Origin of the sequence: Nocardia miyunensis NBRC 108239 (assembly GCF_001613065.1) — a bacterium.
GTDB lineage: Bacteria > Actinomycetota > Actinomycetes > Mycobacteriales > Mycobacteriaceae > Nocardia > Nocardia miyunensis.
Genome location: NZ_BDBQ01000046.1, coordinates 1 through 55,649 on the forward strand (window position 1 = coordinate 1; position 55,649 = coordinate 55,649).

At 67.5% G+C, this 55,649-nt stretch carries 62 protein-coding genes (1 of these 62 running past the window's edge); 22 read left to right on the plus strand and 40 right to left on the minus strand.

Going from position 1 to position 55,649, the window contains the following annotated elements:
- Positions 1-268 precede the first annotated feature (268 nt).
- The 3 genes from NM2_RS19605 to NM2_RS19615 are packed head-to-tail and all read right to left on the minus strand — an operon-like array spanning position 269 to position 2,258.
- Positions 269-547, minus strand: a complete 279-nt coding sequence (locus tag NM2_RS19605) for a hypothetical protein (RefSeq protein WP_157121182.1) — start codon at positions 545-547, stop codon at positions 269-271.
- Positions 548-552: 5 nt separating this feature from the next.
- On the minus strand, positions 553-2,064 hold the full coding sequence (locus NM2_RS19610; protein ID WP_067670671.1) for a hypothetical protein: 1,512 nt from the start codon (positions 2,062-2,064) through the stop codon (positions 553-555).
- Complete coding sequence (locus tag NM2_RS19615) at positions 2,055-2,258, minus strand: hypothetical protein (protein WP_157121183.1); 204 nt, start codon at positions 2,256-2,258, stop codon at positions 2,055-2,057. Before NM2_RS19615 ends, NM2_RS19610 begins: the two co-directional genes overlap by 10 nt.
- 169 nt (positions 2,259-2,427) lie before the next feature.
- Between NM2_RS19615 and NM2_RS19620 the strand changes: the two genes are divergently transcribed.
- On the plus strand, positions 2,428-3,171 hold the full coding sequence (locus NM2_RS19620; protein WP_067670674.1) for an SDR family oxidoreductase: 744 nt from the start codon (positions 2,428-2,430) through the stop codon (positions 3,169-3,171).
- Positions 3,172-3,215: 44 nt separating this feature from the next.
- On the opposite strand, the gene fadD32 is transcribed toward NM2_RS19620, so the two are convergent.
- The gene (gene fadD32, locus NM2_RS19625) at positions 3,216-5,093 is read right to left on the minus strand and encodes a long-chain-fatty-acid--AMP ligase FadD32 (RefSeq protein ID WP_067670676.1); all 1,878 of its coding nucleotides are present in this window, start codon (positions 5,091-5,093) and stop codon (positions 3,216-3,218) included.
- 103 nt (positions 5,094-5,196) lie between these two features.
- Positions 5,197-6,441 carry a KasA/KasB family beta-ketoacyl-ACP synthase gene (locus NM2_RS19630; protein ID WP_067670679.1) on the minus strand — a complete coding sequence of 415 codons (1,245 nt, stop codon included), beginning with the start codon at positions 6,439-6,441 and terminating at the stop codon, positions 5,197-5,199.
- Positions 6,442-6,664: 223 nt separating this feature from the next.
- Here NM2_RS19630 and NM2_RS19635 point away from each other — a divergent pair, with 223 nt between their 5' ends.
- Positions 6,665-7,660, plus strand: a complete 996-nt coding sequence (locus tag NM2_RS19635; RefSeq protein WP_067670681.1) for an acyl-ACP desaturase — start codon at positions 6,665-6,667, stop codon at positions 7,658-7,660.
- Positions 7,661-7,676: 16 nt separating this feature from the next.
- Here the strand turns inward: NM2_RS19635 and NM2_RS19640 are convergent, their stop codons facing one another.
- Complete coding sequence (locus NM2_RS19640) at positions 7,677-8,420, minus strand: VIT1/CCC1 transporter family protein (protein ID WP_067670683.1); 744 nt, start codon at positions 8,418-8,420, stop codon at positions 7,677-7,679.
- Between the two features lie 282 nt (positions 8,421-8,702).
- On the opposite strand from NM2_RS19640, the gene NM2_RS19645 reads away from it, so the two are divergent.
- Both NM2_RS19645 and NM2_RS53005 read left to right on the plus strand, forming a co-directional pair.
- Positions 8,703-9,113 (plus strand): VOC family protein, encoded by a 411-nt coding sequence (locus NM2_RS19645; RefSeq protein ID WP_067670685.1) that lies wholly within the window; start codon positions 8,703-8,705, stop codon positions 9,111-9,113.
- 151 nt (positions 9,114-9,264) lie between these two features.
- Positions 9,265-9,639 carry a Uma2 family endonuclease gene (locus tag NM2_RS53005; RefSeq protein WP_369690323.1) on the plus strand — a complete coding sequence of 125 codons (375 nt, stop codon included), beginning with the start codon at positions 9,265-9,267 and terminating at the stop codon, positions 9,637-9,639.
- Here NM2_RS53005 and NM2_RS19655 read toward each other — a convergent pair.
- The gene (locus tag NM2_RS19655; protein WP_067670687.1) at positions 9,626-10,381 is read right to left on the minus strand and encodes a class I SAM-dependent methyltransferase; all 756 of its coding nucleotides are present in this window, start codon (positions 10,379-10,381) and stop codon (positions 9,626-9,628) included. The two genes, NM2_RS53005 and NM2_RS19655, sit on opposite strands and share 14 nt — an antisense overlap.
- Before the next feature lie 296 nt (positions 10,382-10,677).
- Complete coding sequence (locus NM2_RS19660; protein WP_067670801.1) at positions 10,678-11,277, minus strand: TetR family transcriptional regulator; 600 nt, start codon at positions 11,275-11,277, stop codon at positions 10,678-10,680.
- A gap of 104 nt (positions 11,278-11,381) precedes the next feature.
- Here NM2_RS19660 and NM2_RS19665 point away from each other — a divergent pair, with 104 nt between their 5' ends.
- Positions 11,382-12,110 (plus strand): SDR family oxidoreductase, encoded by a 729-nt coding sequence (locus NM2_RS19665; protein ID WP_067670689.1) that lies wholly within the window; start codon positions 11,382-11,384, stop codon positions 12,108-12,110.
- A 44-nt stretch (positions 12,111-12,154) separates the two neighbouring features.
- On the opposite strand, the gene NM2_RS19670 is transcribed toward NM2_RS19665, so the two are convergent.
- Positions 12,155-13,615 (minus strand): flavin-containing monooxygenase, encoded by a 1,461-nt coding sequence (locus NM2_RS19670; protein ID WP_067670691.1) that lies wholly within the window; start codon positions 13,613-13,615, stop codon positions 12,155-12,157.
- On the opposite strand from NM2_RS19670, the gene NM2_RS19675 reads away from it, so the two are divergent.
- A complete protein-coding gene (locus NM2_RS19675) occupies positions 13,607-14,701 on the plus strand; it encodes an AraC family transcriptional regulator (RefSeq protein WP_245718122.1) in 1,095 nt (364 codons plus the stop codon). The genes NM2_RS19670 and NM2_RS19675 overlap by 9 nt on opposite strands.
- Before the next feature lie 255 nt (positions 14,702-14,956).
- Here the strand turns inward: NM2_RS19675 and NM2_RS19680 are convergent, their stop codons facing one another.
- Both NM2_RS19680 and NM2_RS19685 read right to left on the minus strand, forming a co-directional pair.
- Positions 14,957-15,442 carry a nuclear transport factor 2 family protein gene (locus NM2_RS19680; protein WP_067670693.1) on the minus strand — a complete coding sequence of 162 codons (486 nt, stop codon included), beginning with the start codon at positions 15,440-15,442 and terminating at the stop codon, positions 14,957-14,959.
- An 89-nt stretch (positions 15,443-15,531) separates the two neighbouring features.
- Complete coding sequence (locus NM2_RS19685) at positions 15,532-16,302, minus strand: SDR family NAD(P)-dependent oxidoreductase (protein WP_067670695.1); 771 nt, start codon at positions 16,300-16,302, stop codon at positions 15,532-15,534.
- A gap of 112 nt (positions 16,303-16,414) precedes the next feature.
- Between NM2_RS19685 and NM2_RS19690 the strand changes: the two genes are divergently transcribed.
- Positions 16,415-17,041, plus strand: coding sequence for a TetR/AcrR family transcriptional regulator (locus tag NM2_RS19690; RefSeq protein ID WP_067670697.1), 627 nt, complete (start codon positions 16,415-16,417; stop codon positions 17,039-17,041).
- Between the two features lie 203 nt (positions 17,042-17,244).
- Here the strand turns inward: NM2_RS19690 and NM2_RS19695 are convergent, their stop codons facing one another.
- Genes NM2_RS19695 through NM2_RS19705 form a run of 3 tightly spaced genes read right to left on the minus strand, consistent with a single transcriptional unit; the run spans position 17,245 to position 21,048 of the window.
- Positions 17,245-18,045 carry a crotonase/enoyl-CoA hydratase family protein gene (locus NM2_RS19695; protein WP_067670699.1) on the minus strand — a complete coding sequence of 267 codons (801 nt, stop codon included), beginning with the start codon at positions 18,043-18,045 and terminating at the stop codon, positions 17,245-17,247.
- Positions 18,038-20,272 (minus strand): acetate--CoA ligase family protein, encoded by a 2,235-nt coding sequence (locus NM2_RS19700; RefSeq protein ID WP_084531285.1) that lies wholly within the window; start codon positions 20,270-20,272, stop codon positions 18,038-18,040. The genes NM2_RS19695 and NM2_RS19700 overlap by 8 nt, the downstream gene beginning before the upstream one ends.
- Before the next feature lie 2 nt (positions 20,273-20,274).
- Positions 20,275-21,048 carry an enoyl-CoA hydratase/isomerase family protein gene (locus NM2_RS19705; RefSeq protein ID WP_067670701.1) on the minus strand — a complete coding sequence of 258 codons (774 nt, stop codon included), beginning with the start codon at positions 21,046-21,048 and terminating at the stop codon, positions 20,275-20,277.
- A gap of 197 nt (positions 21,049-21,245) precedes the next feature.
- Here NM2_RS19705 and NM2_RS19710 point away from each other — a divergent pair, with 197 nt between their 5' ends.
- On the plus strand, positions 21,246-22,637 hold the full coding sequence (locus NM2_RS19710; protein WP_245718123.1) for an amino acid permease: 1,392 nt from the start codon (positions 21,246-21,248) through the stop codon (positions 22,635-22,637).
- 21 nt (positions 22,638-22,658) lie between these two features.
- Here the strand turns inward: NM2_RS19710 and NM2_RS19715 are convergent, their stop codons facing one another.
- The 3 genes from NM2_RS19715 to NM2_RS19725 form a co-directional block, all read right to left on the minus strand.
- Complete coding sequence (locus NM2_RS19715) at positions 22,659-23,579, minus strand: MurR/RpiR family transcriptional regulator (RefSeq protein ID WP_067670703.1); 921 nt, start codon at positions 23,577-23,579, stop codon at positions 22,659-22,661.
- A 191-nt stretch (positions 23,580-23,770) separates the two neighbouring features.
- On the minus strand, positions 23,771-24,850 hold the full coding sequence (locus tag NM2_RS19720) for an NAD(P)H-dependent amine dehydrogenase family protein (RefSeq protein ID WP_067670705.1): 1,080 nt from the start codon (positions 24,848-24,850) through the stop codon (positions 23,771-23,773).
- A gap of 13 nt (positions 24,851-24,863) precedes the next feature.
- Positions 24,864-25,691 (minus strand): SDR family oxidoreductase, encoded by an 828-nt coding sequence (locus tag NM2_RS19725; RefSeq protein WP_245718124.1) that lies wholly within the window; start codon positions 25,689-25,691, stop codon positions 24,864-24,866.
- Between the two features lie 92 nt (positions 25,692-25,783).
- Here NM2_RS19725 and NM2_RS19730 point away from each other — a divergent pair, with 92 nt between their 5' ends.
- Together NM2_RS19730 and NM2_RS19735 are read left to right on the plus strand one after the other, a co-directional pair.
- Positions 25,784-26,395: a TetR/AcrR family transcriptional regulator gene (locus tag NM2_RS19730; RefSeq protein ID WP_245718125.1), complete on the plus strand. Its 612-nt coding sequence runs from the start codon at positions 25,784-25,786 to the stop codon at positions 26,393-26,395.
- 237 nt (positions 26,396-26,632) lie between these two features.
- Entirely contained in the window at positions 26,633-27,163 is a 531-nt protein-coding gene (locus NM2_RS19735; RefSeq protein WP_067670708.1) for a hypothetical protein, read from the plus strand.
- 26 nt (positions 27,164-27,189) lie between these two features.
- Here NM2_RS19735 and yidC read toward each other — a convergent pair whose 3' ends face one another.
- Both yidC and NM2_RS19745 read right to left on the minus strand, forming a co-directional pair.
- A complete protein-coding gene (gene yidC, locus NM2_RS19740) occupies positions 27,190-28,038 on the minus strand; it encodes a membrane protein insertase YidC (RefSeq protein ID WP_067670710.1) in 849 nt (282 codons plus the stop codon).
- Positions 28,039-28,122: 84 nt separating this feature from the next.
- A complete protein-coding gene (locus NM2_RS19745) occupies positions 28,123-28,413 on the minus strand; it encodes a DUF6412 domain-containing protein (RefSeq protein WP_157121184.1) in 291 nt (96 codons plus the stop codon).
- A 319-nt stretch (positions 28,414-28,732) separates the two neighbouring features.
- On the opposite strand from NM2_RS19745, the gene NM2_RS19750 reads away from it, so the two are divergent.
- Positions 28,733-29,617: a CE1 family esterase gene (locus tag NM2_RS19750; RefSeq protein ID WP_067670714.1), complete on the plus strand. Its 885-nt coding sequence runs from the start codon at positions 28,733-28,735 to the stop codon at positions 29,615-29,617.
- 149 nt (positions 29,618-29,766) lie between these two features.
- Here the strand turns inward: NM2_RS19750 and NM2_RS19755 are convergent, their stop codons facing one another.
- From NM2_RS19755 to NM2_RS19765, 3 genes are read right to left on the minus strand one after another with little or no spacing between them, the layout of a single operon-like run.
- Positions 29,767-30,405 (minus strand): class I SAM-dependent methyltransferase, encoded by a 639-nt coding sequence (locus NM2_RS19755; protein WP_245718126.1) that lies wholly within the window; start codon positions 30,403-30,405, stop codon positions 29,767-29,769.
- Entirely contained in the window at positions 30,402-31,175 is a 774-nt protein-coding gene (locus NM2_RS19760; RefSeq protein WP_067670716.1) for a DUF4184 family protein, read from the minus strand. The genes NM2_RS19755 and NM2_RS19760 overlap by 4 nt, the downstream gene beginning before the upstream one ends.
- 17 nt (positions 31,176-31,192) lie before the next feature.
- Positions 31,193-31,702, minus strand: coding sequence for a DinB family protein (locus tag NM2_RS19765; protein WP_067670718.1), 510 nt, complete (start codon positions 31,700-31,702; stop codon positions 31,193-31,195).
- Between the two features lie 61 nt (positions 31,703-31,763).
- Here NM2_RS19765 and NM2_RS19770 point away from each other — a divergent pair, with 61 nt between their 5' ends.
- Positions 31,764-32,498 (plus strand): VIT1/CCC1 transporter family protein, encoded by a 735-nt coding sequence (locus tag NM2_RS19770; protein ID WP_067670720.1) that lies wholly within the window; start codon positions 31,764-31,766, stop codon positions 32,496-32,498.
- A 10-nt stretch (positions 32,499-32,508) separates the two neighbouring features.
- Here NM2_RS19770 and NM2_RS19775 read toward each other — a convergent pair whose 3' ends face one another.
- Positions 32,509-33,537 (minus strand): saccharopine dehydrogenase family protein, encoded by a 1,029-nt coding sequence (locus NM2_RS19775; RefSeq protein WP_067670813.1) that lies wholly within the window; start codon positions 33,535-33,537, stop codon positions 32,509-32,511.
- A 144-nt stretch (positions 33,538-33,681) separates the two neighbouring features.
- Between NM2_RS19775 and NM2_RS19780 the strand changes: the two genes are divergently transcribed.
- Positions 33,682-34,572, plus strand: coding sequence for an AraC family transcriptional regulator (locus NM2_RS19780; RefSeq protein ID WP_067670722.1), 891 nt, complete (start codon positions 33,682-33,684; stop codon positions 34,570-34,572).
- Positions 34,573-34,670: 98 nt separating this feature from the next.
- On the opposite strand, the gene trpS is transcribed toward NM2_RS19780, so the two are convergent.
- Positions 34,671-35,648 (minus strand): tryptophan--tRNA ligase, encoded by a 978-nt coding sequence (gene trpS, locus NM2_RS19785; RefSeq protein ID WP_067670724.1) that lies wholly within the window; start codon positions 35,646-35,648, stop codon positions 34,671-34,673.
- Between the two features lie 289 nt (positions 35,649-35,937).
- On the opposite strand from trpS, the gene yczE reads away from it, so the two are divergent.
- The gene (gene yczE / locus NM2_RS19790) at positions 35,938-36,555 is read left to right on the plus strand and encodes a membrane protein YczE (protein WP_067670726.1); all 618 of its coding nucleotides are present in this window, start codon (positions 35,938-35,940) and stop codon (positions 36,553-36,555) included.
- A gap of 195 nt (positions 36,556-36,750) precedes the next feature.
- Here the strand turns inward: yczE and NM2_RS19795 are convergent, their stop codons facing one another.
- From NM2_RS19795 to NM2_RS19820, 5 genes are all read right to left on the minus strand, one after another.
- Positions 36,751-37,398, minus strand: a complete 648-nt coding sequence (locus NM2_RS19795) for a pentapeptide repeat-containing protein (RefSeq protein ID WP_067670728.1) — start codon at positions 37,396-37,398, stop codon at positions 36,751-36,753.
- 103 nt (positions 37,399-37,501) lie between these two features.
- Entirely contained in the window at positions 37,502-38,326 is an 825-nt protein-coding gene (locus NM2_RS50790; RefSeq protein ID WP_176586721.1) for a hypothetical protein, read from the minus strand.
- A 128-nt stretch (positions 38,327-38,454) separates the two neighbouring features.
- Positions 38,455-38,844 (minus strand): nitroreductase/quinone reductase family protein, encoded by a 390-nt coding sequence (locus NM2_RS19810; RefSeq protein ID WP_067670734.1) that lies wholly within the window; start codon positions 38,842-38,844, stop codon positions 38,455-38,457.
- Positions 38,845-38,936: 92 nt separating this feature from the next.
- Positions 38,937-39,551, minus strand: coding sequence for an NAD-dependent epimerase/dehydratase family protein (locus NM2_RS19815; RefSeq protein WP_067670736.1), 615 nt, complete (start codon positions 39,549-39,551; stop codon positions 38,937-38,939).
- Positions 39,552-39,593: 42 nt separating this feature from the next.
- Positions 39,594-40,031: a hypothetical protein gene (locus NM2_RS19820; protein ID WP_067670738.1), complete on the minus strand. Its 438-nt coding sequence runs from the start codon at positions 40,029-40,031 to the stop codon at positions 39,594-39,596.
- Between the two features lie 152 nt (positions 40,032-40,183).
- On the opposite strand from NM2_RS19820, the gene NM2_RS19825 reads away from it, so the two are divergent.
- The 3 genes from NM2_RS19825 (at position 40,184) to NM2_RS19835 (ending at position 43,353) form a co-directional block, all read left to right on the plus strand.
- Positions 40,184-40,972 carry a helix-turn-helix domain-containing protein gene (locus NM2_RS19825; RefSeq protein WP_067670740.1) on the plus strand — a complete coding sequence of 263 codons (789 nt, stop codon included), beginning with the start codon at positions 40,184-40,186 and terminating at the stop codon, positions 40,970-40,972.
- 333 nt (positions 40,973-41,305) lie between these two features.
- On the plus strand, positions 41,306-41,971 hold the full coding sequence (locus NM2_RS19830; protein WP_067670742.1) for a PadR family transcriptional regulator: 666 nt from the start codon (positions 41,306-41,308) through the stop codon (positions 41,969-41,971).
- Positions 41,972-42,144: 173 nt separating this feature from the next.
- Positions 42,145-43,353: an FAD-dependent monooxygenase gene (locus NM2_RS19835; RefSeq protein ID WP_067670744.1), complete on the plus strand. Its 1,209-nt coding sequence runs from the start codon at positions 42,145-42,147 to the stop codon at positions 43,351-43,353.
- A 57-nt stretch (positions 43,354-43,410) separates the two neighbouring features.
- Here the strand turns inward: NM2_RS19835 and NM2_RS19840 are convergent, their stop codons facing one another.
- Positions 43,411-45,450: an MDR family MFS transporter gene (locus tag NM2_RS19840; protein WP_067670747.1), complete on the minus strand. Its 2,040-nt coding sequence runs from the start codon at positions 45,448-45,450 to the stop codon at positions 43,411-43,413.
- A 197-nt stretch (positions 45,451-45,647) separates the two neighbouring features.
- Between NM2_RS19840 and NM2_RS19845 the strand changes: the two genes are divergently transcribed.
- The 3 genes from NM2_RS19845 (at position 45,648) to NM2_RS19855 (ending at position 47,400) form a co-directional block, all read left to right on the plus strand.
- Entirely contained in the window at positions 45,648-46,523 is an 876-nt protein-coding gene (locus NM2_RS19845) for an oxidoreductase (protein WP_067670749.1), read from the plus strand.
- Positions 46,524-46,588: 65 nt separating this feature from the next.
- Positions 46,589-47,014 (plus strand): transcriptional regulator, encoded by a 426-nt coding sequence (locus NM2_RS19850; RefSeq protein WP_067670751.1) that lies wholly within the window; start codon positions 46,589-46,591, stop codon positions 47,012-47,014.
- On the plus strand, positions 47,011-47,400 hold the full coding sequence (locus tag NM2_RS19855) for a DUF3817 domain-containing protein (protein WP_174575653.1): 390 nt from the start codon (positions 47,011-47,013) through the stop codon (positions 47,398-47,400). The genes NM2_RS19850 and NM2_RS19855 overlap by 4 nt, the downstream gene beginning before the upstream one ends.
- Before the next feature lie 153 nt (positions 47,401-47,553).
- Here the strand turns inward: NM2_RS19855 and NM2_RS49140 are convergent, their stop codons facing one another.
- The 10 genes from NM2_RS49140 to clpS all read right to left on the minus strand — a co-directional run bounded on the left by NM2_RS49140 (position 47,554) and on the right by clpS (position 53,743).
- Positions 47,554-47,706 carry a type II toxin-antitoxin system Phd/YefM family antitoxin gene (locus tag NM2_RS49140; protein WP_157121185.1) on the minus strand — a complete coding sequence of 51 codons (153 nt, stop codon included), beginning with the start codon at positions 47,704-47,706 and terminating at the stop codon, positions 47,554-47,556.
- 88 nt (positions 47,707-47,794) lie between these two features.
- Positions 47,795-48,400: a non-canonical purine NTP pyrophosphatase gene (locus NM2_RS19860; RefSeq protein ID WP_067670753.1), complete on the minus strand. Its 606-nt coding sequence runs from the start codon at positions 48,398-48,400 to the stop codon at positions 47,795-47,797.
- On the minus strand, positions 48,400-49,164 hold the full coding sequence (gene rph, locus NM2_RS19865; protein WP_067670755.1) for a ribonuclease PH: 765 nt from the start codon (positions 49,162-49,164) through the stop codon (positions 48,400-48,402). Before rph ends, NM2_RS19860 begins: the two co-directional genes overlap by 1 nt.
- Positions 49,165-49,256: 92 nt before the next feature.
- Positions 49,257-50,021 (minus strand): cyclic nucleotide-degrading phosphodiesterase, encoded by a 765-nt coding sequence (locus NM2_RS19870; RefSeq protein WP_067670757.1) that lies wholly within the window; start codon positions 50,019-50,021, stop codon positions 49,257-49,259.
- 72 nt (positions 50,022-50,093) lie between these two features.
- Positions 50,094-50,786, minus strand: a complete 693-nt coding sequence (locus NM2_RS19875; RefSeq protein ID WP_084531289.1) for a rhomboid family intramembrane serine protease — start codon at positions 50,784-50,786, stop codon at positions 50,094-50,096.
- Between the two features lie 171 nt (positions 50,787-50,957).
- Positions 50,958-51,920, minus strand: coding sequence for a PLP-dependent cysteine synthase family protein (locus NM2_RS19880; protein ID WP_067670759.1), 963 nt, complete (start codon positions 51,918-51,920; stop codon positions 50,958-50,960).
- Between the two features lie 6 nt (positions 51,921-51,926).
- Positions 51,927-52,205, minus strand: coding sequence for a MoaD/ThiS family protein (locus NM2_RS19885; RefSeq protein ID WP_067670761.1), 279 nt, complete (start codon positions 52,203-52,205; stop codon positions 51,927-51,929).
- 34 nt (positions 52,206-52,239) lie between these two features.
- Positions 52,240-52,662 (minus strand): M67 family metallopeptidase, encoded by a 423-nt coding sequence (locus NM2_RS19890; protein WP_067670763.1) that lies wholly within the window; start codon positions 52,660-52,662, stop codon positions 52,240-52,242.
- A 195-nt stretch (positions 52,663-52,857) separates the two neighbouring features.
- Positions 52,858-53,427: an oxidative stress transcriptional regulator AosR gene (aosR, locus tag NM2_RS19895; protein ID WP_067670765.1), complete on the minus strand. Its 570-nt coding sequence runs from the start codon at positions 53,425-53,427 to the stop codon at positions 52,858-52,860.
- Positions 53,428-53,449: 22 nt separating this feature from the next.
- The gene (gene clpS / locus NM2_RS19900) at positions 53,450-53,743 is read right to left on the minus strand and encodes an ATP-dependent Clp protease adapter ClpS (protein ID WP_067670819.1); all 294 of its coding nucleotides are present in this window, start codon (positions 53,741-53,743) and stop codon (positions 53,450-53,452) included.
- 198 nt (positions 53,744-53,941) lie between these two features.
- Here clpS and NM2_RS19905 point away from each other — a divergent pair, with 198 nt between their 5' ends.
- Together NM2_RS19905 and NM2_RS19910 are read left to right on the plus strand one after the other, a co-directional pair.
- Entirely contained in the window at positions 53,942-55,255 is a 1,314-nt protein-coding gene (locus NM2_RS19905; protein ID WP_067670767.1) for a nicotinate phosphoribosyltransferase, read from the plus strand.
- Between the two features lie 166 nt (positions 55,256-55,421).
- Positions 55,422-55,649: the 5' end (the start) of a nicotinamidase gene (locus tag NM2_RS19910; protein ID WP_067670769.1), read on the plus strand. The gene runs 339 nt beyond the window's last position; 228 of the gene's 567 nt are visible here — the first part of the coding sequence; its start codon is at positions 55,422-55,424; the stop codon falls past the right edge of the window.

Here is a 55,649-nt window from a genome sequence, read left to right on the forward strand (position 1 = left end):
TCAGTCCAGAATCGACCCGGGCCGCGGCCATGAGCTGGCGTTCTCCGGGGTCGGCGGAACTGGGCGACCCGGGGTTGACGCTTCGTCAGCGCTCTGATGCCGGTTCGGTCGATCTGCAATTTATGTTGTTTCCCACTTCGCCGCTCCGAGATCAGCCACGGCACAACCTACTGGCAGAGGTCATTCGTCACCGACCGGCAAAAGGATGGACATTTGTCCAACACCGCGGCGCCGCGATTTCATCCCGTCCACGCCGGGGCGTAGCCCGCTAGCGCGACGGGATCTCCCGGGCCGCCTCGACGACGAACCGGTGGACCAGGGCGAACGGCAACGGCCGGTCGGTGAACGCGGTGAACGCGAACTCTCCGGAGGCGTCCTGCTCGAACGCCTCGAGTACGATACCGCGCCCCGGCGAGGGCCCGACGTCCTCGAGTTCCCAGCCCAGGGCGTCCTGTTCACCGCCGCCGGTGACCCGCCACACCACGTAGTAACGCCCGCCGTATTCCCATCGCGGCGAAATCGCTTGTGATAAAGCGGGATCCGACATCAGGCTCAGTCCGATCCGGCGGCGCGCAGGAACAGCACCTGGTCGCCGTAGTCGGCCAGCGCATGCGCCTGTCCGGCCTGCCGGATGCCGCTGGTCGGCAGATTGGTGAGCTTGGAGAACATCGCGGTGTTGCCGAACGCCGCGCGCACCTGGGTCTCCGAGGCGTAGTCCGCGCCGTAGTCGGCAAGGACCCCGAAGTTCAAGGGGGCCAAGGGTTTATCCAGTGCGGGCTGTCCGGCGGGGCGGCCCAGGGCGGCGTACTGGGTCGCGACACCGTCCGCGTACCAGCACAATTCGTAGGACATGCGCTCGGTGGTGTTCACCGTGATCACCGGCCAACGTTGCGAAAGTCGCAGGGCCAGTGGGTTTCTGCCGCTCGGAGTGAGCTCCCAGTACAGGCTGGCCACCGAGATCCAGCTGCCGCCGCAACGTTGCACCAGCACCACGTCGTCACCCAGGCGCTCGGTGAGATTCATCTCGGGATCGGGTATGTGCCAATGGGTTTCGTGCACACCCTGGAATGAGGTACTGGTGCTGGGCTGCACGCCGTCGGCCGCGTAGGCGGCGAGGACGGCCGCGCGGACCTGCGCCACCGCATCGGGACTCGTGCAGCGCACCGCGATCGCGCCGAAGGAGGTGGCGATCTCCACCGGTTTGGACGGCAGATCCGGAAGTGCCCCGGCCGCAAGGGGTTTGAGCCCGACCAGGCCGAGCTTCCAGTTGATCTCCTCGATCGTCGACAGATCGCCGGAGGTCTGGTACAGGATCTGCTGCTGGGTCAGATAGCCCGCGCGCTCGAGCGTCTGGCACTCCAGCTTCCCCAGTGCGGCAACGGTTTTGCCGGTGAAGTCGAGTTCGGCGATGGGCGTCGCGCGCAACCGGCTCGTCATCGGCTGGGTGGTCCAGGCCGAATACCGTTCGCGATACATCGCCAGCGCCTGCTTGCGCGACCGGCCGATCATCAGCGTCCGCAGCAACATGTTCAGGCTGGCCAGATAGTAGCGGCCCGACTGGTCGGGATCGGCCGCGAACAGGCCCGCGCGAATGCGCACCGCCTCGGCACTGGCGTCCACGGCCGCGGACGGATCCAACCGGCACAGCCACACACCGCATTTGGACAGCCCGTCGGCGCAGACCGCCGCCGCGGCCGGGTAGTTCTTCGCCACCTGGTGATACGCGTCGCACGCCTGCCGGATGGTCGAGGTGGCGAGTTCGCGATGGCCGATGGTGCGCGCGGCCTCCTCGAACAGCCGCAGCGCCTCCTGCACCTGCCCGGCGAATTGGGCGGTGACCTGTCCCCGGATCAGCCAGCGCAGCCGGATCAGCACCGCTTCCTGCGCCGGTTCCAGCGCGGCCGGGGAATGATCCCGGTCCGAACCGTCCTGCTTGGTCGCGATCAGGGCGCGGGCGAATTCACACAGCGAGGCGGCCAAGCGCAGATCGGCCTCGGTCGAACGCTCCTGGGTGGCGGCACGCCTGTCCAGCGCCACCTGGCGCTCGATGGTGCTCAGCTCCATCGCAATCCCAACTCCCGCATACCCTTCCACGCACGGTCGTCGAGCGGCCGCATCGTGCGGTGCCGAGTCTGCCACAGATCGCCGCGCGGCATGGACCGGACGGGGGCCGCGACCTGCCTACGGCGGGACAGCGGCCGCCGCAGTTCACCGCGATCCACCCCCGGCACTCGCTCCTGCCCCGCCCCGAGGGTCAACTGCCCCACCTCACCGATCGACCGCCTTTCTCGCAGGATCTACTGCCTCGCGCTCGATGATCGACTGTCCCCCGCCCGGCGATCTAATGCCCGGCCGTCCGAGGCTCCGCGAATCCGTGTTAACTTACACGCCGGGATCATCGTTCCGCATCATCGAAGAGGCTGGGTCATGGCGGTTGTTCGCAGTGCACTGGTAACCGGCGGCTCACGTGGCATCGGCGCGGAGGTCGCCCGCCGCCTGGCCGGGGAGGGATACGCGGTGACCATCGCCGCGCGCACCGCCGAGACCCTCGAGCGGACCGCGCAGGAGATCCACGAGGAGACCGGCGCACAGATCCATCCCTTCGCCGCGAACATGGCCGACGAGGCACGGATCACCGACCTGATCGACGCGCACGCCGAGCGGTTCGGCGGCCTGGATCTGCTGGTGCTCAACGCGGGTACCGGCAGCGTGGGAGCGGTCGCGGAGCTGTCCGCCAAGGCCCGCGACCGGATGCTGGAGGTCAACTTCCGCGCCCCGCTCACGCTGATCCAGGCGGCACTGCCGCTGCTGCGCTCGAGCGCGCGGGCCGATCCGCGGCGCGGGGCCAAGATCGTCGCGCTGGCCTCGATCACCGGCGTCGCCGGGGAGGCCGGCCTTGCCCTCTACGGCGCCACCAAGGCCGCGCTGATCTCGCTGTGCGAGACGGTCTCCCTGGAGGAATCCGCGCGCGGTGTCAGCGCGACCGCGATCTCCCCCGGCTACGTCGACACCGATATGACCGCGTGGAAGCACGGTGAACTAGAGCCCTCGGCGATGCTCCCCACCGCCGACATCGCGGAGATGGTGCTGGCGGTCTCCCGGCTGTCCGCCCGGGCGGTAGTGCCCAATATCGTCATCTCCCGCTCGGGCGATCAGCTCTGGCGCGCCTGAGACTGCGGCGTACCAGGGACACAGCAGCGCATGCGAGGCGGGCGCTACTCCGATTCGGCGTCGTCCGGGAACGCCTGCTGCCGACGCCCGCCGCGCAGCGTCCCCTCGAGGTAGGCCGCCTTGCACGCCCGCCGCGCGATCTTCCCGCTGGACGTGCGTGAAATCGACCCCGCCGGGACCAGCAGCAGATCCCACACCGCCACACCGTGTCTGGCCGCGATCGCCGCCCGGACCGCCTCGGCGATCGGTTCGGGCGCCAATTTCGCTGCGCCCGTGGCACGTTCGGCGACGACGACCAGATGTTCCGAACCCGCGGACACCCCGCCCTCGCGCATCGCGGCGGGCAACTCGTCCGCCCGCACCGAGAACGCCGCCACGAAACCGGGGCGCAGCGCGCTCGAGGCCTCCTGCGCGGTCTGCTCGAGATCCTGCGGATAGTGGTTGCGCCCGTCCACGATCACCAGATCCTTGACCCGGCCGATGATGTACAGCTCACCGCCGTAGTACGCGCCGAAATCGCCGGTGCGCATCCAATCCGCTTCCGGCGCAGTGCCTTCCGCGTGACTGTCCGCCTGACGCGCGCTGAGCCGGTTGCGGAAGGTCGCCTCGCTCTCCTGCTCTCGACCCCAGTAGCCGATGCCCATGTTGTCCCCGTGCAGCCAGATCTCGCCGACCTCGCCGTCGGGCCGCTCGGCCCCGGTCTCGGGGTCCACGATCGCCGCCCACTGAGACAGCGCCACATAGCCGCACGACACCTGTGCCACCGCGTTGTCCGAGGTGGGATCCACCTCGACCATGCGCCCGGCGTTGAGTTCGGCCCGGTCGACGTAGACCACCATGGCCTCGTCCTCGCGCTTGGTCGCCGAGACGAACAGCGTCGCCTCCGCCATGCCGTAGCACGGCTTCATCGCGGTCTTGGACAGCCCGTACGGGGTGAACGCGTCGTTGAACTTCGTCATCGAGGTCACCGACACCGGCTCACTGCCGTTGATCAGGCCGATCACATTGGACAGATCCAGATCCTCGCCCGGTTTGGGCAGTCCGCGCACGGCCGCGTGCTCGTACGCGAAATTCGGTGCGGCGGCATAGGTCGACGCGCCGTCCGAGACCGCGGCCAGTTCCTTGATCCACCGGTACGGGCGGCGCACGAAGGCACTCGGCGACATGATGGTGATGAATCCGCCGCCGATCACCGGCAGGATCACGCACAGCAACCCCATGTCGTGGAACATCGGCAGCCAGGTGACACCGCGCGCGGTCTCGTCGATGCCGAGAGCGTCGACCATCTGCAGCAGATTGGTGCCCACCGCGCGATGCGTGATCTCGACACCGGTCGGCACGCGCGTGGAGCCCGAGGTGTACTGCAGATAGGCCACGTCATCGATCTTGATGTCCGGGCGGACCCAGTTCTCGCCGACGCTGTCCGGAATCGCGTCGACCGCGATGATGCGGGGGCGTTGCGCGGCGGGGAGTTCGCGGAAGATCTCGCGCACCCGCGCCGCGGCCGAACTCGCGGTCAGGATCGCCGAGGGACGGCAGTCGCTCAGCACCGTATGCACGCGGTCGGTATGTCCCAATTCTTCCGGGTCGAACAATGGCACACCGATATTGCCCGCGTAGACCGCCGCGAACATGGCCACCACGTAGTCCAGCCCCTGGGGCGCGAGGATCGCGACTCGATCGCCAGGTCTGGTCACCTGTTGCAGCCGCGACGCCACCGCGCGCAGCCGCGAGCCGAACTGGCCCCAGCTCAGCTCCTGATACTCGCCGTCGCGCTCACGCGAATAGTCGATGTAGCGGTAGGCCAGTTCGCCGGCTCTTGCCGCACTGTGCTTGTCGACGAAATCGATCAGCGTCGCATTGCTGCGGATCGAGATATTGCCCCGCTCATCGAGATAGTCATCAAAGGTCTCGCCGATCATTCCCTATCCTTTTTCACGCACGCCCAGCGGACGTGCGATGACAATCGAACACAGATCGACACCGCGAAGCCCGAACAGTAGCAGGAGCTTCCACGGTTCCGGCTCAGTAACGCCCGAATGCCAGCGAGACATTGTGGCCGCCGAAGCCGAACGAATTCTTCACCGCGTAGTCGATACGTGCCGTGCGGGCCTGTCCGGTCACGACGTCCAGGTCGATCTCCGGATCCTTGTTGTCGAGATTGAGCGTCGGCGGCACTACCCCGTCGCGGATGCTGAGCACCGTGAGCACCGATTCCAGTGCTCCGACCGCGCCGATCGAATGCCCCAGAGCGGATTTGGGCGCGTAGACCGAGGGGTGGTTGCCGATCGCGGAGTTGATCGCCAGCGCCTCGGCGGTGTCGCCGACCGATGTCGCGGTGGCGTGCGCATTCACATGTGTCACATCGTCTTTCGACAATCCGGCCGTCTCGATGGCCCGTTTGATCGCCCGCGCGGCGCCCTTGCCCTCCAGATCGGGTGCGACCAGATGGAATCCGTCGGAGGTGACTCCCGCGCCCATCAGGCGCGCGTGGATGTTCGCGCCGCGGGCCCGGGCGTGTTCCTCGGTCTCGAGCACCATCAACGCCCCGGCCTCGCCGAAGACGAATCCGTCGCGATCCTTGTCGAACGGGCGCGAGGCGCGTTTGGGCTCGTCGTTACGGGTGCTCATGGCGCGCATCATGGTGAACGCGGCGATCGGCACGGCCTGGATGGAACCCTCCACCCCGCCGGCGACGACCATGTCCGCATCGCCCATCACGATCATCTTCCAGGCGTTCGCGATCGCCTCCGAACCGGATGAACAGGCCGAAACCACCGTTGTCACACCGGCTTTCGCGCCCACCTCCAGTCCGACGACCGCACCCGCGCCGTTGGGCATGATCTGCTGCACGGCCAGCGGCGAGACCTTGCGGTAGCCGCCGCGCTGCATCCGGTTCGTCACATCGATGTAGATCTCCGCCCCGCCGATTCCGGTGCCCATCGACACCCCGAGCCGATGCGGGTCCACCTCGGGGCTGCCCGCGTTGCGCCAGGCCTCCCGGCCCAGCACCAACGCCATCTGCTCGACGTAGGACAGCCGCCGAACCTCCTGGGAGTTGAGCGAATCCGCCGGCTTGGCCTTCAGATGGCCGCCGATCCGCACGGGAAGGTCGAACTGCTCGATGAACTCGTCGTCCAGCACGTCGATCCCGCTCTCACCGTTGAGCAGCCCCTTCCAGGTGGAGTCCACATCACCGGCGATGGACGTGGTCGCCGCGAGGCTGGTGACGACAACACTGGGATAACCCTTACTGCTCACACTCGTCATGCTCGGCTCACTTTCGACGGCAATCCTTTGGCGAATACACCCGGTGAGAAACGCTGGAGCACCCTCCTGCCCTCGAGCGCCTGGCTTGATCGGTCTACATTATCGGGGGCGGAACAGATCGGGGTTGCCTTGTGACACGCAGCTATCCGATCGTTATCGCACTCTACCGGTTTCTTCGCGCACCGTCCCACTCGCCGATCCGACTTGGAGGAAGGGCTTCATCGTGGCCAGGAACCTCACACAGCTCGAACTGCTCATGGAGTTGGAACCCGTCGCCGAACAGAACGTCGACCGGCATCTGTCCATGGCCAAGGACTGGCACCCGCACGACTACGTGCCCTGGGACGCCGGGCGCAACTTCGCCGCCATGGACGGGCTGGACTGGGAACCGGCGCAATCGAAACTAGGCGAGGTCGCCAAGGCGGCGATGATCACCAACCTGCTCACCGAGGACAACCTGCCCTCCTATCATCGCGAGATCTCGGAGAACTTCTCCAAGGACGGAGCCTGGGGGACCTGGGTCGGCCGGTGGACCGCGGAGGAGAACCGGCACGGCATCGTCATCCGGGACTATCTGGTGGTCACCCGGGCGGTGGATCCCGTCGCGCTGGAACAGGCCCGGATGACACATATGACCCAGGGGTACAACCCGATGAGAATGATCCGGGACGGCGGCGGGTCCATCAATCTGCTGACCGACCGGGGCTTCCTGCATTCGGTCGCGTACGTGACGTTCCAGGAGCTGGCTACCCGAGTCTCACATCGCAACACCGGCAAGGCGTGTCAGGATCCGATCGCCGACCGCATGTTGCAGCGCATCGCCGCGGACGAGAACCTGCACATGATCTTCTACCGCAACATGTGCGGTGCGGCGCTGGATCTTTCGCCGGATCAGGCGCTCCAGGCGATCACCGAGATCGTGTGCAACTTCCAGATGCCCGGCATCGGCATGCCGGATTGGCGGCGCAACGGCGTGCTGATGGCCAAGCACGGCATCTACGATCTGCGCCAGCACCTCGAAGAGGTGGTCATGCCGGTGTTGCGCAAGTGGAATGTGTTCGAGCGCAACGATTTCGGGCCGCACGGGGATCGGGTTCGCAACCAGCTCGGGGAATTCCTGGAGAAGTTGCAGGCCGATTGTCTGCGCTTCGAGGAGCAGCGGGATCGGGCGCTCGCGCGGGAGGCGCGCAAGCGGAATCCGGTCCCGGCCGAGGTCTGATCCACCGGGCAGCAGGTCAGATGGCGAGACCGACCAGATGGCCGATCAGGTAGGTGCTCGCCATCGCCAACGCGCCGCCGAGGACCACGCGCACGGTGGCGCGCAGCACGGGGGCCTGCCCCAGCCGCGCACCCAGCGCACCGGTGAGCCCGAGCGCCACCAGCACGGCGGCCACCGTCACCGGGACGCGGATCGCGACCGGGGTCAGGATCGCCAGCAGCGGCAGCAGCGCGCCGAGGGTGAACGACAGCGCCGAGGAGAACGCCGCGTGCCGCGGATCGGTCAGCTCCTGCGGGTCGATCCCCAGTTCGGCTTCGGCGTGCGCGGTGAACGCGTCGTTCTCGGTGAGCTCCTCGGCAACCTTCCACGCCGTCGCGGGCGAGAGGCCCTTCCCCTCGTAGATCGCGGCCAGCTCGGCCAGTTCCGCCTCCGGTTGTTCGATGAGCTCGCGCCGCTCCACCTCGAGAATCGCCCGCTCACTGTCGCGCTGGGTGCTCACCGAGACGTACTCCCCCAGCGCCATCGATACCGCCCCGGCCGTCAGCCCCGCGATCCCCGCGGTCAGAATCGTCGACCGGGTAGCCGTGGCCGCCGCCACACCGACGACGATCCCCGCCACGGAAACAATTCCGTCGTTGGCCCCCAGAACTCCCGCCCGAAGCCAATTCAACCGCGCGGCCAACCCGATACCGTGAGGTTCCGGATGCGCCACCGGCGCAACCACAACCCGCTCGTCCAGCACTACCTCATCGCCAAGCACGAAATAACGGTAACCATTTGCAACCGGTCATTCCAGCAATGCAAGCCTTGCCGAATTGAGGTAACCCATTGCACACCAAGGCATTACAAACCTAACTTCGCAGACCTGCCTTACCCGCGTGACCTGGGACAATCGTACCCCGAGCGGAACAACACCGGATTTCGGCGGGACAGAACGGCACACCGCAGTGAACATCCTCACGATTGACTCCGCCGCGAAATGACCAGCACCGGTCAGGAATCGAGAAGCGGGAGCGGAGTCAGGGTGCTTAGCGTTGCCGATATGAATTTCACCATCGCCTGGACATTTCTTCCGCACGATGATCCGGAGGCATCGCTGGCGTTCTATCGCGACGTGCTCGGATTCGAGGTCCGCAAGGACGTGGGCAGCGGGACGATGCGGTGGATCACGGTCGGTCCCGCCGAACAGCCCGGCACGTCGATCGTGCTCTACCCGCCGGCCGCCGAACCCGACCTCACCGAGGCCGAACGCACCACCATCGCCGAGATGATGACCAAGGGCACCTACGCCCGCATCGTCCTGTCCACCCCCGACCTCGACGCAACCTTCGACCGAGTCCAAACCGGCGACACCGAAATCCTCCAGGAACCCACCACCCACCCCTACGGCATCCGCGACTGCGCCCTCCGCGACCCCGCAGGAAACACCATCCGCATCCAGCAATCATCCTGAGCCACAATCACATTCGAATCACCCGGGCGTCTCCGCAACGGCCCGGCCGACGGGAAGACACGGGCGGTAGACGCCTCGCGCAACCCTCGCGCAGGGCCACCTTCGTCGACGGTTCAGGGAAATACACTGCATTCAGCGGGATCTCAGGCCGCTGCACAATCGACGTCCGGATGTCGTGGTGTACCGGGCGGACACGATCGATATCCCGCCCACCCGTCCCGAGCACGTGCTGCTCGTTGCCGAAGTCGTCTCACCGGGGTCCGAAACCACCGACCGGATCGTGAAGGTCGAGCAGTACGCCCGAGCCGGAATCGGTTTCTGCCGGCGCGTCGAACAGGCTGCGACCGGCGTTCCGCTCATCTACACGTACGTGCTGGACCCGGCCAGGGGAACGTACCGACCGGGGAGATGTTCACCGGGGCGATCGAGGCTTCCGCACCGTTTCCGGTGGAGATCGACCTGGGCCGGGTGTGAGGCCGCTCGTCGTGGAGCAGGCCGCGCGTTTCACCTGATCAGTGGAGACTGAACAGTGCGGTCAGGCGGTCGGGTTCCGCGCAGAGTGGGCGTGAGGGGGTCAAGTTCAGGTCCTCCCAGAACGACTGGAGTTGTTTCTCGTCCAGCACGGATTCGGCGTGCTCGTCGACGATCTCGTAATAACGATCGGCCAGGACGCGTGAGGCCGGGTCGGTGCGGGTGATCGCCACCAACCCGGTCGGCGGGCAGTCCAGTACGTGAATCCGCAAGTCCGGCCGATACTTTCGCAGGATCGGCAGCAACTTCCAGACATCACCGGTCCAGGACTGCGCGTTGTGGCCCTCGCTGCGGCCACCGGGGACGAACTGCCGCAACGCCATTCGCGGATTCAACGGCAGACAGTCGTGCAGCAGGATGAGCGAGCGCGGATGACCGGCCGCCTCCGCACCGATCAGATCGCGCAGCAGGAATTCGAACCGGTGCATACCGTCGAGAAAGGCGAAATCCACCGGGCGCCCGAGCAATCCGGGCACATCCTCGGACGCGAAGAACTCATCCGAGGGCATCTGGAAGAAGAACGTGCGCTTGCGATTTCCGGTGGCGCTGGTCTGGAGCACGAACCGCGGATCGACCGCGATCGAATCACAACTCGCGACAGCCAGCGACGCCCCGCTCTCCGTCCCGACCTCCAGATAACTCCGCGGCGCCAGATGGGTGTGCAGCGCGCCGAGAAATCCGAGGTACGGCTCCCCGGACAATCGGAACGAGCTGATCGCATCATCAAACTGGAACATCCGGCGGCGGCCCTCTTGTCGTCTCGATCTGCACTGCGGCGCAGTGACATCAGACCCCACACTATCCAGCCCTCGCGCCCGCCGTCCGGGCGCGCATCCGGCGCTGTCGCGATACACCGATCGTGGCTCCGCAGCCGGTCCTTCAATTCGCTTGTGGCTGTGGACAATTGCGGCGACGCCCTGAGGTGAACCGGCTGCGCTCGGCGTGCGCGGCGCTGGTCGAGCGCGGCGGAATCGCTCCGAGGGGCGCCTGGTCCGGCGAGCCCTGCCGACCGGATGGAAACCGGCCCATCGGATTACCGCGGACCGGGATCCGGCAGTGCGGGGGCCGCGCCCCCCAGATGGCCCGCGAGTTCGGCCGACACCTCATGTACCAAGTCGGCGAATCGGGTGGACTGCGCGTCATCGGTCCAGCGCTCGAACGCCGACACGAAGATGGCGACCCCGACCTGGGCCAGCAAACTCGCCTCCGACCTCGGCGCGCCACGTCGTTCGAGTGCGTCGGCGAGCGAGTCGGCTACCACGGCGAATTTGGTCCGCTCACGTTCGCGCAGTTCGGGGCTGTTCCGCACGATCGCCCGGCGCTGCGCGGCAGTCGCGGAGACGCGCTCGGCCAGCAGATCTCCGATCGTCACGAAACCGGCCAGCAGGGCCTCGAAGGGCGAGAGTGCGTCCTCCGCGCTCTGGACCGCCTCCGCCAACGCGGGAGCCAGCCGGTCGGATCCGGCGAACAGCACGTCACGTTTGTCGGTGAAGTAGCGGAAGAACGTGCGGCGGGTCAGTCCGGCCCGCTCGGTGATCTGCGCGACGGTGACGTTCTCGTACCCGTGCTCGGAATACAGCTCCAGCGCGGCCGCACGCAGCCGTTCCTCGGCTCGGGGATCCCATCGCGGCATGACGACCATCCTAACCTGATGTCTCAGAGTGTCATCACTGCTATGATGACACTCTGAGACATCACTTCGCCAGTGCGATATCACCACCGGAAACAGGAGAAATCATGTCCGAATCAACGCTCGCCGAACAACGGATCGTCGTCATCGGCGGCAGCTCGGGGATGGGTCTGGCCACGGCCGACGCCGCAGCGGCGGCCGGCGCGGCGGTCACGATCGCTTCCAGCAGCAAGGAGCGATTGAACACCGCGCTGGCCGCACTGCCGGACGGTTGCGATGGTGTCGTGACGGACCTGCACAGCGAGGCCGACGTCATCGCCCTGTTCGAACATGTCGGCGAGCTGGACCACCTGGTCTTCACCGCCGGCGACGCGGCACATCCCGGCACCGTGCGGGACACCCCGCTCACCGCGGCCCGCGCCCTGTTCGACGTCCGCCTCTGGGGAGCGATCACCACGGTGAAGTACGCCGCGCCCCGGATCCGGCCCGGCGGCTCGATCGCGCTGACCTCCGGGACGATCGGCATCCGTCCCGCGCCGGGCAGGGCACTCGCGGCCGCCAGCGCCGCCGCGGTCGAGGGCCTGGTCCGCGGGCTGGCCGTCGAACTCGCGCCGATTCGCGTCAACGCAATCCGGTCGGGCACGGTCCGCACCCCGATGTGGGACGGCATCCCCGAACCGCAGCGCGCGGAAATCTTCGCCGCTCTCGCGCAGCGCACACTGACCGGCACGATCGGCGAGCCGGAGCAGATCGCCGAGGCGCATCTTCATCTGATGCGGAACAGCTTCATCACCGGAACGGTTCTGACCGTCGACGGCGGTCTGCTGCTGGCCTGAATACCACAGCGCGCCAAGCGATTCCGCTTGGCGCGCGCCCGGACTCAGGCCCGCTGCAGCACAGGCGCGGGACGCACCGGCTCGAGCGTCTTGTCCAGATTCGTGCGCATCGTGGTGGCCGAATCCAGCAGGTAGTTCTGGCGGACCTTCCACGGGTGACGACTGCCCTGGCGGGGGAAATCGCCGATCGAACGTTGGATGTACCCCGCGGCCAGGTCCAGCAGGGGATGTTCGTCGAGGTGTCCGTGCGGCTGCGGGACGACGGCCGGGTAGCCGCGACGGTCCATGTGCGCCAGCACTTTACAGACCAGACGGGAGGTCAGGTCGGCGCGCAGGGTCCAGGAGGCATTGGTGTAGCCGATGCACACCGCGAAGTTCGGCACGCCGGTGAGCATGGCGCCCTGCCAGACGAACTGCTCGGACAGTGTGATCGGCGTGCCGTCCACGGTGAGCGAGATGCCGCCGAACGCAAGGAGTTTCAGCCCGGTGGCCGATACCACGACGTCGGCCTCGAGCACCCGGCCGGACTTCAGCGCAATCCCTTCCGGAACGAAGGTCTCGATGTGGTCGGTGACCACCTCGGCCTTGCCCTTGCGCATCGCCTTGAAGAAGTCGGCGTCCGGAACCGCGCACAGGCGCTGATCCCACGGGTTGTAACTCGGGGTGAAATGTTCGGCCACCAGCGCCTTGTCCTCGAGAATGCGCGTGGTCAGACCGGTCAGCAGTTTGCGCGCGGCCTCCGGGCGACGTCGGCAGTACTGGTAGAAACCCACGTTGAACAGGATGTTCTTGGTGCGGATCAGGCGATGCGCCAGCTTCGGCGGCAGCAGTTCGCGGATCTTGTCGGCGTATTTGTCCCGGCCGGGCACCGCGGAGATCCAGGTGGGCGAGCGTTGCAGCATGGTGACCCGCTCGGCCTGCTCGGCCATCGCCGGGACCAGCGTCACGGCCGTCGCGCCACTGCCGATCACGACCACCCGCTTACCGGCGTAGTCCAGATCCTCCGGCCAGAACTGCGGATACACCATCGTGCCCGAAAACGTCTCCGCCCCAGGGAATTCTGGCGCGTGCCCCTGATCGTAATCGTAATACCCGGCGCAGCTGTACAGGAATCCGCAAGTGAGCGTGCTGGTTTCGCCACCCTGGCTGATCGTGAGCGTCCAGCGCGACTCCGCGGTCGACCACTGCGCGTCGATCACCTTGGCGCCGAAGCGAATTCGCTTGTCGATACCGGATTCCTCCGCGGTCTCCCGGACATAGCGCAGGATGGCGGGCCCGTCGGCGATGGACTTCGGATCACGCCACGGCTTGAACGGATAGCCCAGGGTGAACATGTCCGAGTCGGACCGCACGCCCGGATAACGGAACAGATCCCAGGTTCCGCCGAGCGCTTCGCGGGCCTCGAGCACGGCGTAACTCTTGCCCGGCAGCTCGGTCTGCAACCGGTAGGCGGCGCCGATTCCGGACAGGCCGGCGCCGACGATGACGACATCGAGATGTTCCATCTCTCCAGTGTGCTGGGGCACACGCGCTCCTTCTTGACTCTGCGCGACAAGTATTTGATTCTGGACGACATGTCGGTGATCAGGTCGGCCGGACTGCGAGGTTTCCGTGCCACGGTAGCCGAGCTGGGCGGCAATGCCGAGGAGTTCGCCGCCGCGGCCGGACTCCCGATCGCCGCCCTGGACGCGGACGACCTGCTGGTCTCCGACCAGGCCATGGCCCTCACGCTGGAGATCGCCGCCGACCGCCTGCACCGCCCCGACCTCGGTCTGCGCATCGGCGCGCGACAGGATCTGAGCATGCTCGGCCCGCTCGCGCTGGCCATCCGCAACTCCCCGACCCTGGCCGATGCGCTGGAGTGCACCTCACGCTATCTGTTCGTGCACGCCCGCTCGCTGCGCCTGACCCTGGAAGCCGATCCCTACGGCGACCGGTCCGTCACGGCGCTGCACTACGGCATACAGCCGGGGGTGCCGACGCTGGTGCAGGGCACCGACCTCGGACTGGCCTTCCTGCACCGAAGCCTGCTGCGATTGGTCGACGGACCCTACGGACTCCGCTCGGTCGAGCTGCCGTATCACCCGCCCGCCCCGCGCGAGACATACGAGAAATTCTTCGGCGCGCCGGTGCGATTCGACCGTCCGGCAGCGCTGCTGCGAGTACCGGGCAATCTGGCCACCCGGGCGGTCCCCGGCGGGGACGAACATCTGAGCCGCCTGGCCATCGCCTTCCTCGCCGAGCAGGCCGCCGAGGCGGGCGGATCGATCGTGCCGCAGGTCCGTGCCGCGGTCGAACAACTCCTGACCACCGGCACACCCGATATCGCGGCCGTGGCCCGGCTGATGACCCTGCACCCGCGCACCCTGCAACGTCGCCTGGCCGCCGAACGAACCGGCTTCGCCACCATCCTCGACGAGGTGCGCCGCATCGAGGCCCGCCGCTACCTCACCACCACCGATCTACCCATGAGCCAGGTCGCCTCCCTGCTCGGCCTGTCCGAACAGTCCACCTTCACCCGCTGCTGCCAACGCTGGTGGGACACAACACCATCCGCGATCCGCCGGGATCATTCACTCGCCCGGCCGTGAGCGTCGCGCGCCCGCGGCAGGCTCCCGCCTCCTCGATGCGGACGGCCAACTCGGCAAAGGACATCGGTGAGCCTGCGGGACTGCCCGGTCCGCACCGACGGCTACGGTGACTCCGCGGGTGTTCCCGTACCGCATACCTTCCCGGAAAGTCTTTGTGCCGCAGCAGAACACATCTCGACATGGTGGCGGACCGGGGCAGCCGTCACCGAAATCGACTCGCAGGTTTCGCCCACGAGTCGGGGCACGCCCGCGCGATCAGCCCTGGGCGGCGGAACGGTCGGCCCAGCGGTTGGCGGTGAGCCGGAAGCCCAAGTCCTGCAACGGCATCGATGCTTCGTAGATGCGCTCGTAGCCGGTGTGGGTGATCTGCCAGCGGCCGTCGGCGCGACGGTAGCGGTCGTGGTAGTAGGCCGCGCCGCGGATCATCACGCCGTACTGGGGAACGATCACGGTGTCTTCCAGACACCATGTGCCGCTGGCTGTTTCACCGTCCACCTCGATCACCGGATGATTGGCCACGTGCACGGTGATGATGTCGTTCTCCAGCGCGGAACGCATATAGCCGACGATGGCGTCGCGGCTGTCGAACTTCAGCGGGCCGCCACCGGAGGGCGAGCCGTAGGCCCCGGTGGCGTCCTCGGCGAGAGTCTCGGCGAACTCGTCCCAGTTCTTGAGGTCCAGCGAGCGCAGATAGCGATATTTGAGCGAGCGAATGTCCTCGATAGCAGCCAGATCCGTCACAGAAACCTCCGAATTGTCGATCCGCGACCAGGGTAGAATACGTTTCAGTTTTGCGTCGCGGATTGGCTCGGCCGATAGGACGGGGCGAGTCAGGCGTGGGTGCCGCCGTCGATGCGCACCTCGGTTCCGGTGATGAACGCGCCGTCGTCCGATGCCAGCATGGCCACCACGCCCGCGACCGTGTCGGGCGAGGCGAATCCCTTGCCCAGCATCGGCATCAGCTTGGTGAACAGCTGGAAATCCGCGTCCTCGGGCAGGCCCGGACCGCGGCCGTCGGTCATATCGCTGGAGATCGAGCCGGGGGCCACCGCGACCACCCGCAAACCCTGCTTGGCGTACTCCACCGCCAGCGCGTGCGTCATCGACATGATGCCGCCCTTGGACGCGGCATAGGCGGCCATGTACGGGTGCGCGAAGAAGGTCGAGGTCGAGGCGAAGTTGACGATGACCCCGCGCCCGGTCTCGAGCAGTGCGCCGAGGGATTCGCGAATCATCAGGAACGTCCCGGTGAGGTTGGTGGCGATGATCCGATTCCAGTCGGCCAGCGACAGTTCGTGGGTATGCGCCGAACGCAGAATTCCGGCCGCGTTGACCAGGGCGTCCAGCCCGCCGAGGGTCCGCAGGGCGGTGTCCACTCCGGCCTGCACCGAAGCCTCGTCGGAGATATCGATTCGCACGTGACCGAATCGGTCGCCGACGCCCCGCTCGGTGGCCTGCGCCGCGGTCTCCGCGAGCCCGGCCTCGTTGACGTCCGCGCCGACGACGGTGCCGCCCTCGGACAGGATGCGGTGCACGGTGGCCCTGCCGATCCCGGATCCGGCGCCGGTGATCAGGACTCGACGATCGGCGAAACGTTCCATGGCGGACTCCTTACCTGGTACGACGTACTCGATGACACGGTACGCCCATATGACACGTCGTGCCACTATGACATTTCCCGTATCATCGGACCGGAAGAAGGAGGTGCCGAGGATGCCCGCAACACGACCGGCCCCGGCATCGCGGCAGAGCCTGTCCGAGCGTCGCAAGGCACAGACGCGTTTCGAGATCGCCCGCACGGCCGCGCGACTGTTCGCCGCACAGGGCACCGCGACGGTCACCGCCGAGCAGATCGCCGCCGAATCGGGCGTCGGTCTGCGCACGTTCTATCGGTACTGCCGCACCAAAGAGGATGCCGTGGAACCGCTGCTGTCGACCGGCGCGTCCCGCTGGCTGGACTCCCTCGCCGCCGGACCCGCGCGCCTGCCCACCCCCGCGGAGTTCGCCGCCGCCGCCGCCCGAGCCCTGACCCCACGCGACGACGGCACGGAAATGGACGTCATGCGCGGTCTGCTGCGCGCCATGGAACAGGATCCGGCCATGCGCGCGGTGTGGCACCGGGTCAACCTCACCGGGGAGCAGTCCCTGCTCACGGTCCTGACCGGCCTGTCCCCCGAAACCGACACTCTCCGGCTACGTCTCACCGCCGTCGCGGCCGCCGGAGCCATCCGGGTGGCCCTCGAACAATGGGCCACCGGCGACGCACCCGCCACCGGTCCCGGCTCCCCGGCCGACCTCGTCACCGGCTGCATGTACAAACTCACCGCAGGTCTCGGCTGACCGCAGGACCGACCACGGCGGGCCCGACGCGAGTGGCCGCACCCTGACGCCGCAACCTCGATGCGTTCATGAACGGGTCACCGCCATAGGGATTTTCGTGACGTTTCGGTGAATGCTCGCCCCGTGGGCCGTATCGACTCCACGGGCGGTCCGTGCACGATCCACAGTCGATCATGCACCGAGAGCGGATGCGCCCCGAGACGTCAGTGCCCCGTGAATCGGGGCGGTCGGCGATCCAACATCGCGGCGACGGCCTCATGGTGGTCGGCTGTGTGGTGCGCGACAGACTGCATGACAGCGGCGAGTTCCAGATGGCTGTCCATGCTCTGCTGCGTGCTCTCCCGCAACAGACGCTTGGTCATCCGCAGTACATGGGGCGGATTGGCGGCAACTCGGTCGGCAAGGCGGTGCGCGGCAGCGAGCAGGTCCTGGGGCTCCACGACCTGCGAGACCAGGCCCCAGGCCAGCGCCGTGGTGGCCTCGATCGCCTCACCGGTGAAGGCCATCTCGCACGCGCGGGCCATCCCGACGGCCCGCGGCAGCAGCCACGAACCGCCGTCGCCGGGGATGAGGCCGACCCTGACGAAGCTCTCAGCGAAAATCGCTGTCGCGGAGGCGATCCGCAGATCACACATCAGTGCCAGATCGCATCCGGCGCCGACGGCGGGACCGTTCACCGCGGCGATGGTAGGAATCTCGCAGTGGTACAGAGCTTTCGGGATGCGCTGTATGCCATGCCGATAGCCCTGACGCAGCTGCGCCGGTGTCCCCGCGAACATTCCGGCCCGATCACGCATATGCTTCACATTGCCGCCGGAGGAGAATGCCGGACCCGCTCCGGTCAGAATCGCAACCCGAACGCCATGGTCGCTGTTCGCCTCCGCCACAGCTGATTCCAGCGCCGTGATGGTGTCCACATCGGAGACGGGGTTGCGGGCCTGCGGATCATTGAGCGTCCACACCACCACATCTCCGCTGCGCTCCACGAGCACTGGTTCACTCATCGCGGCCTCCGCGGACAGGCTCGGCGACCGACCCGTCCGGCGGGGCGAAATCGTCCGACAAGACCATGCGGACATCGACCGGCACCACCGCGGACGCCGAGGCGATCACCGGATTGAGGTCGAGTTCGGCAATTTCCGGATGCGCGGCGACCAGGTCGCCGACCCGGACCAGTAGCCGTGCCAGCTGCCGTCGATCGACGACCGGGAGGTTTCGATAGCCGTCGAGCATTCGGGACGCGACGGTCTCCTCGATCATCTCGTGGGCTTCGTGCTCGGTGAACGGGGCTGCCCGGAAGGCGACATCACGCAGCGCCTCGACCATCAGGCCACCGCTACCGAAGGCGACCACCGGCCCGAAGATGGGATCGCGCGTCGCCCCGACCAGCAGTTCGACCCCGGCATCGGCCATCGGCGTCACGAGAAATCCATCGATCCGTGCCCCCGGGACGGCAGCGGTCACAGCAGCGACGATCTCCCCGGTCTGCTCGACTGCGGTCCCGGCCACGACGCCGAGCCGCACGCCGCCGACCTCGGACTTGTGAATCACTTGCGGCGAAACAACTTTCACCGCACACGGCCGATCGTAGGCTCGCACCGCAGCGGCGGCCTCGGCCGCGCTGCCGCTCAGGGTCCATGAGCCGAGAGGAATTCCGGCGTCCGCGAGCACCCGGCGCGCCGCCGGTTCATCGAGCGGGCCCGCACCGTCGATGACGGTCCCCGGCGGCGGCAAACGCAGCGTCGACCGCGCACCGGAATCGGTCAGGCGACGCTCGCGCCGGTCCAGTGCCGCCACCGCGCGCACGGCGAGATCGATCGAAGCGATCACCGGAACCCCACCGGCGCGCAGCCGGTTGTGGTTGGCGAGTTCGACACCGGCATAGCTACTTTGGATCACGATCGGCACCCCGTGCTCGGCGGACAGCGCCAGCAGCCGGTCCGCGGCGCGATCCTCGGCTTCGGCGAGGCGGGCATCGAATCGGAGCTGATAGCCGCCATAGAGGCCGATGATCAGGATCAGGCCAACGTCCGGATCGCGCATCAGGATCCGGACCGCCTCGGCGAAAACCATCGGATCGGCATCGGTGGCGCCGGCGACGTCGACCGGATCGCCCACCACGGCCGCCTCGCCGAGCAGTGCCCGCAGCTCGCGGCTGGTGCGGTCGTCGAGTACGGCGAGTTCGACACCGGACGCGGCCAGGGCGTCGCAGGCCAATGCGGCGTGGCCGCCGCCGTCGCTGAGCACGGCCACTCGGCGACCGGGGGCGACCGCCGCGCAGGTGGCGAGGGCGCCGGCGACGACGCCGAGTTCGTCGGAGCGATCGACCACTTCGATGCCGGCCTGCCGCAGCACCGCATCGGCCACGGCGTCCACGCCCGCGATCGAGCCGGTGTGCGAGAGTGCGGTGCGGCGGCCGGCTTCCGAGCGTCCGCCGCGCAGCAGCACGACCGGAGTCCGCGGGACCACCCGCGCCGCGGCGGTCAACAGCGCCCGGCCGTCGGCGAATCCCTCGGAATGCATTGCCACGACCCGTGTTTCGGGAAATTCGGCGAGTTCCTCCAGGCATTCGTCATATCGCACATCGGCCTGATTACCGAGCCCGGCACAGATATGGAACCCGGGGCCGGACCGGGCGCGATCATCGTTGATCAACGACAGCAACATATTGCCGCTCTGGGTGATCACGCTGACCGGCCCGGCGGGAACATCCTGTAGGCCGATGAGATTCGCACCCGTCGTCGCATTCAACACGCCGGAGGTGTTGGGCCCGATCACCCGGATTCCGGTCTCCGCGATGACGTCGGCGAGCTCGGCCGCGCGCCGCGCTCCGGAATCCCCGATCTCGCCGAATCCGTTGGCCAGCACGACCGCTCCGGCGATCCCCGCCGCCGCGCAGGCTCGTAACGTGTCGGGGACCGCGCTGCCGGGCAGGGCGATCAGCGCCACGTCGGCGCCGTGCGGCACTTGATCGATCGCGCCGAACACGTCGAGGCCCAGGATCCGATCCGCCGAAGGGTTGACCGGATAGATCGGATCGGCGTACCCGGACCGCTGCAACGCACGGATCGCCTGGAATCCACGTTTGGCCGGATTGGCCGACGCGCCGACGACGACGATCGAGCGCGGATCGAGCAACCGCGCCAACGCAGTTCGCGGCACAGCGGACGCAGTGCCGGCAGCCGCCGGTCCCGCCAGCGCGGAGTCGGCGATGTGCGCCTCGAGGGTCATGGCTATCGCCCCTGGAAGACGGGGCGACGACGTTCAGCGAACGCCGCGACTCCCTCGGCCCAATCACGGGTGGCCATGAGCGCCAGCAACTCTCGCGGTTCCTCGGCCAGCGCGACCTCGAGCGAGTCGTCGCGGCGGAGGGCCGCCTTCATCCGGGACAGCGACAGCGGAGCCTTGGCCGCGAGGACATCGGCGAGTTCATGTGCCGCCGAGAGCAACTGATCACCGGGTACCGCCGCGTACGCCAGACCCCATTCCCGCGCCTGCTGCCCGGTGAAGCGCTCGCCCAGGATCAACAGATCCGTAGCGCGCCGCAATCCGACCAGTCGAGGCAACCGATTGGTCACTCCCCCACCGACATACGTTCCCAGACCTACCTCGGGAAAGCCCATCTGCGCGTCCTGCGCCATGATCAGGAAGTCCGCGCTGACCGCCAGCTCCGCCCCCGCGCCCAGGGCGTAACCGTTCACGGCCGCCACCACCGGCGTATGCATCATCTGAATTTGCTCGCACGCCTGCTGGCCCAACCGCGCGTACCGGGTCAGTTCCTCGGGCGGGCGGAGCCCGGAATGATGCGCCTTCAAGTCCGCGCCGGCGCAGAACGCACGGCCGCCGCCGGTCAGCACGACGCAACGGATCGTCAGCGCCTTCTCGGCGGCGACCAACGCCTCGATCAGCTCCTGATACAGCTCCTCGCTGACGGCGTTGAGTCGCTCGGGACGGTTGAGCGTCAGTGTCACAACGGATTCGGATCTGCTTTCCAGCAAGGTCGGCATATGTGGTGCCCTCCGCTTTCGGTTCTCGGCCACATCGGTACGCCTCTGGTGCGCGGTTCGATGGTGACAGACTGCAATGCAATTTGCAATCCGAAAAAATATGCAATTCTAGTTGCATCAACGGCGTCGAGCGTGTTCCATTGCTGTCTATCGGTTATCTGGGTCACACCCTCACGGCTCGTCGGAAGAAGACCATCGTGTCCACCTCACTCCCGGACTCGGGGAATCTGAAGTCCACCATCAGCACTCGACAGCTGACCATGATCGGCATCGGCGGCGTCATCGGCGCCGGGCTGTTCGTCGGCAGCGGAAAGGCGATCTCCTCGGCGGGCCCGGGCATCGTGCTGGTCTACCTGATTACCGGCCTCGTGGTAATCCTGGTTATGCGGATGCTCGCCGAATTGGCCACCGCCAGCCCCGAGACGGGCTCGTTCTCCAGCTACGCGTCCCGCGAGCTGGGTAGCTGGGCGGGACTCTCGGTCGGCTGGGTCTACGCATATCACTGGTGCGTCACAGTGGCTTTCGAGTCGATCGCCGGGGCCGCCCTCACCGAGCAACTCCTGCCGGGGCCGCCGACATGGCTGTACGCGCTGATCTTCATGAGCGTGCTGACCGCGGTGAACCTGGCCGCGGTGAGCTCGTTCGCCCGGATCGAATTCTGGTTCGCGATGATCAAGGTCACCGCGATCGTGGTCTTCATCGGCATCGGCATCGTCGCGATCGCCGGGCTGTTCGGCGGTCATCCCGCACCGAAGACGACGAATCTGCTGGGGCAGGGCGGGCTGTTCCCGCGCGGCTACTCCGCGATACTCACCGCTGTGCTGACGGTGTTCTTCTCGTACTTCGGCACCGAAATGGTGACCGTCGCCGCCGGCGAGGCGAAAGATCCGGTAGAGGCGGTCCGGGCGAGCATGCGCAGCGTGGCCGGGCGCATTCTGATCTTCTACGTCGGTTCGATCCTCGTCGTCGTCACGCTGTTGCCCTGGAACGCAACACAAGTCACCGCCAGTCCGTACACCGCGGTCCTGACCCGCCTCGGCATCCCCGGCGCACCCACGATCATGAACCTGATCGTGCTCACCGCGGTACTGTCCTGCCTGAACTCCGGCCTGTACTCCTCCTCTCGGATGTTGTATTCGCTGGCCCAGCGTGGTGAGGGTCCGCGCGTACTGAGCCGGACCAACCGCACCGGGGTGCCGGTGGCCGGTGTGCTCGCCGCGTCGAGCGCCGGATTCGTCGCGGTGGTGGCGAACTACTTCCTGCCCACCGGAGCGGTATTCAATTTCCTGCTCAGCTCGTCGGGATCGATCGCGGTCGTGGTCTACCTGTGCATCTGCGCGACGCAGATCCGCGCCCGGCGCGGCCGAACGCCGGAGGAGATCGCGGCGCTGCCGGTGAAGATGTGGGGGGCACCGTATCTGTCCTACGCGGTCGGCCTCGCGCTGGCCGCCATCATCGCCGGTATGGCGTTCACCACCAGCACCCGCAGCCCACTCGCCCTGACCCTCATCGTCACGGGCGTCGCCGTCACCGCCGGGGTGGTGCATCATCGGCGCACCGCCGCGCTGCCCTCGGCAGCGGCCGACTAGCGACGCGGCACGCCCGGCCGACTACTCACCACCGGATTCCGCGACATAGACACCGAACTCACCGAGCAGATTCTCCTCTTCGAGCAGGGTCGCGCGGACCTGATGTCCCAACAGATGCGCGACCGCGCCCGACATCGCCTGCACCAGTGCGGTGAACGCGGTCATCGACCGCAGCACACCGGCGCTGGATGCCTCGACACAGAAGGTCTCGTGCGCCGATTCGGCCAAGGGCGAGCCGACGGTATCGGTCAGCGCGAGGACGTGCGCACCACGCTCCCGAGCCCACCGCGCGGCGCGAACGGTGTCGACGCTGTAGCGATGAATCGATATCGCCACGAAACAATCGTCGGCGCGCACCCGGCGCAGCTCATCTGTCAGCGCTCCGGCCGAGCCGTCGACGACCACCACGTCCTCGCGCAGCATCCGCAGCAGATAGCCCAGCAGATACGCCGGCGCATGGCATTTGCGCAACCCCATCACGTGCACACGCGGCGCGTGCGCCAGCCGATCGACCGAGGCGGTCCACTGTGCCTGATCCACGCGCGCGAAGGTACGGACGATATTGGCCTGGTCGAGCGCCGCCGTCTGCTCCAGCAGCCCCGCACCATCGGCGACCAACCGTTCGAGGTTGTCGAATCGACGCAACAGCTGAGCCTGTTCCCGCAACCGCTCCCGGCAGAGTTTGGTCAGCCCCGGATACCCCTTCAATCCGAGCCCGGTCGCGAAGCGCACCACCGTCGCCTCGTTGACGCCGACCGCACCGGCCAGCTCGGAAACCGTCATGAACGCCACCGCCTCGGAATCCGACAAGACCCGCTGCGCGAGCTTGCGATGCGCGGCGGACAGGGTGTTCATCCGCGAGCGGAGCACAACGACCAGGTCATCGAATGTCTCCGGACCGGTTGCGACCGGATCCTGATCATCGGCAGGCCGAGTACTCATCACAGACTCCTGTCTCATGCCGGTGGACCTCATCGTGCGGCACACACATTGTCCCGAAGCCCAGCCGGGCCATCGAGGCGGGACGGTCCGGCATGGCGGCGAGGCCGCGGTGAGGGTCTCGACATCCGACCGAGCGGAGCGTTCTCCGGCCGGTCGCGCGCTGTTTTCGAATCAGCGGCGCGACCGGACGCTCATCGGATGGCGCCGACGCCCGGGATCAGAGGCAGATCCAGCGGGGTGACCCAGCCCGGCGGCAGGGCGTTGACCGCGGGGACCGCGTTCAGGGCGCGCATGCCGGTGGCCAGGCAGCCCGCGACAGCAGGGGTCCGGCCGGAGCCGTCGGTGAAGCGGAACGAGGTTTCCTGGGAGATGGACGGGGAGCCGAGGATGTCGACGCGGTAGACGTCGTCGCGGGTGCCCGCGGGCCAGTCGGGGGCGGCGTCGAGGCCGATGCGGTTGACGTGTTCGAGGGTGATGACCTCGCGCTCGCGATAGATGCCGTTGATGGTGAAGCGGATCGCGGCGACCGTGCCCGCCGCGACCGTGCCCTTCGCGGATCGGCGGTCGGTCGGGGTCACCCACTTGTCCCAGGTGGTGGTGATGCGGTCCAGTTCGATACCGGCCGCGTGCGCGATCATCGGCACGGTCGCACCCCAGGCCATGATCAGCAGATCCGGATGTTCCAGCAGGGCAGTGAATTCCGGCGGATGGCCGATGCCCATCTCGAATTCGTAATCGCCCTCGTAGTCGGTGTAGTCGAGGAGTTCCGAGGCGCGCACCGAGGTGACCTCGCCGCACAGGCCCATCAATGTCATCGGGAACAGGTCGTTGGCGAATCCCGGATCGATGCCGGTGGTGAAACACGACGCCCCACCCGCCGCGCACGCCTCGGCGATCGGATCGCGCCACACGTCCGGCAGCTGGTCCATCGACGGCCACACCCACGGCGTCATGGCCGTGGAGCACACATCGATTCCGGCACGCAGGAATTCGCCGATCACCCGGATGTTCTCATCGGCGAACTGCGCGGTGGGACCGTAGTGCACGACCGCGTCCGGACGCAGCGCGATCAACTCCTCGACCGAATTCGTCGCCGCCACACCGGTTTTCCCGGCTCCGCAGAGATCACCGGCATCCACGCCGACCTTCTCCGGATTGCTCACGCCCACGCCGGCCAGCTCGAATCGCGGGTGCCGCAGGATCTCCGCCAGCACCATCGAACCGACGACGCCGGTGCCCCACAATACGATTCGCTTCTTGCCCTCGGCCATGACTCCTCCTGATTCAGCGGTGGAATTCGCCGCAGTCGACGGTCAGCATCTGCCCGGTGACGGCCGTGGCCAGATCGCTGGCCAGGAACAGCGCCGCGCGGGCCACCTCCTCGGGTGCGGCCAGGCGGCGCAGATCGGTCGGCGCGGCCTTCTCGCGGTAGATGTCCTCATGCGTGACCCCGGCCTGCGAGGCCAGCCAATCGAAGTACGCCTTGTTGATGTCCTCGTACACATAGGACGGCGCGACGCTGTTCACCCGGATCCCGCGCGGTCCGAGCTCGGTGGCCAGCGACGAAGCCAGATGCGCCAGAGCGCCTTTGGACAACTTGTAGCCGGAGTACTCGGGCTGCGAACTGTAGGAGACGCACGAGTTGAGCATGATGATCGAGCCCCGCGACGCGGCCAGGGCATCGGCGAACAATGCCGAAAGACGCAGCGGCGCGAAGACATTCGTCTCGTTCGCCACCCGCAGGGCCGCCGGGTCGATCTGCGAGATGGGGTCCATCGGCGGAATGGCGAAGGCATTGTTGATCAGGCAGTCGATCCGGTCGAATGCGGCCAGGGCGCCTTCGACCAACCTGACGCGCTGATCCTCATCGGTGATATCGGTGGGGACGACCGCCGCGGTGCGCCCCAGACCGCGGATCTCCTCGGCCAGCTTCTCCAGACGCCGCTCGGTCCGGCTGACCAATACCAGATCCGCGCCCATGTGCGCGGCCTCCAGAGCCAGCGAACGCCCCAGACCGGGCCCGACGCCCGAGAGCACGATGACCTTGTCCTGCAGCAGCGGCACCGGGTGGTAGGCCTGGGTGGGCGCGGTGACATGCGCGTCGGCGGGCACGACTCCTCCTAGAATTCAGCAGTTACAATGTGTAACGACTTAGATGTGACAGACTGTATCGACTCCGAACCGCGCTGACAAGGATGCATTTCGTGACCACACGCCATCGCCTCGGCCCGCACCGCGATCCCGCGGTGGACCACGCGGTGCTCGAGGCCGCCCGCAGCCTGCTCGTCGAACGCGGATACGCCGGGACCTCGATCGATGCGATCGCGACCCGCGCCGGGGTCAGCCGTCCGGCGATCTATCGCCGCTGGCCCTCCAAGGCGCATCTGATCGCCAAGGCGGTGTTCCCGGACGTCGGCTCCGAGGAGGCCGCCCCCGATCTGATCGCCGAGATCCGCAAGGTCATCCGGGGCACGATCCAGCTGTTCGGATCGGCCGAGGCACGCGCGGCCATGCCGGGCCTGATGACCGATATGCGCGCGGATTCCGGTTTGTACCAGAAACTCTCGGCCCGACTGGATACTCCCACGCGCGACGAACTCGCGGAGTATCTGCCCGCCGACGCAACCCCCCGCCCCGGCTTGGACCCGAACACCCTCCTGGACACGATCGCGGGCGCGGCCCTGTTCGCCATGTGCATCCGCGACGTCGGCGACCTGGACGGCTTCGCCGAATCCCTGGAGGACCTGCTGCTCTACGGCATCGTCGGCGCGCGGAATCGCACGGCGACAAGCGATCCCGACCGACAGCCGGGATAGGTCACCCGCGCCCGGCGACACGATCCGCGCCGACATCTAGCATGTTCGAACATTTGTTCGATACACTCACTGCGCAACAGCTCCCGGAGCAACTACGACGGGCGTTCCACACCACACCCGGGCGCAGCGACCCGCTGGTCCCGCAGAACTTGTCGTACCCCTAGGGCACAATAGCCGTATCGGACGCCGATCAGGTTGCACCGCAAAGTAATCCGCAACCCTAGGAAAGGCGTGTCCATGTCCGAGCTCCGCTCGTCGACGTCCGATCACAGTGCCGAGGGCCGATTGGTCGCCGAGGCACAGCGGCATCGGGAGCTGCTGCGCAAACCCGTCGAGGACTACCGTCGGCGACTGGTCGTACACGCGCGGCATCTCCAGCCGATGCAGCGCTCACCCCTGCTCACCAGGGCCGAGGAGCGTATCGCGGACCTGATGATCGATCCGGTCCGTCATCGCGAGCTCGACCTCGACGCCTACCGGGCCGTGCGCGACGGCCTGCCGACGCGCTGGGATGCGCGCTGGCTGCGGTTCATCGCGCAGAGCGGCTCGCGGGAGATCTCGATCGGGCCGCACAGCGCCGAACGCCGGCTGGGCATCATCGCGCGGCTGGCCGCGCGAGATGTGGAGATCGAGCAGATCCTCACGGTCGCGTCGGTGGTGATCGCGCACCCCGCGGGCCCGGACGCGGCGGTCGTGCCGCCCGTCCGGGCGACCAGGCGCGCTGAGGCGCTCACCACCGCCGCGCAGCCGACGGGTACGCACGGGTGAGGTGCGGCCCCGCGCCGCACCGGATCTCAGCCGTCGGACAGCTCGGCGGTTCGGACCTGCGGCTCGTCGTCGATCGGGCCGAATCGCTTGTGCACGAAGTATTGCTGCACGAAAGTCCAGGTGTTGCTGGTGGCGAAGTACACCAGCACGCCGACGGGCATGATCAGCCCGGCCGCGAGGGTGCCCAGCGGGAACAGCCACATGGTCATGAAGTTGATCAGCCGGGTCTGGGTGTTCATCTCGGTCTGCCGGATCACCGAGGCGCGGGCGGTGAAATGCGTGGCCACCGCGCCGATCACGACCATCGGGATCGCCACCGCGGCGACCGAGCCCCAGGCCGATCCCGACGTCAGCAGGGTCGCGGTCAGCGGCGCGGTGAACAGCTTGGCGTGCAGGAACGATTGCACCTGTGCGACGGAGAAGAAGTAGTTCGATGTCACCGTGGCCTGCGCCGCGGAGGCGCGCACCGGATGCCACAGCAGGCGCACGATCGATCCGGATCCGGTGCGGCCGAACGAACTCAGCACATGCAGCAGACCCACGAAGATGACCAGTTGCACGATCACCGGCAGGCAGCCGCTGAACACGTTGAACTGGTGCTGCTGCTGCAAAGTGCGCATCTCGGCCGCGAGACGCTCCTTGTCGTCGGCGTGCCGTTGCTGCAACTCCTTCATCTTGGGCCGCAGCACGGACATCGTGCGCTGGAACCGGACCTGCGCCACGAACGGCTTGTACAGCGCGGCGCGCAGGGTGAGCACCAGGAACATGATCGCCAGTGCCCAGGCCAGGCCGCTGGCCGCGCCGAGGAGAGCGGCAAATCCGGTGTGCCACAACCACAACACGCCGGACAGGGGGTAGTACACGAAATCGAGCATGGGCAAACACCTCACTGCGAGGTACCCGCGAACGGGCCTGTGGTGAACAGGGTCGGCGAAGAGGCCGACCGCGCCGCGGCGCGGTCAGCCGCCGTGTCCCGGCGCCCTGGGCCGCACCCGGCCCGCTGTGTCCGGATTGCTCTGCCGCAGGAACGATCCGCGCCGCCGTCGCTGCGCCGACACCGGCGGACCGGTGCTGACGACGACCGGCAGCAACCGCACCCGAGTGGAATGCGCCGCCACTACGGCCAATGCCACCATGGCCGCGGTGCCCAGGGCCAGCAGGGAATTCGACTCACCCGCCGGTAACAGCAGCGCAGCCCACACGGAAACGATGAACGCGCACACCATCGGTGCCGTCGATCGCATCACCATGCCCATCAGCGTACCGCCCACGCGAACCCGCACTTACCAGGGTTCCCGGCGCGTTGACCGGCCCATCCACCCCGACCCACCGCCGATGCCGCTGCCCGCGAGCAAATCCGGCGCACCCCGAGCGAACCCACGGGCCGATCGATGCCGGTGCTCGGCAACTCCTCGTCGTGTGCCGCTCGGCCATTCCACCGCCGATACCTCTGCCCCCATTCGGACGAGCCGAGAGTCCGCCGGGTCGCATTCCCATAAATTGCCCTCACTGCCGGGCGATCGGGACGTATATCCTGGTCGCCCAGTCTGTGGGGAGGAGAGGACGCTGATGGCCGGCGAATTGGTTACGGGTGAGTTGACCGTCGATGGGCGGGTGCGGACGTTCGGGGTGCGGGTGCCTCGGGCCGAGGGGGTGCCGCTGGTGTTGGCGTTGCACGGGAATGCCTCCGGGTTGCCGCCGGAGCAGCGGCGGCCGGGACTGATGATGGACGAGTGGACCAGTTTCGGTGCGCGGGCGCAGGAATGGGAGATCGCCGTCGCCTATCCCGACGGGTGGGAACGGTGCTGGGCGGACGGGCGCGGAGTCACTCTCGCGGACGAGGCCGGTATCGATGACGTGGCTTTCCTTCGTAGGCTGATCCACTGGTGCGCAGCGGAATTCGGCACACGGCCGGAATGGACCATCCCGGCGGGGATTTCCAACGGTGGGTTCATGGCGCACCGGCTCGGTCTCGAACTGAGCGATCTGGTGCCCGCATTCGGCGCCGTCGCCGGGGGGCTGCCGGTCGCGCTGGAGGGGATCGACCCCACGCACGCGGTATCGGCTCTGCTGATCAACGGGACGGCCGACGAGGCGGTGCCGATCACCGGCGGTTATTCCCGGCGTCGTGGACCCGATGGCGAATTGCGTGGCCGCACACTGGGTTTGGCCGAGTCTGCCGCGTGGTGGCAGGGCGTCGACCGGTGCTCGGGTGTGGGCGCGACCGTCGTCACCGACGGGTCGAGCAGGCAGACCGTAACAGGCGGTGTCGGTGGCAGCCGGGTCGCGGCGTGGACGGTGTTCGGCGGCGGGCACACCTGGCCGGGCAAACCGACTCCGCCGGAATGGGACAATGGCCCGAATACCGTGACATCCACCGAATTCGATGCCGCCGAGGAGATCCACCGATTCGCGCGGGCAGCACTCGTCCCGGCCGACGCGCGAAAACTCTGAAGTCCCACGCCCGAATCGACGGACCTGCGACCCGAAGGCGCTGCGACACATCCGGCTTCGACGACTGCCGGGTCACCCTCTCGGCGCGCACGGCGCGCGCACCAGGGCGCACGATGCGGCCCACCGGAATCGACGACGAGGTGACTCGACTATGTCCGACGGCCGATGAGCAGGTGCCCGGGCAGCGGCTTGCGTTCGAGGGCACGATGTTCGACGGTGAGGCCGACGCCTTCGAGGGCCTCGGTCAGCTCCGCGACCGAACGCAGCCGGAATCCGTGCGCGGTGAACGGCAGGGAGGCCATCGCGTCGGGATCGCCGATACCGATCACCACACGCCCCTTCGGCCGCAGCACCCGCGCCAATTCCGCGCAGGCCCGGTCGAGTTCGGCGACGAAATAGACCGTGTTCACGGTGATCACCGCGTCCAGGCTCGCATCGGCGAGCGGCAGTTCGGTGAGCGAGCCCTCCAGCACCCGCAACCGCCCCGTGCCGATCTCACGCGTGAACCGAGACCTGGCCCGCGCCGACATATCCCGCGAAAGCTCCACACCGTGCACGGTGCCCTCCGCGCCGACCCGGTCCAGCAGCAGCGAAAGTCCCACGCCGCCACCGAATCCGATATCGGCCGCCGCCTGCCCCGACGCGACCTCCGCACCGCCGACGCTCTCCTCGATGACGAAACGATTCGTCCGGTCGAGGATCCGCCCCACTCCCTTGCCCAGCAGCCCGCTCGGATGCCCGAGCTGACCGGCGACGGTGGACATCACACGCGCGACAAGCGGATTCACGCCACGGATGCTACCCCCGGACACGTCGCCAGGCCCGAACGCGTCACCACCGCACCCGCCACCAGCGAGATCGCCACGATGTACAGCAACCGCACACCCAGTACGAACGGCTGAAACGCCAAGGGCATCAACGAAATCGATATCAGGCCCAGCACGGCGACCGACCCCGCGGTCAGCCAGAACCGCCGCGGCATACGCGTGACAGCCCGCGGCTCACCGTGCCAGATCCGCACCAGACCGCGCCGCCCGACGTAGTAGAACACCCCGATCGCGAGCACCGCACCGCCCATGGTCGACGCCTGTTGCAGCAGATACCACCATGGCCTGCCGAACAATCCCGTATGAAACAGCACGGGAAATCGCGCGACCGCCCAACCGTGCCCACCCGCCGGATCATGGGTGAACCCGTCCCAGAAGATATGCGTGATCGCCCCGGCCAGAATCGAATACACCGTGACGTGCCACCGATACCGCACGTCACCGAGTACGCCGTAGGCAGGCAGATCGAATCCCCCGAGCTGCGGCAGATGCGCCGCGATCGACGGCGCACTCCACCGAATCATCCACGTCCCCACGATCCCCACCGGCAGACACCACCACAGCAGCGCCGCCACGGCATGGGTCTCCGGCATCGAGAAGAACCCCGCCACCGGATACGACGCATCCGGCGCCGCCGACCCCACCACCAACGCGACCCCGTCCCACCGCCGCGGCCACCGCGTCTTCAGCGGAAGCACGGCCAGCGAATGCGATGGAAACGTGAGCGGCATCGACGGAGTGTATCGACCTAGCGACTCGCGTCCGCGTCCAGAATTTGTTCGCGAAGGATGTCGGCATGACCGCAGTGTTGCGCCAGTTCCCGAAGAACCTGCAGGTACACCCACCGCAGTGGCAACGGCCCGCGGCGGTTGCCGGGCAGGATGTCGTCCAGGCCGAGTTCGGCGGCGACGTGGCGAGATTCCCGGCAGGCTTGCCGATGGGCAAGCGATACGGTCTCGATCGTGTCCTGCTCGGTGAGCACGAAGGACTCGTCGGGTGTGTTCGGGATGCCGATCTCGGCACGCGACCGGCCGGTCACCGCCTCGTCGAACCACACCTTCTCGACGAAGGCGGCATGTTTGACGAGCCCGAGCAGGGTCGTGCGCGACGAAACCAGCGAGCGACGAGCCTGCTCCTCGGTGAACCCGTCCAGGGACCGGCGCAGGCCCTCCCGATGCTGATCGATGAATGTTTCGAACTGTGTCTTCAGCAGATCGTCGATGACGGATTCCGCACTGGCTGTCTCGGTGTCGTTCATCGGGCGAGTATCCCCGGGACGCCTCCACCTCGGCGGGCCGCACACCCGTAGGGTACTGTTCGTGGACAGGACGGCCGAGGGCTCCGGAGACCGGGCGCATCCGCACGAACCGCACGGCAACGGGCTCGCCTCACGGCTGAACTGGTTGCGGGCCGGGGTGCTGGGCGCCAACGACGGCATCGTGTCGACCGCGGGTCTGGTCGTGGGCGTCGCGGCGACGACCAACGCGGCCGCGGCGATTCTGACCGCGGGTATCGCCGGGCTCACCGCGGGCGCGATCTCCATGGCAGCGGGCGAGTACATCTCGGTGAGCACGCAGCGCGATTCCGAACGGGCCCAACTGTCCAAGGAGCGCAGGGAACTGGCCGAGGAACCCGATTACGAACTCGACGAACTGGCACAGATCTACGAGGGCAAGGGACTGTCCCCGGACACCGCCCGCCTGGTCGCCGCGGAGCTCACCGCCCACGACGCCTTCACCGCCCATGCCGAGGCGGAACTGGGCCTGGACCCCACCGAACTGACCAATCCCTGGCAGGCGGCGATCTCCTCGGCGATCTCGTTCACCCTGGGCGCGATTCTGCCGATCCTGGCGATCCTGCTGCCGCCGGTGTCGTGGCGGATCCCGGTGACCTTCGCGGCCGTGCTGATCGCCCTGGGCCTGACCGGTTCGGTCAGCGCCCGCCTCGGCGGCAGCAATCCGCGTCGCGCGGTCCTGCGCGTCGTCATCGGCGGCGCGGTCGCCATGGCGGTGACTTACGGCATCGGGCAACTCGCGGACGTTTCCGGGCTCTGAACAGGCATTATCAATCTTCGCTCAGCTGCCAGCGCGCGCCCGCGGCAGTCAGGAAATCCAGGAAATCCGCAGGGTCGACGGCCTGCGCCGGGGCCAGTGCGCCGGCGGGAGCGCCCACCTCGGCCAGGCGATGCACGGCTTCCACGGCGATGACCGCCGTAAGGCCGTACCCATCGGGTCCGGTCACCCAGCCGCGGCTCCGCCTGCCGTCCGCCCCGGTCACCTCGGCGAGCATCAGCCATCGCCCGTCGCGTCGCGCCTGCATCGGCACGACCTCGGGAACCATCTCGGCCGAGGCCTCGGTCAGTCCCGTGAACAATATCGCTACTTCAGCTCTGATCGCCCCTCGCACCCGTTCGGCCGCGACGTGGCGGGGAATCGTAACCACCCCGGGCAATCCGAAGGCGCACAGCGATGCGGGCTGGGTCTGGCCCGGCGCCTCGATCGGCTCGAACTCGCCGCCACCGTCCGGACGCCAGTCGCCGTCGGCGTATTCGAGCCTGTCGCTCCCGGCCACAGCGAGCATCGATCGGGCCGTTCCGCGCGAAACGCCGCCCGGCAGACGAAGGTCCGCGATCAGAACATCCCGGACGATCGGCACCCGCGCGGCGGCCAGATGCGCGATCAGATCTCCCGGAACGCCGTCGTCCGTCGCTCCGGGAACGATCGCGACCGCCGATTGCTTTGCCGCCGAATCGAATTGCTCGAACATCCGGTGGATGTGCCGCTGCTCACCGGAGGTGTCGACGTAGTGCCGTCCGGCCGCGATCGCCGCGCGGACCACCGGTTCGCCCCAGCGCGTGAACGGTCCCGCGCAATTCACAACCGCATCGCAATCGGCGAAAACCTCCGTCATTTCTCGTATTTCATCCAGTCCGGCGGCACGCACCTCCGCGTTCGGCGCCCCGGCTTCCTCGGCGGCCTTCCGCAACCGCCCGAGGTTCCGTCCCACCAGCACCGGTTCGAAACCCCGCCGCCGAGCCTCGCTCACCACCAGCGACCCGGTGAATCCGCTGGCCCCGTACACGGCAATCCTCATCGCACACTCCTGGGTGATGATCCTGCGTCGACCGAATGCCGACATCACGACCCTAGGAACATCGAGAAGGATGATCCATGCCGGAAAAGCCGAAGAAGATGTCCAATCATCCGACACACACGCATATCGCAGTACTCTGGGACGGTGGACGTACTCAGCGACGCGATCGCTGCCATGCGCATCGGACAGCCTCATTCCAACCGCACCGAACTGCGCGCGCCCTGGGGCATCCGCTTCCCGGCACAGCGCGGCGCCGGCTTCCACGTCGTCCTGCAGGGCGCGTGCTGGCTGATCCCGATGCAGGGCGATCCGATCCGCCTGGTGGTCGGCGACGTGGCCTTCATTCCGCGCGAACTCGGCCACGCCATCGCCGATTCGCTCGACACCCCACTGCTCGATCCGGGCGACGCGGATGCCCCCTCCGTCGGCGAGCCGACCACCGTATTACTCTGCGGCGCATACCTTCTCGACCAGTCCAGAGCCCACCCTCTGCTGGCCGAACTCCCCGAGGTGGTACATCTGCCCGCGCGCGTGGGCCGCCACCAGACCCTGCGCGGAGCCATCGATCTACTGGGCCGCGAACTCGATGCCGACCCGCTGCCCGGTGCGCCCGGCGTCCTACCACCCCTGCTCGAAGTGTTGCTGCTCTACATCCTGCGGGCCTGGCACGAGGAGCAATCCACCCGTGCGGACACCGGATGGGCGGCGGCCCTGCGTGATCCCGACCTCGCCCCCGCCCTGCAAGCGATGCATCACGACCCGGCCTCTCCCTGGACGGTACAGAGCCTGGGCAGGCTCGCAGGCCTGTCCAGATCGACCTTCGCGCAACGTTTCACCACGATGGTGGGTATGCCACCGCAAACCTATCTGACCTGGTGGCGAATGACACTGGCGGCCAGGATGTTACGTGAGGCCGATGTACCACTGCGGACCGTCGCCACACGCGTCGGCTACGTCTCCGAATACGCCTTCGCCAAGGCATTCAAACGCGAATTCGGCACGTCACCAGGTCATTATCGTTCCGCGACAGGGTGATTCGAGATCGACTGCGCGAGCCGATGGCTCGTTCGGCAAGCGCCCAGTCCTCCGGAACATCGCCGATGCAGGCATACAATGCCGCCATCCGCGGTCTCTCAGGCCGGGAGCAGACCGATGGCGCGTTTCGCAGCGGCCACGGTATTGCCCGCGATCAGCCGGGCCCGGATTACGCCGTCCTGCAATATCTTCCGTACCGCTTCGGGATCCCGGCCCAGGTCGGCGTAACGGTGCCGGATGGGGTCGGTCGTGGCGATGACGGCGTCGGCGACGGTGCGCTTCAGGTCGGCGTAGCCGCCGGAGCGGGCGGCCGCGTCGGCGGGATCCTCGCCGGTGCAGGCGGACAGGATGGTCAGCAGGTTGGCTATGCCCGGCCGGTTCCCGGGGTCGTATTCGACGGCGGAACCGGGGTCGGTTGCCGCGCGCATTACCTTGTGGCGCAACGTATCCGGCGAATCGAGCAGGCGCAGCGTTCCGGCGGGCGAGGTCGATTTGCTCATCTTTACGGCGGGACGGGCCAGGTCCATGATGCGGGCGGCGACCGGCGGGTTCACCATGCGCGGCACGGTGAAAACCGGGCCGTAGGCGGCGTTGAAGCGTTCGGCGATGTCGCGCGCGAGCTCGACGTGCTGACGTTGGTCCGCACCGACGGGAACCTCCCCGGCGTGGTACAGCAGGATGTCGGCGGCCATCAGCACCGGGTAGGTCAGCAGCGACACCCGGACCCGATCACTGTCTTTCGATTTCTCCTTGAACTGGATCATCCGCCGCGCCTCGCCGTAGCCGGTGACGCTCTCCAGCAGATAGTGCAGTTCGGTGTGCTCGGGGACGTGCGACTGCACCAGGAATATGCTGCGCGCCGGATCCGCCCCGGCGGCCAGCAGGACGGCCGCGAATTCCAGTGTGCGCCTGCGCACCGCGGCCGGATCGTGGTCGAGGGTCAGGGCGTGCAGATCAGAGACGAAGATGATGCTGCGGTCCGGAATCTGTTCGTCGACAAGGGGTTTGATCGCGCCGAAGTAGTTGCCGAGATGCAGCTCGCCCGAAGGGGTGAAGCCGGTGATACGCCGGGACATGGTTTTCCGCCTTTCGCGGTGGGGCCGCCCGGCCGGACCGCCACCGCGTCACGCAGACGAGAACGGCCGCCCGGTTCGGGCGGCCGCGTTGATCGGAGCATACGGAAATCTGGCCGCCCGTCAGGGCAGCCACCACGCGAGGCGTGCACGTTTCCGCATCCGGTCAGATTACTGCGGGGCGCGGCCGGGGTCGAGCACATTATGCGCATCACACCGGATTCGAGTTAGAGTCCAGTAATCGCGAAGTGGATCTGTATTACAGGTCCAGTAGTAGCTCAAGCTGTTCACCATGCTGTTTCGCCGCCTGCTCGCGCTCTACACCGGATTGTGGATGTACGGATTCTCGATGGCCGTGATGATCCGGGCCGGGCTCGGCCTGGATCCCTGGGACGTTTTCCACCAGGGGGTGGCCCGGCACGCGCCGATCAGCTTCGGCACCGTCACGGCGCTGACCGGCGTCGCGGTGCTCCTGGCTTGGATCCCCCTGCGACAACGGCCCGGACTGGGCACGATCAGCAATGTCGTGGTCATCGCCGTCGCGGTGGACAACGCCCTGCACTGGCTGCCGCACCCGCACCTGTTGGCGATGCAGATCGTCGCGATGATCGCGGCCGTGGCGCTCAACGCCGTCGCCACGGTGCTCTACATCGGCGCGGGGATGGGTCCAGGCCCGCGCGATGGCCTGATGACTGGTCTGGTCGCTCGCACCGGCTGGTCCGTCTGGCCGATCCGCACCGGCATCGAGGCCACCGTCCTGCTGACCGGCTGGTTGCTCGGCGGCAGCGTGGGCGTGGGCACCGTGGTGTACGCGTTCGGCATCGGCCCCTTGATCCACCTGCTGATCCCGCTGACCCGTCGCGGACTCCCCGGTTTTCCTGTCCCGCAACCCGCACCGGTGCCCGCTTGATCGACCATGAATGACGCTGTCGCGCAAAGCAGTCCGCTCCGAACACCCTGGATTCGAGGCATCCGAAAGCCCGACGGGCACTTCCAATCAATCACGAATTCATCTGTCACACAATCAAATCCGAACAGCTCGCTGGGAGCCGCCGAGCTCTCGGCTCGGCGAAGCCAGCCCACATCCAGTCAATTGAACGCGGGTTCAGTTGTCGCGCACCGTGATCCCCGCAGCCCGCGCGAAAGCCGGTGCCAGGTCCAGCAGTTGCGGAGTACTCACCGTCGCGCCTCGGAGTGAGTCTATTCCGGCCGTGAGATCCAGGGTTGTCGCGCCGCGCAGGTCGACATCGTGCAGGCTCGCGTTGTGCAGGGTGATCCCGTCCAGCCGGGTTCCCGGGAAACACACCCGGCGCAACGTCGCCTCGCCCAAATCCGTATCGCGCAGAACGCAATCGCTGAACGTCACATCCTGCAGCGAGGCATTGCGCAGGTTCACCGAATCGAATTTGCAACCCTCGAAACGGATTCGGCGCAACCCCGCGCCCACGGCCTCCACGCCCGACAGCGCGCATTCCACGAATTCGGAATTCAGCCAACCGCTCTGGCCCAGATTGGTTCCGATCCAGCGCACCGCGCGCAACCAGACGTCGTCGAATCGGCCGTACCGGAACGTCCCGCCGTTGAACTGGATCGTGGTCAGGGCGGACTGGGTGAACCGCACGCCTCGCCCATCGAGTTCGTCGAGGTCCAGGCCGTCGATGTGCGCACTCTCGTAGTCGGAGTCGGGCTCGAGTTCTCCCTCGAACGCTTCCAGAAAGCGAGCGTACGGCAGATCGGCGAGTTCACGAGGCACCCAAGCACCCTAATACTCCGCAATACTCCGCCCGAGCCGCACGCGTCGTCCGCCCGGACGACCGCCTCGGCGCAGCGGGCGTGAACACCACGGATCTGCCTGCTCAGCGCGGTGGCGCCGGCATCGGGAACGGAATGGTCGGCAGTTGGAACGGCAGTTGCGGCAGCACCGGCGCGGGAGGAGGCGCGGGCCGCGGTGCGGGCGCGGGAGCAGCAGGTGCGGGGACGGGAGCAGGCGCAGAACGCGGCGCAGGCGCAGCCGAGGGCGCAGGCGCAGGCGCAGCAGACGCGGGGGCGGGAACAGGCGCAGAACGCGGCGCAGCCGAGGGCGCAGGCGCAGCCGAGGGTGCCGGACGCGGTGCGGGCGCGGGGACCTGACGCGGCGCGGGTGGCTGGGTGACGATCGGCGCCTGCGTCGGTTCAGGCGACGGCACATGGACCGGGGCCTGCGGAACGGTGTACGGACGCGTCGGCACGACGGGTGCGGTAGCCTGCGTCGTCATCGGACGCTGGGTCTGACACAGCCATGCCGGTCCCGGACCCACCACCCACCGCGCCACCAGGCCGTCATGCGAGCAATCGTCGCCGACCCGATGGATCGTGCTCATGATTCCCGGCGGTGCGCACACCCACCGGCCGTCCCGCTGCTGCCATCGGGCGGCGATGAAGTCATGTGTGCAGTCGTCGCCCTCCCGATGTGGTTTGCCCGCGCCCGGCACCCCCTCGGTCCGGACCACGGGCTGCGCGCTCGCCGTGACCGTCGAGGTGGCGGCCGCGGAACGCACGTCCTGCTGCGATCGGACGGCGAGCACGCCGACCACCACCGCCACCGCGAGCATCGTCACGGCGGCCACCGCCATGTACCTCGCGTTCCCGCCGCGCTCACCGTCCGGCGGCTCGTTCTCCTGTCCGATCTCGGGTGAAGCCATAGTCGGAACCTTTCGTCCACCAGTTGCACCGCTGATCCGAAAGCCCACTCACCAGGCACGTTAACGAAGATCACGACACAGGGGACGGTCCGATCCGTATCTACTTCGGATTGAGACCTGCGCGCTGCTCAATCCAGATCGACGCGCACGGTGAGCAGATCCGTGCCGAACGCGCCGACGACGGCGCTGTTGTACCTGGGCAGATCGCGCATGCGAGCCTTGGCGTCGTCCTCGGGCAACAGGTGCGCGGTCCCGGTGTACCAGCGCCCGCGCAGCCGCACCCGCACCCGGTCGTCGGCCTGGATATTGCGGATGTACTGGGATCGCTCACCGAATTCGGAGACGAACCAGAACGAATCGCCGCGCCGGGCCCCGCCGATAGGAGTCCGGCGGACCTGTCCGCTGACGCGGCCGGTGGTTTCGAGCAGTGTCTGAGTCGGCAGACGGCGAAGGACCGGATTGGCGATATGACGCTGGAAGGCGGTCACCCAGCGATGCTGAAGGTCGGCGTTCACCATATCTCGACGGTACCGCGACGGGACCGATTCGGGCCGGAGCGGACCGCGACCCGCTGCGGGTGCATCCCCCCGCGGCGCACGCGGACCCGCGGTCAGCTCACCGGGGTGAAATCCGAGGCGCCGTCATCGGTCAGCGCGTAGACGCCGCTGCTGAGATCGAGTGCCAGAACCGTGCGGGCCGCGGCCTCGTCGATGTGGATGCGCGGCGGGTTGGGAAGCGCGGCCGCATCCGGGTAATACGTTCCGGGACCATAGAATTGGCCGTAGCGCAGTACCACGCCGCCGAGGCCGAGCACCGAGGATTCCAGGAATTCCTTGGCGGCCTGGCCTTCTCCGGACATCTCCCACGCAACACTCTGCGCCAGAAAGCGTTTCGCGCCCGCGGCCTGTGCCGCGGCGATCAGATTGGCGGTGCCCTCCTTGCGCATCCGCGAATTCGCGGCGCGCCCGGCGGCCAGATCCTCGGCGCGGTCGGGCAGGTCGGTGAGCTGATGCATCACCAGATCGGGCGCGTACGCTCGCACCGCCTGCTCGAGCGCGGCGGCATCGAAGACATCGCACACCACCGGCTCGGCGCCGAATCCGGCGAGCATCTCGACCTTCTCCGGTGACCGGGTCATCCCGGCCACCTGACATCCGGACGCAATCAACATCGGCGTCAATCGACTGCCGAGCACACCGCTCGCGCCTGCCAGGAAGATCTTCACCCACCCAACCCTAGCCGCCCGTCCGCCGTTCCCGGCGTTCCCTCAGTCCACGAACTGGTGGTCGGTACGGATCCGGCCCGCGGCGTCCACCGTCAGCACATCGAAGCCCGAGGCGGCCACACTGCCGTCGGCCCGCGACCGCATCACCCAGGTCAGCGTCACCGCGGACCCGGCCTGCCGGGCGACCGCACCGTCCTTTTCGAAGACGAACTCCCCGGTCCCGACGAACATCTCGTACGCGCGGGCGACCCGCTGGTCCATCGCGTCGTATCCACGAATCTCCAAGGCGGGGAAGGCTATCGCGTATTCTGCCGCCGTCTCGCGGATCGCCTGCGGCGGGTTCACCAGCACCTGTACGCCGTCGACGGCCCACACCTCGCGGATCAGTTGCCGACGGGCGCTCGGGTCCGGCTCGTTCCACTGCGCGACGTAGCCGTCGGCGAGCCGGTTCAGTTCGATATCGGTGAGTGCACTGCTCACAGCGTGTCCTTTCGCGGTGCGGATCGAGATACCCCGCGGGTTGTCCGAGGGGGCTCGATCGCTCGTGAGGCCGAGTCTGTCGCGCCGGATGCCGCTGCGCGATTCCCTCGAGGGAATGGCGTCGCGGCCGCGCGGCGTCGATCATGAGGGCTATGAGCACAGTCCTGGCCGAGCCCGCCTTCGGCCGTGAGTTGCGCCGCTGGCGTGGTCTGCGGCGGTGGAGTCAGCTCGATCTCGCGATCCGAGCCGACACCACCCAGCGCTACCTGAGCTACCTGGAACAGGGCCGCTCACAGCCGGGCCGAGCGATGGTGGTGCGGCTGGCCGAATCACTCGGCCTGTCGCTGCGCGAGCGCAACGGCCTGCTGGCCGCAGCCGGCTACGCGCCGATATTCAGCGAATCCGGAATGGGGACAACGGAATTGGCACCGGTCCGCACCGCACTACGGCAGATCTTGGACGGCCACATGCCCTACCCGGCGCTGATCGTGGACCACAGCAGCACGCTGGTCGAGGCCAATGCCGCATTCGAACTTTTCCTCGAGGGCTGCTCACCCGCCCTGCTGCGGGCCCCGATCAATGTCCGGCGGCTGGCCCTGCATCCCGAGGGACTCGCACCACGGGTGGTCAACCTGCCCGAATGGGGCCGCCATGTCACCGAGGCCCTGCGCAATCGGGTGCGGATCAGCCCCGACGCCGAATTGGCGGCGCTGGCCGCCGAATTGGAGAGCTACCTCCCACCGGTGGATCCGGGTCCGGGATATCTCGGATTCGCCGTCCCGCTGCGCCTGCGCAGCAACGCCGGTGAGCTGCGACTGATCACCACCCTCACCTCGTTCGCCACCGCCACCGACATCACCCTGTCCGAACTACACCTCGAGGCATTCCTCCCCGCCGACGAAGCAACCGCTCGGATCCTGCACGAGCGCGCCGGGGAATGACCACCGGCCAGGGGCGCGGACGCACCGCACCCACCGCGCACCATCGGGGACCCGCTACCAGCAGGTCCTGACGTACGGAATCCACGTCCGGGAGGGTGCGTGTCGCCGGCATCTCGACGGAACCGGCAGCCGCACCCGCCCCGGCGGTCTCCTCGAGCGCATTCATCGGCCCGGCTGGGCGCGCTGCCGGAAGGCCGGACTCGCCACATCCGCGCAAGCTCCTCCTCGCATCCGTCCGCCGCGATGTGATCCATCACCGGCGATGCGATCCACTACTTGCGGACGAATACTCGTAGACGTATATTCGTATGCGAGTGATTAAAGGAGGTCCCGATGAAACGGCGGAAGGTCGGCAATCTGCTGGCGCTGGCCGTGCTCGCCACGCTGGTCGAGGGCCCCATGCACCGGTACGAGATCGCGGCCAAGATGCGCAATCGCGGCAAGGAACGCGATATGGACATCAAATGGGGCTCGCTCTACACCGTGGTGCAGAACCTGGAGAAGCACGGTTTCCTGGAGATCGTCGGCAGCGAACGCGACGGGGCCCGCCCCGAGCGCACCATCTACGCGCTCACCCCGGCCGGTCGCGCCGAGACCGAGGATTGGACGCGGGAATTGCTCAGCACACCCGCACCCGTGCATCACCCGTTCGTCTCCGGCCTGTCCGTCGCCGCGATCATCCCCCCGGACGAGGTGATCGCCCTGCTCGAGCAGCGCAGCGAACGCCTGACCCGCCAGATCGCCGGAGACCGCGCCGAACTCGACAAGGTCCGGGACACGGTCCCGCGACTGTTCCTGGTCGAGAACGAATTCACCATCGCGATGCTCGAGGCCGAGGCCGCCTGGGTGGACGCGCTACGCGAGGAGATCGCCAGCGGCGCCTTCCCGGACGTCGGCTGGTGGCGTCGGATGCATGCCGAGAACATCGATCCGCAGGAGGTCGCGGGCATGGTGGAGAGGGGGGAATTCACGCAGTCCACCGAAACCACCCAGAAATAGCAGAAAACGAGCCCGGTCAGGTGCGGCAACACCTTTCCGAGCTCGATTCCCTTACCGTCCCGAACCGCATTCGCGCAGGCGAACCCGGCCCAAGTGTGGCAACTACAGGATAACCGGGCTCCCCGCGCACGAGTCGGATCGGGCATTCACACCCATCCACAGGGAGAACACTCATGTCCGCAATTCGTTCCGCACTCGTCATCGGCGGCGGTGTCGCCGGACCCGTCACCGCCACCGCACTGCGCATGGCCGGTATCGAGGGCCGCGTCTTCGAGGCGTATCCGGGCCCGGCCTACAACATCGGCAGCACCCTCGGCTTCGCCGCCAACGGCCTCGCCGCACTGGACGTCATCGGCGCGGGCGACGCGGTGCGCAAGGTCGCGCTGCCGATGCCGCGTTCGGTGATGTCGGTGGGGCACAAGATGATCGAGATGCCCGCCGTCGCAGGCCTGGAGCCGCTCCAGATGGTCGATCGCAGCGATCTGCATCAGGTGCTGCACGATCACGCCGTCGCCGCCGGGGTGGATTTCGCCTACGACAAGCGCCTGGTCTCGGTCGAGGAGCACGCCGACGGCGTCACCGCGCACTTCGCCGACGGCACCAGCGCGACCGCCGACATCCTGATCGGCGCCGACGGCATCAAATCGCGGGTGCGCACCCTCATCGATCCGAACGCGCCCGCGGCGAACTACACCGGCCTGCTCGGCTTCGGCGCGTACGTCGAATGCTCGGTGGACGTCCCGCAGGGGACGACCTTCTTCGCCTTCGGCAAGAACGCCTACTACCTGTACTGGGCTCTGCCCGACGGCCGGATCGGCTGGGGGGCGAACCTGCCGAACGCGCAGTACCTGAGCATGTCCCAGGCTCGCGCGATCCCCGCCGAGCAGTGGTTGCGCACGCTGCGGGAGACCTACGCCCCGGACACTCCGGGCGGCGAGTTCGCCCGCGACACCGCCCCGGAGGATCTGGCGATCGTCGGTGGTCTGCACATCATGCCTCCGGTGCCGACCTGGCATCGCGACCGGATGGTCCTGGTCGGCGATGCGGTGCACGCACCGTCCAACAGCACCGGTCAGGGCGCTTCCCAGGCCATCGAGTCGGCGGTGCAACTGGCTCGCTGCCTGCGCGACTTCGATGATCCGGCAACGGCTTTCGCGACCTACGAGCGGATCCGGCGGCCGCGGGTGGAGCGGATCGCCGCGCGCGGAGCGAAGATCAACCACGGCAAGACCATGGGTCCGGTGATGCGCCGCGCGATGCCGCTGCTCATGCCGCTGGCGGCCAAGGCGATGAAGATCGAGGAGACCATGCGCCGCGAGCAGAGTTACGTGATCGACTGGGACGCAACGGTGAACGAGCGAGCAGAACTCGTCCGGGCCTGAAACATCCAGTGGCTCAGGCAGTTCCGGTCGGCGCGAGTTACCGTCGCCCGGAACTGCTCAGACCCGGGCGGTGAGCATCTCCGGACGATCGGACTCGTCGAGCAGTTTGGCGGCGATATTGTCCAGCGCCTTGTCGAACAACGCCCGGTCGGCCGGATTCGCGCAGTCCCAGTCGTCGATCCGGCCGCACACCCAATTGCGCCAGGCGGCCTTGATGCGATCCGATTCGGTGAGTCCGGCCTCGGTGAGTTGCATTCGCGGACCATCGAATTCGACCGTCCCGAGCGCGACGGCCCTGTCGTACACCGGCTCCAGTACCTCCGGGGGCATCCAGTGCGCGCGGGCGATGGCGTCCAGCGTCGCCTCCCCGCGTGCCCTGCGCAACATCTGCACCTGCCCGATCGCCCACGCCTGATCCCGGGTCAGCGAGGTGCCCGAGGACGACAGGATCATCGGATCGGGCAGTTCGTCGGCACGCAGCTTGCGCATCAGGCTGGACAGGGCGTATTCCAGGCGTACCACCGAATCCGCCGAATCCGGCACCGAGAATCCGCCGCCGACATCCGATGCCTCCGCGCGCATGCTGTCGCGCAACGGAATCTCTTTCAGCAGCCACGCGATCAGGAATCCCACGATCGCCACCGGCACCACCCAGCGGAATACGTAATCGATCGAGGTGGCGTACGCGTCGATGATCGGATTCGCCTGCGCCTCGGGCAATTTGCGCAATGCCTGCGGGCTCTGGGCGACCTCCGCCGATACCCCCGGCGTACGGGCCAGCGCCTCGCGCAGGTTGGGACCGATCTGATCGTTGTAGAGGGTGCCGAAGATCGCGGTGCCGAAAGTGCTTCCGAGAGTACGGAAGAAGGTCACGCCGGAGGTCGCGGTGCCCAGATCGGCATAGGGCACGGTGTTCTGCACGACGATGGTGAGCACCTGCATGGCCAGCCCGATGCCCAGCCCCAGCACCAGCATGTACAGCGATTCGAGCCAGATGCCGGTGCCGCGCCCCATCGTCGACATCAGATACAGCCCCACCGCCATGACCGCGGTCCCGGCGACCGGGAAGTACTTGTAGCGTCCGGTCCGCCCGACCACCTGACCGGACAGGATCGAGGTGGTGAACAGGCCCACGACCATGGGCAACGTCCGCAGACCGGACGCGGTGGCCGATATCCCGTCCACATATTGCAGATACGCGGGCAGATAGGTCATCGCACCGAGCATCGCGAAGCCGACGATGAACGACAGGATCGAGCACACGGTGAAGACGTTGCTGCGAAACAGATGCATCGGCAGCATCGGCTCGGCGGCCCGCAGTTCCACGAAGACGAACGCGGTCAGCAGAATCGCCGCCGCGATGAACAGCCCGATGATCGTGGCCGAACCCCACGGATACTGCTGACCACCCCATTCCAGGCCCAGGATCAGACAGCTCACGCCGATCGCGACCAGGGCGATGCCCGCGTAGTCGATGATCGGCCGGATCACCGTGCGCACACGCGGAATCGCCCGTGCCGCAATGACGATCATGATGATCGCGAGCGGGACATTGACGTAGAAGCACCACCGCCAGCTCGCGTGATCGGTGAACAGGCCACCCAGCGTCGGGCCGATGACGGTGGTGACGCCGAACACCGCGCCCAGCGCGCCCTGATATTTGCCGCGTTCGCGCAGCGGGATGACGTCGGCGATCAGCGCCATCGAGGTCACCATGAGCCCGCCCGCGCCGATGCCCTGGATGGCCCGCGCGATGATCAGCAACAGCATGCCGTTGGAAAGTCCGGCGACCATCGAGCCGATGATGAAGATCAGCGCGCTGAGCTGGAAGACCAGTTTGCGGCCGAAGAGGTCGCCGAATTTACCGGCGAGCGCGGTCGCCACCGCTTCGGCCAGCAGATAGGACGTCACCACCCAGGCCATATGTCCCGCGCCACCGAGATCGGCCACGATCGTGGGCAGTGCGGTGGACACGATGGTCTGATCGAGCGCGGCCATGAGCATGCCGAGTACGACTGTGATGAACACGACATTGGCTCGGGTGTGGCTCACGGGAGGGGGCGCGTCGGCGACTGCGGGAGCACTGACAGCGGTCATTAGCTCAGTATGTGCCGGAACCAGCAGTTCCATGGGCAGGACACGTCTTATGACCGGGCATACCGCTACGGCAGCAACTTCTCGGCATACCATAATGTGCGAGCGACAACCCTTTCCCCAGAACTTACCCCTAAGTAAGATTGCCGCCGGGGCAGCGGGCGCTGCCCGGACGACCACACCAGCAAAGGTCCCGCGCAATGGCCTGGAAGCCCAGCGAAATTCCCGATCTGACCGGACGCACGTTCGTCATCACCGGCGCGAACGGCGGCATCGGCAAGAACACCACGGCCGTGCTGGCCGGTAAGGGGGCCAGCGTGATCATGGCCTGCCGCAACACCGCCACGGCCCAGCGGGTCGCCGACGAGATCGATGGCGACGTGAAGGTCGCGGCGCTGGATCTGGCCGATCTGGCCTCGGTCCGCGAATTCGCCGGGCACACCGGCGAATTCGATGTGCTGATCAACAACGCCGGGTTGATGAACATCCCGTTCTCGCGCACCAAGGACGGATTCGAAACCCAGTGGGGCGTCAACCATCTGGGCCATTTCGCGCTGACCGGACTACTGCTGGACCGCGTCCGCGACCGGGTGGTGACCCTGGCCAGCATCGCGCATCGCCAGACGCCCAAGCTCTGGATCGACGACCTGAACTACGAGCACCGCCGCTATCAGCGCAATCTGGCCTACGCCCAGTCCAAGTTGTCGAATCTGATGTTCGCCCGCGAATTGCAGCGACGCCTGAGCGAGGCCGGATCGGCCAAGCGCTCCTACGCGGTGCATCCGGGCGTCTCGGCGACCGATCTGTTCACCCGGACCGAGACGCTGATGGACAAGGTGGCCAAACCGGCGGTCGCGCTGATCGGGCACTCCCCCGCCCGCGCCGCGCACTCGAGCCTGTTCGCCGCGACCATGCCCGACGCCGACCCGAACCAGTACTGGGGCCCGACCCGGCTGTTCGGCAGCCAGGGGCCGGTCAGAGTGTCGCCGTCGAGCAAACTGTCCGAGGACCGCGACCTGCAGCGCCGGCTGTGGGAGGAATCCGAGCGGCTCACCGGCGTGCACTACACGTTCTGATCGCCGACGGCCCCGGAGTGGACCTGCCCCTACGGAACGTGTAGTAGACGAGTACCGTGGTAGCCGTGTCCGCTCCGCACCGCCGTCCCGCTCTGATCATCCTGGTGATCGTCGCGGCGCTGACCTGCCTCGTACTGGGCTGGTGGCAGTGGGGACGATTCCAATCCGGGACCGGGACCGGGCAGAACCTCGGCTACGCGTTGCAGTGGCCGCTGTTCGCCGGATTCGTGGTGTTCGTCTACGTGCGGTTCGTCCGCCTCGAACGCGAGTCCGACACTCCCGAGTCCGAGCGGCCCGAGATCGTGAAACCGACTGTGCAGCGCGAGATTCCGGCCGGAATCCTGCCCGAGCGGCCGACCGTGCGGCGCACGCAGGATCCGGTGCTCGCCGAATACAACAGGTACCTGGCCGATCTGCACGCCCAGGACCTGCACGAGCAGATGCGTGAGGCCGGGCTCGACACCCGCGAGACCGAGAGGAGCGCCGGTTGAGCGCCAGCGAGAACATCGAAACCGCCGAGGCGAGCGCACCCGCCGCCACCCCGGCCCCGGCCGCGCGCAGCGCGTCCCCCGCCAAGGTCCGCCCGGCCTTCCTGCGCTACCGCGTCCTGGCCTGGGCGACCGGCACCTGGCTGCTGCTGCTGTGCGCCGAGGTGATCGCCAAGTACGGCTTCGGCGTGCACACCCCCAACTGGATCGCCGTGGTCCACGGCTGGGTCTACTTCGTCTACCTGATCGTCACCGCCGACCTCGCGGTCAAGGTCCGCTGGCCCGTCGGCCGCACCATCGGCACCCTCCTGGCAGGCACCATCCCCCTGCTGTCCTTCTTCGTCGAACACACCAACGCCAAACAGGTGAAAAAGGCATACAACTTCTGACATGGTGCGCGACAACTGATTCCGGGACAACATGGGTAACTCCCCGGGTACGTCCGGGCACGTGTCGGTGACGAGCTGGTTGATGCGTATGACGATCCTGACGCTGCCAGTACAAGTACTCTTCCGACGCCTCCGGACGGAAGACGATCTTCCTCACTCGGCCTCGTCCTCGAGCAACTCGTGATGCTCACCGACGCCGTCGCGAAGCTCCGCGACACGGCAGGTGAGGGTACGAGCATTGGCGGCACTGGACAGCAGATACGCTGTCTCGCGCAATGATTCGTATTCGCGCTGCGGAATCATCACGACATTCTCTCCATGAAATTGCACATCGCCAGCTCGACGCAAAGGATCACCCGACGACCGACCGAAGTCCCGGGGAGGCGCGGAACGGCTACCGCGCGAGTTCGGCCAGGGCAGGAAGCAGGGCGCGTAGGGCTCGGCCGCGGTGGGAGGCGGCGTCCTTTTCGGCGGGGGTGAGTTGCGCGGCGGAGACGGTACCGCCGTCGGGGATGAACAGGGGGTCGTAGCCGAAGCCGCCGTCGCCGGAGGGTTTGCGGGCGATGTGGCCGGGCCATTCGCCGAGCGTGACGACCTCCTTGCCGTCGGCGACCAGGGCGCAGGCGGAGACGAAACGTGCGCCGCGGCGCTCGTCGGGGACGTCGGCGAGCTGGCCGAGCAGTAGGTCGTTGTTGGCCGGGTCGTCGCCGTGACGGCCGGACCAGCGCGCGGACAGCACGCCCGGCATGCCGTTCAGGGCGTCCACCGCGATGCCGGAATCGTCTGCGACACAAGCCAATCCGGTGGCCGCCGCGCCGTCGCGGGCCTTGGCCAGCGCGTTCTCCTCGAAGGTCGCACCGGTTTCGGGGGCCTCCTCGTAGGGGGGCACCTCGTCGAGTCCGACGATCTCGAGCCCCTCGACCCCGGCCTCGGCCAGGATCCGGCGCAGCTCACCGAGTTTCTTGGCGTTACGGCTGGCGACCAGCACCCGGCGCGCCACTACTTCTTCTTCTCCGGCTCGGGCAGCACGCCCGGATACGGCTGGGCCAGCGCCTCCCGCTGGACCGTGAACAGCTGTTCACATCCGGCCAGCGCGGAATCGAGCATCGTGTCCAGGGTCGAGCGCGGGAATGTCGCACCCTCGCCGGTGCCCTGGATCTCGACCAGGGTGCCGGTATCGGTGGCGACCACGTTCATGTCGACCTCGGCGCGCGAATCCTCCTCGTACGGCAGGTCCAGGCGCACCCGGCCGTCGACCACGCCGACGCTCACCGCGGCGATCATGCAGGAGATGGGCTGCGGATCGGCCAGACGCCCGGCCGCCCCGAGATAGGTCACCGCGTCGGCCAGCGCGACGTACGCACCGGTGATCGCGGCGGTGCGGGTGCCGCCGTCGGCCTGCAGCACGTCGCAGTCGATGGCGATGGTGTTCTCCCCGATCGCGGCCAGGTCGATGCAGGCACGCAGCGAGCGCCCGACCAACCGGCTGATCTCCTGGGTGCGTCCGCCGACCTTGCCCTTCACCGACTCGCGGCTGCCGCGGGTGTGCGTGGCCGCAGGTAGCATCGCGTATTCGGCTGTGAGCCAACCCAATCCGGAGTCGCGACGCCACGGGGGAACCCCGTCGGTGACGCTCGCGGTGCACATCACCCGCGTCTGCCCGAACTCCACTAGCACCGACCCCGCGGGATGTGTGGTGAATCCCCGGGTGATGCGGACCTCGCGGAGTTGATCGTCCGCCCTGCCATCGGCTCGTCTCGACACAGCCAGCAGCCTAGTGGTAACCGATCACCAAACCCGCGCTCCCCCCGGATCTCTCCCGCCGGGGCCCGGACGGCTCCGCGCGCGGAACGGGCCTAGATATCGAAGACCTCGCCGGGCGATACCGCGTGCACCGGACCGGTGAACTGCTCCTTCGCCTCGGCGATGACATCCTCGCGCGAGGTCCACGGCGGAATGTGCGTCAGCAGCAGCTCACCCACCCCGGCCTGCGCGGCGACCATCCCGGCCTCGGCGCCGGACAGATGGATGCCCTCGGGACGATTACCGGGATCGTGCGTCCAGGACGCCTCGGCCAGCAGCACATCCGCACCCTGCGCGAGTTCGAAAACCGCCGGGCACAGCGCGGTGTCCCCGGTGTAGACCAGGGTGCGCCCGGCCGCGGTGGTGATCCGCAGGCCGTAGGACTCCGGCGGGTGATACATCCGGCGCGCGGTGAGGGTGTGCCCGGGACCGAAGGTGATCGACTCGTCTTCGCTCCACGCGCGCATATCGATCACGTCGGACCAGTCGTCGCATTCCCCGCCGACCTCGGCCGAGGCGTTGCCGATCCGCAGCGGCGCGTCCGAGGGACCGCGCACGATCGCGCGCCCGCTCGGCGGATTCGGGTGATACCGCCGCCACACCAGCAGGCCGGGCAGATCCAAGCAGTGGTCGGCATGCAGATGGGTCAGGAAGATGTCGACCTCACCCGGATCCAGATGACGTTGCAATGCGCCCAGAACGCCGGGACCGAAGTCGATCACCGTCGGCGTCATCTCCGGGCCGGTGAGCAGATAGCCGGAGGCGGGTGAATCCGGGCCGGACACGCTGCCCGAGCACCCGATGACGGTAAGGCGCATTCCCCCATGCTCCCACGCTGAACTACTGGTCAAGAGGGGATCCCCCAACTCGTCGGCCGGGCTACCCGGTCGTCACGGCGAGGCGAGGCGGCCGACACTATCCCCGCGACGATGACGACGTTCATCTCCGGAGAGTACCCAACCGGATATCAGTCCACCCAACGCGCCGAAAAGATGCGCTTGCCAGGAGATTCCGGCCTGACCGGGCAGCGCGCCCCACAGAATTCCACCGTACAACAGCCCGACGACGACACCCAGAACGATCTGCCAGACGTTGCGCGCGAACAGCCCCCGCGAGATCAGATACAGCAGCCAGCCGAACACCAGACCCGACGCACCGACCGTGGTCGTCCCCGACGCGCTGATCAACCAGGCGCCCAGACCGCTGACCACCCAGATGATCGCGGTCGCGCTCAACCCGCGACCGATACCGGTCAGCAACGTCAGCAGTCCGAGCACGATCACCGGCAGCGTATTGCCCATCAGATGCGCCCAGTTCGCGTGCAGCAGCGGCGCGAACGCCACGCCCTCGAGCCCCACCGCGCTGCGCGGCCGGATCCCGGCCCGATCCAGGCCGTGCCCCGCGAGCACATCGATCCCCTCGATGACGTACAGCAGCGCGACGAACCCGAGCGTGATCGCGATCGCCCGCGCCCACAACTGTTTCGTCGCCACCCGCGACCCACCCCCGGATGCCTTGTCCAACCGCGCGCGCACGGCCGCGATCCGATCCGGATCGAACGACGATCCCATCCCGGCGGTCATCAGACCTCACCTCCTCGCAAGGCCCGGGGGCATCCGGCCGTTCGGAGACCGGACCTCACCTGTACCAGGGTACTGACCGCACTCCATCCGTCTGGAACTGTCAGGCAAGCAACGCCAACTCCAAGGTTTTTCGGCGCGGCTCGGAGCGAAGCGGAGGCCGAAGACACAACCTCAAGCCCAGAGTTGACCTTCCAGCTTGTCCTCGGCCTCTTCCAGGGTCCCGTCGTACGCACCGGTCGACAGATACTTCCATCCGCCGTCCGCGACGACGAACGCGATATCCGCGCGCTTGCCCGCCTTGCGGGCCTTACCCGCCACGCCGAGTGCGGCGTGCAGGATCGCGCCGGTGGATATCCCCGCGAAAATCCCTTCCTGGAGGACCAATTCGCGAGTGCGGCGCACCGCGTCGTAGGGGCCGACCGAGAAACGGGAGGTGAGCACGGATTCGTCGTAGAGTTCCGGGACGAATCCCTCGTCGAGATTGCGCAGACCGTAGACCAGTTCGCCGTAGCGCGGCTCGGCGGCGACGATATCGATATCGGGAACGTGTTCGCGCAGATAACGTCCCGTGCCCATCAATGTTCCGGTGGTGCCGAGCCCGGCCACGAAATGCGTGATCTCCGGCAGATCGGCGAGAATCTCCGGCCCGGTGCCCTGATAATGCGCCAGAGAATTGGCGGGATTGCCGTACTGATACAGCATCACCCATTCGGAATTCTCCGCGGCGATCTTCTTCGCCAGTGCCACAGCCTGATTCGAGCCGCCCGCCGCCGGTGAGTCGATGATCTCCGCGCCGAACATGGTCAGCAGCTGACGACGTTCCACCGAGGTGTTCTCGGGCATGACGCAGACCAGCCGATATCCCTTGAGCTTGGCCGCCATCGCCAGCGAGATACCGGTATTGCCGCTGGTCGGCTCGAGAATCGTGCAGCCGGGCCGCAGCAGACCCTTTTCCTCGGCCTGTTCGATCATCTTCAGCGCGGGCCGGTCCTTGATGGATCCGGTGGGATTGTGGTCCTCGAGTTTGGCCCACAACCGCACGTGGTCATCGCCGTCCCACTGCGGGGACAGCGTGCGCAGACCCACCAGCGGCGTATTGCCGAGGGTCTCGATCAGCGATTCGTAGCGCGCCACGGGAATTCAGCGCGCGCCGCCGGCGACCGCCGGCAGGATGGTCACGGTGCCGCCCTCGGGCACCTCCGCCTCGAGGCCGCCGGTGAAACGCACGTCCTCGTCATCGACGTAGATGTTGACGTACCGGTTCAGCTTGCCGTCCTTGAGCAGCCGATCGCGCAGGCCGGTGTGGTTGGCCTCGAGGTCGTCGATCACCGCAGCGAGCGTCGCGCCGGACGCCTGCACACGCTTCTCGCCTCCGGTGAGAGGACGCATGATGGTCGGGATGGACACGGTTACCGACATGGGTGACTCCTTCGTTCTTCCTGGTCGGGGCGGCTCATGAACCGGCGTAGCCGGGCACGATCCGGACGGGTTCCTCGGTGACCTCGCCCTCGAGGATCCGGTAGCTGCGCAGCTCGTGCTCCGCCGGATCGCGCGTGGAGATCAGCACGTAGTGGGCGTTCGGCTCGGAGGCGTAGGAGATATCGGTGCGGCTCGGGTACGCCTCGGTCCCGGTGTGCGAGTGATAGACCACGACCGCTTCCTCGTCGCGGTCGTCCATCTCACGCCACACCCGCAGCTGCTCGCCCGAGTCGAAGCGGTAGAAGGTCGGCGAGCGCTCGGCGTTGATCATCGCGACGAACCGCTCGGGGCGGTCCGAACCCTCCGGCCCGGCGATGATCCCGCAGGCCTCGTCCGGATGATCGGCGCGCGCGTGCGCCACCATCGCGTCCACGAGGTCGGCCTTGATCACCAGCACTTGTCGCATCCTTCCGTGCACATTCCGGCGACTTCCGCGTCGCGGGGCCGGAACGCTGTCCTCAACGGCCAACAATATTCGGCTATTCCCAGGTCCCATGCCGCAGCCCCCGCATTTCCCGCATTGTCCCGGGAAATGCGGTGGTCGAGGGATATGTCAATACTTTCGCGCAGTGAGATTCGAATCGGGAATTCTCTAGGGGGCGAGCGCACTCAGCAGCGAGTCCTGCATCCAGGTGAGCCAGTGATAGACATCCAGGTGCGGGGCGCGCGGATCGTCCGGGTCCAGCTGCTCGGGCGTGTCGGCGTCGATGCCGATGGCCGTGCCCAGCGCCAGCCGCACGTCGTTCAGGGCGTTCAGCCAGGCGTCGGCCTGTTCCGGGGTGAGCAGGATCTTGCCGCCGCGGGCGGGCAGGGTTTCCAGCACCACCGTGCCCGCGGCCACCTTCCGATCGATGATGTCCGGCTCGTGCAGGCTGCGCAGCGCGCTGTTGAGGTCGGCGCGATCGGCATCGGGCGAACCGGATTCGGGGCGGTGGAAGTCCGGTAGCAGGCGGGCCAGCCGGGGGTCGTCGGGAGGTGTGGCATTGCCGATCCGTAGCCCGGTCAGCGCGGCCAGCTCGTCGTCGGGACCCGAGGAGGCCCGTTCGGTGAGTAGTCCGGTGACGGCCCCGACCAGCGAACGCAGCACATCGGCCTCCCGCGCGTCCATCTCCGACCGCAGCTTGAGCCCGCTCAGCGAGTTCTTTCTGCTCCACTTGCGCACGGGATTACGGTAGTCGCCCGTCTCATTCGTCACGTTGCATGGTCGCCCAGAGGCCCGCGGCGTGCAGACGCTGCACGTCATGTTCCATCCTGTCCCGCGAGCCCGAGGACACCACCGCCTTTCCCTCGTTGTGCACCTGCAGCATCAATTCGGTTGCTTTGCCTTTGCTGTACCCGAAGAGCTTCTGGAAGATGTAGGTGACGTAGTGCATCAGATTCACCGGGTCGTCCCAGACGACCGTCACCCACGGCCGATCTTCCGCCTCGAGGATCTCGGTTGTCTCGACCGCCTCGGGGACGGCCTGCCCCGCCATCATCGTCACTCCCGGGCCCGCCCCGTGCGCCGCCGTCGTGTCCACTCCGCCCGAATCGGCGGCGACCCGGACGGCGTCCTTCATGCACAGACCCATAACCCTCAGGGTACGACTCGGCCCCGGAGAAACAACACCCGACCGAGGTCGTTTCGGCGCACTCGCCACGCGATCCGCGCGCGGATTCTGTCTACAGTGACGACTGTGGATACCGCACATGTCGCAACCAGCACCGCGCTGCTGACCGACCAGTACGAACTCACCATGCTCGCGGCCGCCCTCGCCGACGGATCGGCGCATCGGCAATGCACCTTCGAGGTATTCGCACGACGATTGCCGCACGGCCGCCGATACGGCATCGCCGCGGGTGCGGGACGAATGCTGGACGCGCTGGCCGAATTTCGCTTCCGCGAGCCGGAGCTGGCGATCGCCGAGAAATTCCTGGATGCCGACGCGGTGAACTGGCTGCGCGATTACGAGTTTCGCGGCGATATCGACGGATACCGCGAGGGTGAACTGTATTTCCCGGGTTCGCCGATCGTGTCGGTGCGCGGCAGCTTCGCCGAATGCGTGGTGCTCGAGACGCTGATCCTGTCGATCCTGAACCACGACAGCGCGATCGCGTCCGCGGCCGCGCGGATGGTCAGCGCCGCGAGCGGGCGGCGGATGATCGAGATGGGTTCGCGCCGCACGCACGAGCTGGCCGCGCCGGCCAGTGCGCGGGCGGCCTATCTGGCCGGATTCGACGCGACGTCCAATCTGGAAGCGGTGCGCCGCTACGGGGTTCCGGGCGCGGGCACCAGCGCGCACGCGTTCACCCTGCTGCACAGCGGTTCGGACGGCGCGCACGAGGCCGCGGCGTTCCGCGGCCAGATCGAGGCGCTGGGCGTCGGCACCACGCTGCTGGTGGACACCTTCGACATCACCCAGGGCGTGGCCACCGCGATCGAGGTCGCCGGGCCCGAATTGGGCGGTGTGCGTATCGATTCCGGCGATCTGGGCGTGCTGGCCCGGCAGGTGCGCGATCAGCTGGACGCCCTCGGCGCGACCCGCACCCGCATCGTGGTGTCCGGAGATCTGGACGAGTACGCGATCGCCGCCCTGCGCGCCGAACCCGTCGACGCCTACGGCGTCGGCACCTCCTTGGTGACCGGATCGGGCGCGCCGACCGCCGGGATGGTCTACAAGCTGGTCGAGGTCGAGGGTGTGCCGGTGGCCAAGCGCAGCAGCCACAAGGAGTCCCGCGGCGGCACCAAGCGCGCGGTGCGGCTGTCCCGGCGCACCGGCACGATCGTGGAGGAGATCGTCTACCCGGCGTCGGGTCCCGCACCGGAGACCGACGAGTTCGAGGTGCGTGATCTGCTGACCCCGATGGTGCGCGGCGGCAAGATCATCGACGATCGCCCGTCCCTGCGGGACAGCCGCGAACTGGTCGCCCGCGGCCTGATCAGCCTGCCCTGGGAGGGCCTGAAACTCTCGCCCGGCGAACCGGCGATCCCGACGACCTTCCTGCAGTGACTGCCCACGCTCCGACCGGAATTCGTGTCGCCCGCGCGGAAAAATCCGCCGAGCTCGCACACCGGTGCCACGAACCGGCGCCGCCGCGCTAGGTTCGAAGATGCGGCCGGGTACCGCGACTCGGCCCGGTCCACCGATACCGGCATGCGAAATCGAGGTACGAGAGATGACCAGGGCACTGATCGTCGTGGATGTGCAGAACGATTTCTGCGAGGGCGGTTCGCTGGCCGTCGCGGGCGGGGCGGCGGTCGCCGGGCGGATCAGCGAATACCTCGGCGCGAGCGATTACGCCGCGATCGTGGCCACGCGGGACTATCACATCGATCCCGGCGCGCACTTCTCCGACGATCCGGACTTCGTCGACACCTGGCCGCCGCACTGCCGCGTGGGCACT

What these genes read in the sequence shown, in the direction of transcription:
- NM2_RS19605 (WP_157121182.1), bottom strand. Translation starts at nt 547, where the DNA reads ATGTCGGATCCCGCTTTATCACAAGCGATTTCGCCGCGATGGGAATAC.
- NM2_RS19610 (WP_067670671.1), bottom strand. Translation starts at nt 2,064, where the DNA reads ATGGAGCTGAGCACCATCGAGCGCCAGGTGGCGCTGGACAGGCGTGCC.
- NM2_RS19620 (WP_067670674.1), top strand. Translation starts at nt 2,428, where the DNA reads ATGGCGGTTGTTCGCAGTGCACTGGTAACCGGCGGCTCACGTGGCATC.
- fadD32 (WP_067670676.1), bottom strand. Translation starts at nt 5,093, where the DNA reads ATGATCGGCGAGACCTTTGATGACTATCTCGATGAGCGGGGCAATATC.
- NM2_RS19630 (WP_067670679.1), bottom strand. Translation starts at nt 6,441, where the DNA reads ATGACGAGTGTGAGCAGTAAGGGTTATCCCAGTGTTGTCGTCACCAGC.
- NM2_RS19645 (WP_067670685.1), top strand. Translation starts at nt 8,703, where the DNA reads ATGAATTTCACCATCGCCTGGACATTTCTTCCGCACGATGATCCGGAG.
- NM2_RS19655 (WP_067670687.1), bottom strand. Translation starts at nt 10,381, where the DNA reads ATGTTCCAGTTTGATGATGCGATCAGCTCGTTCCGATTGTCCGGGGAG.
- NM2_RS19660 (WP_067670801.1), bottom strand. Translation starts at nt 11,277, where the DNA reads ATGCCGCGATGGGATCCCCGAGCCGAGGAACGGCTGCGTGCGGCCGCG.
- NM2_RS19665 (WP_067670689.1), top strand. Translation starts at nt 11,382, where the DNA reads ATGTCCGAATCAACGCTCGCCGAACAACGGATCGTCGTCATCGGCGGC.
- NM2_RS19675 (WP_245718122.1), top strand. Translation starts at nt 13,607, where the DNA reads ATGTTCCATCTCTCCAGTGTGCTGGGGCACACGCGCTCCTTCTTGACT.
- NM2_RS19670 (WP_067670691.1), bottom strand. Translation starts at nt 13,615, where the DNA reads ATGGAACATCTCGATGTCGTCATCGTCGGCGCCGGCCTGTCCGGAATC.
- NM2_RS19685 (WP_067670695.1), bottom strand. Translation starts at nt 16,302, where the DNA reads ATGGAACGTTTCGCCGATCGTCGAGTCCTGATCACCGGCGCCGGATCC.
- NM2_RS19690 (WP_067670697.1), top strand. Translation starts at nt 16,415, where the DNA reads ATGCCCGCAACACGACCGGCCCCGGCATCGCGGCAGAGCCTGTCCGAG.
- NM2_RS19695 (WP_067670699.1), bottom strand. Translation starts at nt 18,045, where the DNA reads ATGAGTGAACCAGTGCTCGTGGAGCGCAGCGGAGATGTGGTGGTGTGG.
- NM2_RS19700 (WP_084531285.1), bottom strand. Translation starts at nt 20,272, where the DNA reads ATGACCCTCGAGGCGCACATCGCCGACTCCGCGCTGGCGGGACCGGCG.
- NM2_RS19705 (WP_067670701.1), bottom strand. Translation starts at nt 21,048, where the DNA reads ATGCCGACCTTGCTGGAAAGCAGATCCGAATCCGTTGTGACACTGACG.
- NM2_RS19715 (WP_067670703.1), bottom strand. Translation starts at nt 23,579, where the DNA reads ATGAGTACTCGGCCTGCCGATGATCAGGATCCGGTCGCAACCGGTCCG.
- NM2_RS19720 (WP_067670705.1), bottom strand. Translation starts at nt 24,850, where the DNA reads ATGGCCGAGGGCAAGAAGCGAATCGTATTGTGGGGCACCGGCGTCGTC.
- NM2_RS19735 (WP_067670708.1), top strand. Translation starts at nt 26,633, where the DNA reads ATGTCCGAGCTCCGCTCGTCGACGTCCGATCACAGTGCCGAGGGCCGA.
- yidC (WP_067670710.1), bottom strand. Translation starts at nt 28,038, where the DNA reads ATGCTCGATTTCGTGTACTACCCCCTGTCCGGCGTGTTGTGGTTGTGG.
- NM2_RS19745 (WP_157121184.1), bottom strand. Translation starts at nt 28,413, where the DNA reads ATGGTGATGCGATCGACGGCACCGATGGTGTGCGCGTTCATCGTTTCC.
- NM2_RS19750 (WP_067670714.1), top strand. Translation starts at nt 28,733, where the DNA reads ATGGCCGGCGAATTGGTTACGGGTGAGTTGACCGTCGATGGGCGGGTG.
- NM2_RS19760 (WP_067670716.1), bottom strand. Translation starts at nt 31,175, where the DNA reads ATGCCGCTCACGTTTCCATCGCATTCGCTGGCCGTGCTTCCGCTGAAG.
- NM2_RS19765 (WP_067670718.1), bottom strand. Translation starts at nt 31,702, where the DNA reads ATGAACGACACCGAGACAGCCAGTGCGGAATCCGTCATCGACGATCTG.
- NM2_RS19775 (WP_067670813.1), bottom strand. Translation starts at nt 33,537, where the DNA reads ATGAGGATTGCCGTGTACGGGGCCAGCGGATTCACCGGGTCGCTGGTG.
- trpS (WP_067670724.1), bottom strand. Translation starts at nt 35,648, where the DNA reads ATGTCCCGGCGTATCACCGGCTTCACCCCTTCGGGCGAGCTGCATCTC.
- yczE (WP_067670726.1), top strand. Translation starts at nt 35,938, where the DNA reads ATGCTGTTTCGCCGCCTGCTCGCGCTCTACACCGGATTGTGGATGTAC.
- NM2_RS50790 (WP_176586721.1), bottom strand. Translation starts at nt 38,326, where the DNA reads ATGGCTTCACCCGAGATCGGACAGGAGAACGAGCCGCCGGACGGTGAG.
- NM2_RS19810 (WP_067670734.1), bottom strand. Translation starts at nt 38,844, where the DNA reads ATGGTGAACGCCGACCTTCAGCATCGCTGGGTGACCGCCTTCCAGCGT.
- NM2_RS19825 (WP_067670740.1), top strand. Translation starts at nt 40,184, where the DNA reads ATGAGCACAGTCCTGGCCGAGCCCGCCTTCGGCCGTGAGTTGCGCCGC.
- NM2_RS19830 (WP_067670742.1), top strand. Translation starts at nt 41,306, where the DNA reads ATGAAACGGCGGAAGGTCGGCAATCTGCTGGCGCTGGCCGTGCTCGCC.
- NM2_RS19835 (WP_067670744.1), top strand. Translation starts at nt 42,145, where the DNA reads ATGTCCGCAATTCGTTCCGCACTCGTCATCGGCGGCGGTGTCGCCGGA.
- NM2_RS19840 (WP_067670747.1), bottom strand. Translation starts at nt 45,450, where the DNA reads ATGACCGCTGTCAGTGCTCCCGCAGTCGCCGACGCGCCCCCTCCCGTG.
- NM2_RS19845 (WP_067670749.1), top strand. Translation starts at nt 45,648, where the DNA reads ATGGCCTGGAAGCCCAGCGAAATTCCCGATCTGACCGGACGCACGTTC.
- NM2_RS19870 (WP_067670757.1), bottom strand. Translation starts at nt 50,021, where the DNA reads ATGCGCCTTACCGTCATCGGGTGCTCGGGCAGCGTGTCCGGCCCGGAT.
- NM2_RS19875 (WP_084531289.1), bottom strand. Translation starts at nt 50,786, where the DNA reads ATGACCGCCGGGATGGGATCGTCGTTCGATCCGGATCGGATCGCGGCC.
- NM2_RS19885 (WP_067670761.1), bottom strand. Translation starts at nt 52,205, where the DNA reads ATGTCGGTAACCGTGTCCATCCCGACCATCATGCGTCCTCTCACCGGA.
- clpS (WP_067670819.1), bottom strand. Translation starts at nt 53,743, where the DNA reads ATGATGGCGGGGCAGGCCGTCCCCGAGGCGGTCGAGACAACCGAGATC.